The sequence below is a fragment of the Streptomyces sp. NPDC005303 genome, from assembly GCF_040607335.1.
Taxonomy (GTDB): Bacteria; Actinomycetota; Actinomycetes; order Streptomycetales; family Streptomycetaceae; genus Streptomyces.
This window is the reverse complement of record NZ_JBEXGM010000024.1, coordinates 55,304-112,974: the sequence shown is the minus strand read 5'-3', so window position 1 is coordinate 112,974 and position 57,671 is coordinate 55,304. Positions and strand designations below refer to the sequence as shown.

The 57,671-nt window shown below is 68.3% G+C and carries 41 protein-coding genes and 3 pseudogenes (1 of these 44 cut by a window edge); 31 read left to right on the top strand and 13 right to left on the bottom strand.

The annotated features are described in order from the left end of the window. Nucleotides 1-1,237, top strand: the 3' portion of a protein-coding gene (locus tag ABZT93_RS28795; protein WP_356110131.1) for a histidine kinase. It extends 71 nt beyond the left edge of the window; only the last 1,237 of its 1,308 coding nucleotides appear in the window; its start codon lies beyond the left edge, outside the window; its stop codon occupies nucleotides 1,235-1,237. A gap of 13 nt (nucleotides 1,238-1,250) precedes the next feature. On the opposite strand, the gene ABZT93_RS28790 is transcribed toward ABZT93_RS28795, so the two are convergent. Further along, complete coding sequence (locus tag ABZT93_RS28790) at nucleotides 1,251-1,745, bottom strand: SUKH-3 domain-containing protein (protein WP_356110129.1); 495 nt, start codon at nucleotides 1,743-1,745, stop codon at nucleotides 1,251-1,253. Between the two features lie 229 nt (nucleotides 1,746-1,974). Then, complete coding sequence (locus ABZT93_RS28785; RefSeq protein ID WP_356110126.1) at nucleotides 1,975-2,547, bottom strand: YwqJ-related putative deaminase; 573 nt, start codon at nucleotides 2,545-2,547, stop codon at nucleotides 1,975-1,977. A 325-nt stretch (nucleotides 2,548-2,872) separates the two neighbouring features. On the opposite strand from ABZT93_RS28785, the gene ABZT93_RS28780 reads away from it, so the two are divergent. The 3 genes from ABZT93_RS28780 (at nucleotide 2,873) to ABZT93_RS28770 (ending at nucleotide 7,817) form a co-directional block, all read left to right on the top strand. After that, entirely contained in the window at nucleotides 2,873-3,868 is a 996-nt protein-coding gene (locus ABZT93_RS28780) for an SMI1/KNR4 family protein (RefSeq protein ID WP_356110123.1), read from the top strand. Between the two features lie 9 nt (nucleotides 3,869-3,877). After that, nucleotides 3,878-6,697: an SUKH-4 family immunity protein gene (locus ABZT93_RS28775; RefSeq protein ID WP_356110121.1), complete on the top strand. Its 2,820-nt coding sequence runs from the start codon at nucleotides 3,878-3,880 to the stop codon at nucleotides 6,695-6,697. Between the two features lie 232 nt (nucleotides 6,698-6,929). Further along, on the top strand, nucleotides 6,930-7,817 hold the full coding sequence (locus tag ABZT93_RS28770; protein WP_356110118.1) for a cellulose-binding protein: 888 nt from the start codon (nucleotides 6,930-6,932) through the stop codon (nucleotides 7,815-7,817). A gap of 402 nt (nucleotides 7,818-8,219) precedes the next feature. On the opposite strand, the gene ABZT93_RS28765 is transcribed toward ABZT93_RS28770, so the two are convergent. The 3 genes from ABZT93_RS28765 to ABZT93_RS28755 all read right to left on the bottom strand — a co-directional run bounded on the left by ABZT93_RS28765 (nucleotide 8,220) and on the right by ABZT93_RS28755 (nucleotide 12,129). After that, complete coding sequence (locus tag ABZT93_RS28765) at nucleotides 8,220-9,827, bottom strand: cation acetate symporter (protein ID WP_356110116.1); 1,608 nt, start codon at nucleotides 9,825-9,827, stop codon at nucleotides 8,220-8,222. After that, nucleotides 9,824-10,231: a DUF485 domain-containing protein gene (locus ABZT93_RS28760; protein WP_356110114.1), complete on the bottom strand. Its 408-nt coding sequence runs from the start codon at nucleotides 10,229-10,231 to the stop codon at nucleotides 9,824-9,826. The genes ABZT93_RS28765 and ABZT93_RS28760 overlap by 4 nt, the downstream gene beginning before the upstream one ends. A gap of 374 nt (nucleotides 10,232-10,605) precedes the next feature. After that, nucleotides 10,606-12,129, bottom strand: coding sequence for an MFS transporter (locus ABZT93_RS28755; protein ID WP_356110112.1), 1,524 nt, complete (start codon nucleotides 12,127-12,129; stop codon nucleotides 10,606-10,608). Nucleotides 12,130-12,522: 393 nt separating this feature from the next. On the opposite strand from ABZT93_RS28755, the gene ABZT93_RS28750 reads away from it, so the two are divergent. The 3 genes from ABZT93_RS28750 (at nucleotide 12,523) to ABZT93_RS28740 (ending at nucleotide 16,411) form a co-directional block, all read left to right on the top strand. Then, the gene (locus ABZT93_RS28750; RefSeq protein ID WP_356110109.1) at nucleotides 12,523-13,311 is read left to right on the top strand and encodes an ABC transporter ATP-binding protein; all 789 of its coding nucleotides are present in this window, start codon (nucleotides 12,523-12,525) and stop codon (nucleotides 13,309-13,311) included. After that, nucleotides 13,308-15,887 carry an FtsX-like permease family protein gene (locus tag ABZT93_RS28745; protein WP_356110106.1) on the top strand — a complete coding sequence of 860 codons (2,580 nt, stop codon included), beginning with the start codon at nucleotides 13,308-13,310 and terminating at the stop codon, nucleotides 15,885-15,887. The genes ABZT93_RS28750 and ABZT93_RS28745 overlap by 4 nt, the downstream gene beginning before the upstream one ends. A gap of 239 nt (nucleotides 15,888-16,126) precedes the next feature. Next, entirely contained in the window at nucleotides 16,127-16,411 is a 285-nt protein-coding gene (locus tag ABZT93_RS28740; RefSeq protein WP_356110104.1) for a DUF397 domain-containing protein, read from the top strand. A 225-nt stretch (nucleotides 16,412-16,636) separates the two neighbouring features. Here the strand turns inward: ABZT93_RS28740 and ABZT93_RS28735 are convergent, their stop codons facing one another. Together ABZT93_RS28735 and ABZT93_RS28730 are read right to left on the bottom strand one after the other, a co-directional pair. Next, nucleotides 16,637-17,086, bottom strand: coding sequence for a hypothetical protein (locus ABZT93_RS28735; RefSeq protein ID WP_356110102.1), 450 nt, complete (start codon nucleotides 17,084-17,086; stop codon nucleotides 16,637-16,639). Nucleotides 17,087-17,115: 29 nt separating this feature from the next. Further along, a complete protein-coding gene (locus ABZT93_RS28730) occupies nucleotides 17,116-17,976 on the bottom strand; it encodes a helix-turn-helix transcriptional regulator (RefSeq protein WP_356110101.1) in 861 nt (286 codons plus the stop codon). A gap of 536 nt (nucleotides 17,977-18,512) precedes the next feature. On the opposite strand from ABZT93_RS28730, the gene mfd reads away from it, so the two are divergent. Both mfd and ABZT93_RS28720 read left to right on the top strand, forming a co-directional pair. Further along, nucleotides 18,513-22,043, top strand: coding sequence for a transcription-repair coupling factor (mfd, locus tag ABZT93_RS28725; RefSeq protein ID WP_356110098.1), 3,531 nt, complete (start codon nucleotides 18,513-18,515; stop codon nucleotides 22,041-22,043). A gap of 106 nt (nucleotides 22,044-22,149) precedes the next feature. Further along, nucleotides 22,150-22,758 (top strand): nucleotidyltransferase family protein, encoded by a 609-nt coding sequence (locus ABZT93_RS28720; protein ID WP_356110096.1) that lies wholly within the window; start codon nucleotides 22,150-22,152, stop codon nucleotides 22,756-22,758. Nucleotides 22,759-22,850: 92 nt separating this feature from the next. Here the strand turns inward: ABZT93_RS28720 and ABZT93_RS28715 are convergent, their stop codons facing one another. Then, nucleotides 22,851-23,036, bottom strand: a complete 186-nt coding sequence (locus ABZT93_RS28715) for an Rv0909 family putative TA system antitoxin (RefSeq protein ID WP_356110094.1) — start codon at nucleotides 23,034-23,036, stop codon at nucleotides 22,851-22,853. Between the two features lie 193 nt (nucleotides 23,037-23,229). On the opposite strand from ABZT93_RS28715, the pseudogene ABZT93_RS28710 reads away from it, so the two are divergent. The 12 genes and pseudogenes from ABZT93_RS28710 to ABZT93_RS28655 form a co-directional block, all read left to right on the top strand. Next, nucleotides 23,230-23,469 (top strand): annotated as a pseudogene (locus ABZT93_RS28710) (hypothetical protein); the annotation flags it as partial. Between the two features lie 85 nt (nucleotides 23,470-23,554). Beyond that, a complete protein-coding gene (locus ABZT93_RS28705) occupies nucleotides 23,555-24,352 on the top strand; it encodes an HNH endonuclease family protein (protein ID WP_356110092.1) in 798 nt (265 codons plus the stop codon). A 697-nt stretch (nucleotides 24,353-25,049) separates the two neighbouring features. Beyond that, a complete protein-coding gene (locus ABZT93_RS28700; RefSeq protein WP_356110089.1) occupies nucleotides 25,050-36,068 on the top strand; it encodes a LamG-like jellyroll fold domain-containing protein in 11,019 nt (3,672 codons plus the stop codon). Next, a complete protein-coding gene (locus tag ABZT93_RS28695) occupies nucleotides 36,065-36,319 on the top strand; it encodes a hypothetical protein (protein ID WP_356110086.1) in 255 nt (84 codons plus the stop codon). Before ABZT93_RS28700 ends, ABZT93_RS28695 begins: the two co-directional genes overlap by 4 nt. Before the next feature lie 274 nt (nucleotides 36,320-36,593). Beyond that, on the top strand, nucleotides 36,594-37,268 hold the full coding sequence (locus tag ABZT93_RS28690; protein WP_356110084.1) for a pentapeptide repeat-containing protein: 675 nt from the start codon (nucleotides 36,594-36,596) through the stop codon (nucleotides 37,266-37,268). Nucleotides 37,269-37,320: 52 nt separating this feature from the next. Further along, on the top strand, nucleotides 37,321-37,974 hold the full coding sequence (locus ABZT93_RS28685) for an ISAs1 family transposase (protein WP_356110081.1): 654 nt from the start codon (nucleotides 37,321-37,323) through the stop codon (nucleotides 37,972-37,974). 37 nt (nucleotides 37,975-38,011) lie between these two features. Further along, nucleotides 38,012-39,043 carry a polymorphic toxin-type HINT domain-containing protein gene (locus ABZT93_RS28680; protein WP_356110079.1) on the top strand — a complete coding sequence of 344 codons (1,032 nt, stop codon included), beginning with the start codon at nucleotides 38,012-38,014 and terminating at the stop codon, nucleotides 39,041-39,043. Nucleotides 39,044-39,057: 14 nt separating this feature from the next. Next, nucleotides 39,058-39,843: a hypothetical protein gene (locus ABZT93_RS28675; RefSeq protein ID WP_356110077.1), complete on the top strand. Its 786-nt coding sequence runs from the start codon at nucleotides 39,058-39,060 to the stop codon at nucleotides 39,841-39,843. A 575-nt stretch (nucleotides 39,844-40,418) separates the two neighbouring features. Continuing rightward, nucleotides 40,419-40,997 carry a suppressor of fused domain protein gene (locus tag ABZT93_RS28670; protein WP_356110074.1) on the top strand — a complete coding sequence of 193 codons (579 nt, stop codon included), beginning with the start codon at nucleotides 40,419-40,421 and terminating at the stop codon, nucleotides 40,995-40,997. An 833-nt stretch (nucleotides 40,998-41,830) separates the two neighbouring features. Then, entirely contained in the window at nucleotides 41,831-42,268 is a 438-nt protein-coding gene (locus ABZT93_RS28665; RefSeq protein WP_356110072.1) for a hypothetical protein, read from the top strand. 106 nt (nucleotides 42,269-42,374) lie between these two features. Beyond that, entirely contained in the window at nucleotides 42,375-42,911 is a 537-nt protein-coding gene (locus tag ABZT93_RS28660; RefSeq protein ID WP_356110069.1) for a hypothetical protein, read from the top strand. A 183-nt stretch (nucleotides 42,912-43,094) separates the two neighbouring features. Next, entirely contained in the window at nucleotides 43,095-43,565 is a 471-nt protein-coding gene (locus ABZT93_RS28655; RefSeq protein WP_356110067.1) for a hypothetical protein, read from the top strand. A 670-nt stretch (nucleotides 43,566-44,235) separates the two neighbouring features. Here the strand turns inward: ABZT93_RS28655 and ABZT93_RS28650 are convergent. From ABZT93_RS28650 to ABZT93_RS28640, 3 genes are all read right to left on the bottom strand, one after another. Then, the gene (locus tag ABZT93_RS28650) at nucleotides 44,236-45,267 is read right to left on the bottom strand and encodes a hypothetical protein (protein ID WP_356110066.1); all 1,032 of its coding nucleotides are present in this window, start codon (nucleotides 45,265-45,267) and stop codon (nucleotides 44,236-44,238) included. Between the two features lie 90 nt (nucleotides 45,268-45,357). Continuing rightward, on the bottom strand, nucleotides 45,358-45,582 hold the full coding sequence (locus ABZT93_RS28645) for a DUF397 domain-containing protein (protein ID WP_356110063.1): 225 nt from the start codon (nucleotides 45,580-45,582) through the stop codon (nucleotides 45,358-45,360). A 6-nt stretch (nucleotides 45,583-45,588) separates the two neighbouring features. Next, nucleotides 45,589-46,425, bottom strand: coding sequence for a helix-turn-helix transcriptional regulator (locus ABZT93_RS28640; RefSeq protein WP_356110062.1), 837 nt, complete (start codon nucleotides 46,423-46,425; stop codon nucleotides 45,589-45,591). 218 nt (nucleotides 46,426-46,643) lie between these two features. Between ABZT93_RS28640 and ABZT93_RS28635 the strand changes: the two genes are divergently transcribed. Then, nucleotides 46,644-47,060: an ATP-binding protein gene (locus ABZT93_RS28635; protein ID WP_356110060.1), complete on the top strand. Its 417-nt coding sequence runs from the start codon at nucleotides 46,644-46,646 to the stop codon at nucleotides 47,058-47,060. 26 nt (nucleotides 47,061-47,086) lie between these two features. On the opposite strand, the gene ABZT93_RS28630 is transcribed toward ABZT93_RS28635, so the two are convergent. Further along, nucleotides 47,087-47,530 (bottom strand): hypothetical protein, encoded by a 444-nt coding sequence (locus ABZT93_RS28630; protein ID WP_356110058.1) that lies wholly within the window; start codon nucleotides 47,528-47,530, stop codon nucleotides 47,087-47,089. A gap of 172 nt (nucleotides 47,531-47,702) precedes the next feature. Here ABZT93_RS28630 and ABZT93_RS28625 point away from each other — a divergent pair, with 172 nt between their 5' ends. The 7 genes from ABZT93_RS28625 to ABZT93_RS28595 all read left to right on the top strand — a co-directional run bounded on the left by ABZT93_RS28625 (nucleotide 47,703) and on the right by ABZT93_RS28595 (nucleotide 54,965). After that, complete coding sequence (locus ABZT93_RS28625; protein WP_356110056.1) at nucleotides 47,703-48,659, top strand: hypothetical protein; 957 nt, start codon at nucleotides 47,703-47,705, stop codon at nucleotides 48,657-48,659. Then, nucleotides 48,656-50,413 carry an insulinase family protein gene (locus tag ABZT93_RS28620; protein ID WP_356110054.1) on the top strand — a complete coding sequence of 586 codons (1,758 nt, stop codon included), beginning with the start codon at nucleotides 48,656-48,658 and terminating at the stop codon, nucleotides 50,411-50,413. Before ABZT93_RS28625 ends, ABZT93_RS28620 begins: the two co-directional genes overlap by 4 nt. A 405-nt stretch (nucleotides 50,414-50,818) precedes the next feature. After that, complete coding sequence (locus tag ABZT93_RS28615) at nucleotides 50,819-51,643, top strand: glycoside hydrolase domain-containing protein (protein WP_356110051.1); 825 nt, start codon at nucleotides 50,819-50,821, stop codon at nucleotides 51,641-51,643. Nucleotides 51,644-51,727: 84 nt separating this feature from the next. Next, nucleotides 51,728-52,192, top strand: coding sequence for a hypothetical protein (locus tag ABZT93_RS28610; protein ID WP_356110047.1), 465 nt, complete (start codon nucleotides 51,728-51,730; stop codon nucleotides 52,190-52,192). 6 nt (nucleotides 52,193-52,198) lie between these two features. After that, entirely contained in the window at nucleotides 52,199-52,837 is a 639-nt protein-coding gene (locus ABZT93_RS28605) for a hypothetical protein (protein ID WP_356110045.1), read from the top strand. A gap of 293 nt (nucleotides 52,838-53,130) precedes the next feature. Beyond that, on the top strand, nucleotides 53,131-53,778 hold the full coding sequence (locus ABZT93_RS28600) for a SurA N-terminal domain-containing protein (protein WP_356110043.1): 648 nt from the start codon (nucleotides 53,131-53,133) through the stop codon (nucleotides 53,776-53,778). A gap of 188 nt (nucleotides 53,779-53,966) precedes the next feature. Next, nucleotides 53,967-54,965 (top strand): nucleoside triphosphate pyrophosphohydrolase, encoded by a 999-nt coding sequence (locus ABZT93_RS28595; protein ID WP_356110040.1) that lies wholly within the window; start codon nucleotides 53,967-53,969, stop codon nucleotides 54,963-54,965. 6 nt (nucleotides 54,966-54,971) lie between these two features. On the opposite strand, the gene ABZT93_RS28590 is transcribed toward ABZT93_RS28595, so the two are convergent. After that, nucleotides 54,972-56,210 (bottom strand): cytochrome P450, encoded by a 1,239-nt coding sequence (locus ABZT93_RS28590; protein WP_356110038.1) that lies wholly within the window; start codon nucleotides 56,208-56,210, stop codon nucleotides 54,972-54,974. A 202-nt stretch (nucleotides 56,211-56,412) separates the two neighbouring features. Between ABZT93_RS28590 and ABZT93_RS28585 the strand changes: the two are divergent. Both ABZT93_RS28585 and ABZT93_RS28580 read left to right on the top strand, forming a co-directional pair. Continuing rightward, nucleotides 56,413-56,706: pseudogene (locus ABZT93_RS28585) on the top strand (recombinase family protein); the annotation flags it as partial. A gap of 5 nt (nucleotides 56,707-56,711) precedes the next feature. Further along, nucleotides 56,712-57,536 (top strand): annotated as a pseudogene (locus ABZT93_RS28580) (recombinase family protein); the annotation flags it as partial. Nucleotides 57,537-57,671 lie beyond the last annotated feature (135 nt).

Here is a 57,671-nt window from a genome sequence, read left to right as displayed (position 1 = left end):
GGTGCTGGACGTGGGCCTGGCGTCGGCGTCCGCGGTGGAGTGCGCGTTCGAGGGGATCCGGTTCGCGGAGGACGCCGGGATCCCCATGGCCGCGGGGATCGTGTTCGGTGTGCTGGCGGGGTCGGTGCTGGTCGTCCGGCGCAAGTGGCCGATCGCCGTCGTGCTGGTGAGCATCGCGATCACGCCCGCCCAGATGGGCTACCTCATGGGCATCGTCGGCCTGTACACGCTCGCCGCGTCCGAGCTGCCGCGCCGGATCATCGGCTCCCTGGCGGGAATGTCCCTCGTCGGGATGCTGATCGTGATGTTCGTGCGGGTGCGGCAGGACATGGCGCACGGCGAGCTCGACCTGGGGGACTGGTTCGTACCCTTCGCGTCGATCACGACCGCGATCGGGATGACCGCGCCGCCCCTGCTGCTCGGGCTGTACGTGGGGGCCCGGCGCCGGCTCATGGAGAGTCTGCGGGAGCGGGCCGACGATCTGGAGCGGGAGCTTCAGTTGCTCGCCGAGCGGGCCGAGGAGCGGGCGGAGTGGGCGCGGGGCGAGGAGCGGACCCGTATCGCCCGCGAGATGCATGACGTCGTGGCGCACCGGGTGAGCCTGATGGTGGTGCACGCGGCCGCGCTGCAGGCCGTGGCCCGCAAGGATCCCGAGAAGGCCGTGAAGAACGCGGCCCTGGTGGGGGACATGGGGCGGCAGGCGCTCACCGAGTTGCGGGAGATGCTCGGGGTGCTGCGCAGCGGGGACGGTTTCGGACGGCCGGAGCGGGCGGCGGTTCCGCTGGTCGCGGTGGGGGTGGCGGCGGCCGCGGCGGCCTCGCGGGTCGTGGAGGAGGCGGACGGGCCCTGTCTGGACGATCTGGAGACGCTGATCGGGCAGTCGGCCGCGGCCGGAATGGCCGTGGACCTGTCGGTGGAGGGTGACGTGCGGCCGTACGCCGCGCAGATCGAGCAGACGGCGTTCCGGGTGGTGCAGGAGGCGTTGACGAACGTCCACAAGCACGCGGCGGGTGCGAAGACGCACGTACGGCTGGCGCACCGGGTGTCGGAGATCGCGATGCAGGTGGAGAACGAACCGCCGCCGGAGGTGCCGTCGCTCGCGTCGGCCCGGCTGCCGTCGGGGGGCAACGGCCTGGTGGGGATGAAGGAGCGGGTCTCCGCGCTGGGCGGGGTGTTCGTGTCGGGGCCGACGGAGGCGGGGGGCTTCCGGGTGTCGGCGGTGATTCCGGCGGCCTAGGGTCGCCGGATGGTCAGCCCGCGGTGAGGCGGGCCGGTTCGACGCCGGAGACGAGGCCGGTGAGGGCCTGGTCGATGTCGGGTCCCAGGTACCAGTCGCCGGTGTGGTCGAGGGCGTAGACGCGGCCCTCGGTGTCGATGGCGAGGAGTGCCTGGGTGTCGGTCTCGGCGCCGAGGGGGCAGACCTCGGCGCCGAGGGCGCGGCCGAGGTCGGCGAGGGTGCGGGCCATGTGGAGGCCGTGCAGGGGGTCGAGGTGGAGGCGGGCGGGGGCGACCTGGCGGCCGGGGCCGGTGGGGGTCAGCTGGAGTCCGCCGAACTCGGCCCAGGCCTCGACGGCGGCCGGGAACACGGCGTGCCGGTGTCCGGCGGGTGAGGCGTGTTCGCGCAGGGCGTCGGCCCAGATCTCGGCCTGTTTTATGTCCCATCGTCCGGGCTGCCAGCCGGCGGCGCGCAGGGCTGCGTCGACGGGGACGGGGAAGCGGGTGGTGCCGGTGCGGTCGGGGTGCATCTGCCCTTCGCGTTCGTCGAGGTCATGGGCGGGCGCCGGGGTGGTGCGCGGGGCGCCGTCGTGCGGGTGGTTCAGGCGGTTGGGGGCGGACCGGTAGTTGGGGGCGGACAGGTGGTTGTGGGCGGACCGGTGGTTGCGGGGGTTCGGGTGCTGGCGGGCGTTCGGGTGGTGGGGGTTGTTCGGGTGAGGGGGGTTGTTCGGGTGAGGGGGCGTTCCGGTGGTGGGGGTGTCAGCCGTCGTTCGCCGTCGGGTCGACGATGCGTACGCCGAAGTGGGCGCTGAGGGCGGTGCAGGCGCGGCAGGGGGCGGCGAAGCTGCCGTGCAGCGGGTCGCCGTCCTCGCGGATGCGGCGGGCGGTGAGCTTGGCCTGCTTGAGGGCGCGGCGGGCCTCGCCGTTGGTCATCGGTTTGCGGGCGGCGCGCTTGCTGCGGGCGGCGTCGGCGGCGGCGATGTGCCGCGATATGAGCATGGTCTCGGCGCAGCGGCCGGTGAATCGGTCGCGGCGGTCGCTGCCGAGGGTGTCGAGGAAGTCCTGGACGAGCGGGTGCAGCGGCGGGGCCTGATCGCCGCGGGCGGCGGTGGAGGTGAGGGTGGCCCCGCGGACGGAGAGGGCGGCGGCGACCGTGGGCAGTATGCCGTCGCGGCGGTGGCGGAGGGTGGGCGCGTGGGGTCTCTCGGCGCTGCTCCATCCGATGCGGGGATCGCCGTTGAGGCCGGTGTGCGGGCCAGCGTTCGTGCCGGTCGTGGTGCCCGTGTGCGGCCCTGTGTGCGGTCCCGTCTGCGTCGTGTTCATGATCGTCATCCCCTCCCGAGCATCCCCCCGGAGGTCACAGACTGCCAAACGGCGGGGCTGGTGCGGAAGCTGGGGCGGTGCGACACGCCCGTGTTCGGGCGGGCTGTCACGGTGGGGTGACGGCTGGTCACGGAGGCGGAGGGGGGCTGGCCGGTGGCCGGTGACCGGTGTCGTCGTACCGCATAGGCTGTCGGCACCGCGATCCAAGTGGTCGCCGCGATGCACGCGGTTGACGCGTGGAGGCGGACGAGACAGTCGATACGGCGCGTGGCGGCCCTGCTTTGCCCAGGGGGTCGTCTCGGGTCGTACCAGAGCGCCGCAGGGGGCTTTCGCCATGACGACAGGTCGGCTCGGGCAACAAGCCGCGCCGCCGAACGCGGCCTATGCAGGGCAGGTCGTGCATTTCCCGGATCCGGTCCGGGCCGCGCGTCATCCCAGGGGGGTGCGGGTGGACGAGCGTGGCTACCCGGACTTCTCGCCCTACGCGCGTGCCGCCGCCGAGATCGCCGAGCCGCCGGAGGGCTTCGGGGTCGACGAACTGCGGCTGACGGACTACGTGTCGGCGAACGCGGCCCTGTCGGCGACCGGTCACGAGTTGTGGGACACGGTGCCCGCGGTGGCGACGCCGCACGGCTGGACGTGGCATCACGTGGTGGGTTCGCGGCGGCTGGAGCTGATCCCGGTCGAGGTGAAGGCACTGCTGCGGCATCACGGTGGGATCGCGACGACACGTGTCGACCAGAACAAGCGGGGGACGCGGCCGCTGCAGGAGACGCGTCCGGCGCATTTCGGGCTGCCGAAGTCGTCGGTGGCGGTGACGGAGTCGCAGGTGCAGGGGGTCGAGGAGGATCTCGGGTACCGGCTGCCGGGCGCGTACCGGTCCTTTCTGAAGGCGGCGGGTGGCTCGGCGCCGGTGGGGGCCGCGCTGGACGCGGAGTTGGGACTCCTGGTCGACCAGCCCTTCTTCACGGTGCGTGACGAGGCGGCGGTCAACGACCTCGTGTACGTCAACAAGTGCCTGCGCGACCATCTGACGAAGGACTACCTCGGTGTCGGCTTCGTCCAGGGCGGTCTGCTGGCGGTGAAGGTGAAGGGCGAGGACATCGGTTCCGTCTGGTTCTGCGCCTACGACGACGCACGCGACGTCGATCCCTCGGTACCGCCGGCGGAGCGGGTGCGGCGGCTGTTGCTGCCGTGCGGTGCGGACTTCGACGTGTTCCTGTCCCGACTGGCCGGTAATCCGCCGGAGTTGGAGACGGTGGCGAATCTGATGGTGGACGGCGGTTTCGCCCGTTCCGTTCCCGTGTCTTCTTCCGTGTCGGGGGAGTGAGCTTCAGCGATGGTGACGTTCGCGCAGGCGCAGGAGCGCGCGGAAGAGTGGATCAACGGGGATGTGCCGTCGTACCAGCATCGTGAGGTGCGGGTGCGGGAGTTCGACCTCGGGTTCGTGGTGTGGGCCGAGGACCGTGCGGAGGGGCCGCGTTCGGACGGGGGCGCACAGCGGCTGGTGATCGCCCGGGACAGCGGGGAGGCCACGCTGTGGCCCTCGTTGCCGGTGGGTGAGGTGATTCGCCGGTACGAGGAGGAGTACGGGCGGGAGGACAGGGGTGGGGACGCGGCAGGTTCGTCCGCCGCGTCCGCCGCGTCCCGGGTCGACCTGAACCAGACGTCGTTTCTGCTGACGCCGCCGGAGTGGTTGCAGGATGCGGCGGACAAGCTGGGGATCGGGGGGCCGGGCGGGGGCGGGTCTCCTGGAGCGGCTTCGGGGGACAGTGGGTCGGGTCCGGGGGACGGTGGGTCGGGTCCGGGGCCGGGTCAGGAGCCGGAGCAGGGTGCGGGTTCGGCTTCGGGTGCTGTGGCGGGGGTGCCTGCCGGGGCGAGGCCGTGGACGGGGGCTGACACCAACGGGGGTGAGGACCTCTCCGTGGCGTTGCCGGAGACGGTGTTCTCGGCACCGGTGAGCGATGCCGGTGGTGGCACGGAGGAGGCGGCGGGGGCTTCGTCGGCTTCGGAGTTCGCGGAGGTCGTGGAGGACGCGGAGGTCGTCGCGGACGTGTCGGAGGTCGTCGAGGTCTCTGACGTCTCGGGGGTTGCGCCGCCCGGGGCGTCTTCGTACGGGTATCCGCAGGGGGCCGGCGCTTCGGGTGCGGCTGCTGCGGCTGGTGCGGGTGGTCCAGGGGCTGGTGTCGCGCCTCCGCCTCCGCCTCCGTCTGCGCCTGGTGGGTCTTCGTACGGGTATCCGCGGGGTGCCGGTGCCGGTGCCGGTGCCGGTGCCGGTGCTTCGGGCGCGGCTGGTCCTTCGCCTTCGCCGGGGGCGTCCTCGTACGGTTACCCGCAGGCGCCCGGTGGTGCTGGGGCGCCTCAGCCGCCGGGTGTGCTGCCCGGCGCGCCCGGTGCTCCGGGGCCCGCGCCGAGCGCCGGGGACATCGCCGATGTGGCCACCAGCAAGTTGGCGCCTCCCTCGCGCGGGGCGCAGGCCGGGGGATCGACCCCGCCGCCTCCGCCGGGTCCCCCCGGGGTGCCCGGTGCGCAGCAGGGGAACTCGACTCCGCCGCCCGCTCCTGGTGCGCCGGGGGGCGGGTATGTGCCCACCCAGTTCGTGTCGGCGCCGGGTGTCGAGGGGCCCTCGGGATCGGGAGCACCGCGGCCCGCGGGCGCACCGCCGGCTCCTGGTGGTGCGCCGACTCCGACACCGCCTCCGCCTGGGGCTCCGGGTACGCAGAACTCGTCCGGCGGCCCGGGGTTCCCGGGTGCATCGGGCGTGCCGCAGGCTTCTGGTGCCCAGGGTTCGCCTCAGTTCCCGGGTGTGCCGGGTGGGTCCGGTGTTCCGCGGCCGCCCGATGCTCCGGGTGTTCCCGGCACACCGCAGCCGCCTGGTGCCCCTGGTGTTCCCGGGACCGCGCCCGGGGCCGCGCATCACGCCGAAACCGTGTTGACCTCGCCCCCGGCGGGCGGCCCCGGATTTCCCGGCGCCGCCGGAGCCGCTCCGGGTGCTCCGCAGCCGATGCCGCCCGGCACGATGCCGCCCCCGCCTCCGGGCGCCGTACCGTCCCCGGGCCCCGTGCCGCCGCCGGGGCAGCCGATGCCGGGGCAACCCGCGCAGGGCCACCCCGCCCCCGGCCACCCCGCACCAGGGCACCCCACCCCCGCCCAGCCCCCTGCCTACGGCTATCCCCAGCAGGCGCAGCCCACCGTCGGGCCCGGGTATCAGGCCGTCCTTCGCTACCGTGCGCAGGACGGGTCGGAGCAGCAGTTGATCCGGCGGTCCGCGCCGGGGACGCCGCACCCGGAGTGGCAGATCTTCCACGAGCTGCGCGGCATGAACGTCCCCCCGGACCAAGTGCTGGAGCTCCACACCGAGTTGGAGTCCTGCGAGCTGCCGGGGGCGTACTGCGCGCGGATGATCCGGGAGCAGTGGCCGCAGGCGCGGATCGCGAGCATCGCGCCGTACGGCACGGATCACGCGAGCCGTCAGCAGGGCATGCATCAACTACTCGCGCACCAGGGTGAGTTGCACCAGGTGGCGGACGGTCCGGCGCGTCCGGCGCCCGTACGCGCCCCGCTGCCGCCGGTCCAGGCCGTGGCGCCGATCCCGCCGGAGGGTGTGGCGCAGGAGCTGGCGGGGGCTTTCGGACCGGGGATCTTCCGGTTCGAGCAGGTCGCGGTGGCCCGCCAGGGCGTGCCGCCGGTCGTCGCGCACTCGCTGGTCGTGGCGGGGTTGCCGTTGGACATGGGCCCGTTCTTCTGGGCGCAGGCCCAGCCGGGGCGGCCGGTGCCGACGCTGGCGGAGCTGGCGGCAGAGCGCGGGGTGCGGCCGGCCTCCGACGCGGGCTCGTACCTCGTCATGGGCAGCGACTTCGGCAAGGCGATCTGTGTGCAGTACGGCACCGCGAACATCGTCGCCGTACCCGTGGAGGCCGGGCCGGGCGGGGCGCCCGTGCCGCCGCAGTTCGTGAACACCGGTCTGCCCGAGTTCCAGCGCTGCCTGGCACTGCTCGGCCGGATGTGGCGGCTTCGCTTCGGCCTGAACCAGGAGCAGGCGGGCCGCTGGACCGTCGACTTCCAGGCCCAGCTGGCCTCGCTCGACCCGGCGGCGCTGGGTTCGCCGGAGAGCTGGTGGTCGGTGCTGCTGGAACAGATGTGGGACGGGCTGCTGTGACGCCCCGCATGTGCCCCCGTCGCCGCTGATCCACGTGCGCGTGAAGGGCCGGGCCCGGTCGTGTGACCGGGCCCGGCCCTTTTTCCGCGCACGCCCGCTGATGTGACGACCCGTCACAACCGTGAGCTGCGTGCGGAGTGTCGCGTTATGAACATTTCCGTCCGATACATCAAGATGTGCGCGAAATCATCATTTCGCGCCCGTCTGGGTCGTCGACGGAGAGGGTTCCAGGATGAGCAGCGCACCGGTGTCGCCCCCGGGGTTCGTGGCCGTACGAGGGCGCGGTTACCGCCCCGAACAGGTCGACGCGTACGCCACCGCCCTGTCCCGTGACCGTGACGCCGCCTGGGAACGCGCCGCCCGGCTCACCGTGCTCGCCAGGGAGATGGAGGCCGACGCGGTACGGCTGCGGGAGGTCGTGGCGGAGCTGGCCCCGCAGTCGTACGAGGCCCTCGGCGAGGGTGCGCGGCGGCTCTTCGAGATGGGGGTGGAGGAGGCCGCGGCCGTTCGGGAGCGGGGGCGGCAGGAGGCGCAGCGGATCGTGGACGAGGCGCGGGCGCACGCCGACGGTGTACGGAACGCCGCGCAGGCGCATGCCGACACCGTGCGCGCCGAGGCCGACGAACGCGCCCGTCAGCGGCTGCTCGCCGCGCGCGCCGAGGCCGACGAGATCCGGGTCGCCGCTCGGCGTGAGGTGAAACAGGGGCGCGGGGAGGCGCTCACCGTGTTGCGCGACGTACGCCAGCGCACCATCGCGATGCTCGCCGAGCAGGCCGCGGAGCAGGCGGAGCGGCGGGCCGAGGTGGAGCGGGCCGGGGAGAAGCGGGCGGCCGAGGTGGAGGCGCGGTGCGCCGAACGGGTGGCGCGGGCGGAGGAGGCGCTGTCGGAGGCGAAGCGGGGGTTCGCGGAGGCGGAGGCGTCGGTGGGGCAGCACGAGGAGGACGCACGCGCACGTGCGGCGGAGATCCTTGCGGAGGCGCGGGCCCAGGAGGAGCGGATCGCCGGGGAGACAGAGCGGGTGCTGCGCAAGCACGCGGAGTGCCGGGACGAGGTGCAGGCCCAGATGGACCACGTACGCAGCAGCCTGACGGCACTCACGGGGACAGCGGCGACGGAGTGACGGCGGGGAGGAGGAGGGCGGCCAGGACATTCAGGGCAGGGGGCAGTGGGGCCGCAGGCCGGAGTCAGGGCAGCCAGGCCCGGGCCGCCTGGCAGGACATCCGGGGCGGCTGAGCCGTGACAGCTCAGGCCAGCCAGCCAGCCGGACAGGTCAGGCCAGCCGGACAGCTCTGGCCAGCCGGACAGGTCAGGCCAGCCGGACAGCCAGGCCAGCCGGACAGCCAGGCCAGCCGGAGTGGCCGGGCCAGGGCGGCTGGAGCAGCGGCGCAGGCCTGACGCCGCCCACCCACACCCACCCAGGGGCGCGGGGAACTGCGCGACCAGCCCCCACACACCCGCACCCGACAGACGCCCCCAGCCCACCCCCACCCCACCGACCCGCACCCGACAGACACCCCCCGCCTCATCCCCTCCGCACGGCCCCCGCCAGAATCCACCCCTCCACCGCTTCGTACTGCTTCCGCTGCTCCTCCGCCTTCCGCCGCCCCGAGACCACCGTCCCCAGCCACCCGAACAAGAACCCGGCCGGAATGGACACCAGCCCAGTCGTAGTGAACGGCAGCCAGTTGAAGTCGGCTTCGGGAAAGGCGGACACAGGCGACCCCGACACGAGATTCGTGCCCGGCATCAGCAAGAGCACCGTGACCGTGCCGCCGATCAGCGTGCAGAGCAGCCCCGTCCGGGTGTAGCGCCGCCAGAAGAGGGTGTAGACGAGCGCGGGGGCCAGTGCGGACGCGCCGACGCAGAAGGACAGGATCACCAGCGGCTGCAGACTGCGGTGCTGGATCAGCGTCGCCAGGAAGATCGTGGGGACGCCGACCGCCAGCGCGGACACCCGGGCCAGCAGGATCTCGCGCTGCGCCGGCATCGACGGCGTCCGGGCGGCGAACACGTCGTGGGCGAGGGAGTTGGCGCAGGCGAGGATCATGCCGGCGACGGAGGCGAGCAAGGTCAGGAACAGCGCCGTGGTGACCGTGGTGAAGACAAACGTCTCCCCGGTCGACACGTCGGGCCCGAACACCGCCCGGGAGCCCAGCAGATACGCCGTGTTGCCCTGCGGATCCGCCTCCGCGATCACCGCCCGCCCGATCATCGCCGTCGCTCCGACCCCGACGACCGTGATGACCAGGACGAACACGGCCACCGCGGACACCGCCCAGGACATCGAACGCCGTACCTGACGGGCGCTGGAGGCGGTGTACATGCGCATGGTGACGTGCGGCAGACATGCCCCGCCGATGACGACCGCGAGCTGCGAGGTGATCATGTCGAGCCGCGGATACGGCCCGCCCGCGAACTCCAGCCCGGAGTTCAGGAAGTCCGGCCCCACCCCGCTCTGCCGCGCCGCCGTGTCGAACAGTGCACCCGGGTCCCAGGAGAACCGGTTCATCACCAGGACGGCGACCACGGCGCCCGACCCGAGCAGCATGACGATCTTCAGGATCTGGATGAGGGCCGTGCCCTTCATGCCGCCGATCGCCGCGTAACTGATCATCAGGATGCCCAGGCCGATGATGAAGCCCGTCTTCAGCGAGTCGCCGGAGAACCCCAGGATGAACGCCAGCAGTTGGCCGGCGCCGGCGAGCTGCACCAGCATCAGCGGCAGCAGCGCGGCGAGGGTGACCAGGCACGCGGCGACGCGTACGGCACGTCCGGGCATCCGGCGCGCGAGTGCGTCGCCCATGGTGAACCGGCCCGCGTTGCGCAGGGGTTCGGCCAGCAGGAACATCAGCAGCATCAGCGACAGCACGGTGCTGAGTGCGAGGACGATGCCGTCGTAGCCGCACAGGGCGATGACCCCGCCCGTACCGAGCACGGTGGCCGCGGAGATGTAGTCGCCCGCGATGGCGAGGCCGTTGCGCATGGCGGACAGGGAGCTGTAGCCGGTGTAGAACTCGTCGAGGTCGTCGCCGTCCGGGCCGGTCATCACGCACAGCAGGAGGGTGACGGTGGCGACGGCGGAGAACGCCACCAGGCTCATCGCCTGCGCGGAGTCGCTGAAGCCGGTCATCGGGCCGCCGCCGCTCGCCTGGCGTCCACCTCGGACTGCTTGCGGATGCGGTCCGCGAGCGGGTCGACGTAGCGGCGCGCGGTGTGCTCGTACACGGCGATCGCCAGCCAGGTGACCGGCAGTTGGAGCAGGGCGAGAAGCAGGCCCGTGGGCAGTCCGTCGGTGACGCTGCTCGCCATGAAGGACGGCGCGTACGCGGACAGGACGAGGAAGAGCGTGAAGTAGCCGAGCGCGGTGAGCGCGGCGGTGCGCCGCTGCCAGCGGTAGACGCCGCGCAGGATCCGCAGGTCGCTGTGGTGGCCGAGCGGGGAGCGGTGGCGTGGGTGGTGGGCGGCCGGTTCGGGTGGCGGGGCGGGTGGTTGCCAGGGGTAGGTGGGATACGGCTGTGACGGGTCGTAGGACATCCCGTGCTCCTTGCGTGGCTCGGGCCCGACGCGGCGGACCGCAGGGAGTTGGGGGGTGGGTGGGGGAGCGGAGCCCCGCACGTTACTCGTCGGTTCGAGGTTGCACAGCCCTTTTGACAAACTGATCGGTCGGTATGCGCTTACTTCTCTGACCTGCGGTGTTACCCCCGTTAACTCAGACTTTTGACCTCACCGGAGCGTGCTCGATCCCTCACTTCGGGTGCACGAGGGGGCAGTGGGGGGGGCTGGCTCACTGGTATCGGCGGCCTTGCCAAGGCTGGACTTGCGCCGAGCCGTTGGACAAGGAGGCCCCCCACTGCCTGGCAGGCCGCCGCTCGCCGCACCGGTGTCCGAGGTGCACGCGCGCGTAGCCCTCACTGCTCCTTGAGGACCGGGAAGCGACGCGGCGCCAGGAACAGCAGCACCCCGAACGCCAGGGTCGCCGCGCACCCCGCCCCCACGTACACCGTGTGCACCGCGTCCGCGATGGCCGCGCGGGTCGCCTCCGGGGCCGTACCCGCGTCCAACGCGCGCGTGACGGAGTCGAGGTCGCTCGCGCCGCCCAGGCGACTGGCCAGGACGCCGTTGGCCACCGCGCCGAAGACCGCCGCGCCCACCGTCTGGCCGGTCTGGCGGCAGAAGAGGACGGACGCCGTCGTCGTGCCGCGTTCCGCCCAGCCGACCGTCGACTGGACCCCGACGATCAGGGGGAGTTGGAACAGGCCCAGCGCGGCGCCCAGGAGCAGCATCAGCAGGGTCGGCTGCCAGGCCGCGCCCGGGTAGGGGAGGAGGGGGAAGGCGAACAGGATCAGGGCCGCCGTGCCGATGCCCAGCATCGCCGTGTTGCGGAATCCGATGCGCCGGTACACGTGCTGGCTCAGTGCCGCCGACACCGGCCAGCTCAACGTCCATACGGACAGCACGAATCCGGCGGCGACCGGGGTGAGGCCGAGCACCGACTGGGCGTATGTCGGCAGGAAGACCGTGGGGGCGACCATCAGGAGTCCCAGGGCGCCGAGGGCAAGGTTCACCGCGGCGATCGTGCGGCGGCGCCACACCCAGCCGGGGATGATCGGTTCGGCCGCCCGGCGTTCGATCAGGACCACGACGGCCACCAGGGCGATTCCCGTGCCGAACAGGCCCAGTGACGGCCACGACAGCCATGGCCAGGCCACTCCGCCCTGCACGAGCGCCGTCAGCAGCACGCCCCCGCACGCGAACACCGCGAGCGCGCCCGCCCAGTCGACACGCGCGCGCGTGGAGGCCTTCTCGGCGCGCTGCGGCTCGTGCAGATGACGGACGATCAGCCACAGGGCCACCGCGCCGATCGGCAGATTGACCAGGAAGATCCACCGCCAGTCCGCGTACGCGGCGAGCACCCCGCCGATGCCCGGTCCCGCGACCGCCGCCACCGCCCACACCGTGGACAGCTTGGCCTGGATCTTCGGGCGTTCCTTCAGCGGGTACAGGTCGGCGGCGAGCGTCTGGACCGTGCCCTGGAGGGCCCCGCCGCCGAGCCCCTGCACGACCCGGAACGCGATCAGCGCCCCCATGTTCCACGCCACCGCGCACAGCAGCGAACCGAGCAGGAACACCGCCGAGCCCGCGATCAGCACCGGCTTGCGCCCGAAGGTGTCGGACAGCTTGCCGTACACCGGCAGCGTCACCGTCACGGCCAGCAGATAGCCGGAGAACAGCCAGGAGAAGACCGAGAAGCCGCCCAGGTCACCGACGATCTGCGGGACCGCCGTGGAGACGATGGTGGCGTCCAGGGCCGCGAGGGCCATCGCCAGCATCAGGGCCGCTACGACAGCCCCGCGCCGGTTCGTGGAGACGTTCCGCGCGGGCTCTCGTATCGCCGGCTTCGTGTCGTCCACGCGGATTCCTTCCCCCTGCATCTATCGGTCGGCGACCACTCTCGCACTTGACCCTCACGCGGCGGCAGGGTGCAGTCTCGGCGCACCGGAGGGTGGAGCCGACCCCTAGATCGCCTCCACCCGGCGGTGGAGTGCCCCTAGGGGTACCTCCGTACTACGGCTCGGGGAGGGTTCGTACCGCCGGAGGAGGAGAAGGGCCATGGTCCGTCCTTAACCTGGCTTTACGCCGCTGGGGAGCGGTGGGGGAGGGGACGACCGGATCGACGGGGGTGGGGTTTTCCCCCGTAGAAGAGGGTGCTGAGCACCAGCGCGCCGGACCGTCTCGCGGCACCAGACTGAACGCCGTACCCGAGCAACGAGTCGATCGCCCTACCGATCGACTGTTGATTCGCTGACCGATATAGGAGACATACCGTGACATCGGCTGTAACCATCACCAGGCACGGGGGCACTGGAGGGCGTACGGCCGTTGCCGCGCGAGCGCGGCAGGTCGTCAAGGCGTACGGGTCCGGTGAGACCCGGGTCGTCGCCCTCGACCATGTGGACGTGGACATCGCTCGCGGGCAGTTCACCGCGATCATGGGCCCCTCGGGGTCCGGCAAGTCCACCCTCATGCACTGCCTCGCCGGGCTCGACACCGTGACGAGCGGTCAGATCTACCTGGACGACACCGAGATCACCGGCCTGAAGGACAAGAAGCTCACCCAGCTGCGCCGGGACCGGGTCGGGTTCATCTTCCAGGCGTTCAACCTGCTGCCGACGCTCAACGCGCTCGAGAACATCACGCTGCCCATGGACATCGCCGGGCGCAAGCCCGACAAGCAGTGGCTCGCGCAGGTGGTCGACACAGTGGGACTTTCCGACCGGCTCAAGCACCGGCCCACCCAGCTCTCCGGCGGACAGCAGCAGCGCGTCGCCGTGGCTCGTGCGCTGGCCGCCCGGCCCGAGATCATCTTCGGTGACGAGCCCACCGGAAACCTCGACTCGCGGGCGGGCGCCGAGGTACTGGGCTTCCTGCGCCGCTCCGTCGACGAGCTCGGGCAGACCATCGTCATCGTCACGCACGACCCGGTGGCCGCCTCGTACGCGGACCGCGTGCTGTACCTCGCCGACGGCCGCATCGTCGACGAGATGCACAAGCCGACCGCGGAGGCCGTCCTGGACCGCATGAAGGACTTCGACGCCCGGGGGCGCACGTCATGACCGTCATGAAGACCTCCAGGCGCAACTTCTTCGCGCACAAGGGACGCATGGCCCTGTCGGCCGTCGCCGTCCTGCTGTCGGTCGCCTTCGTCTGCGGGACGCTGGTGTTCACCGACACGATGAACACCACCTTCGACAAGCTCTTCGCGGCCACCTCCTCGGACGTGACGGTGAGCGCCAAGGGCGCCTCCGACAGCGGCGAGACGACCTCCGACAACGGCAAGCCGCCGGTCATGCCGGCCTCCGTGCTGACCAAGGTGCGCGAGGCGCAGGGCGTGAAGACGGCGGAGGGGACCGTCTTCTCGACCTCGGTGACCGTGGTGAACTCCGACAAGGACAGCCTCTCGCCGTCCGGCGGCGGCCCGACCATCGTCGGCAGCTGGAACGGCAACGACGCCCGCACCATGAAGGTCACCTCCGGTACGGCGCCGAAGAACTCGGGCCAGGTCATGGTCGACCAGGACACCGTCGACAAGCACCACCTGAAGCTCGGCGATGAGATCGGTGTCATCAGCGCGGTCGGTACGCACACCGCGAAGATCTCCGGTGTCGCCGAGTTCCAGGTCACCAACCCCGGCGCGGCGATCTTCTACCTGGACACGAAGACCGCCCAGCAGACGCTCGTCGGCGAGTCGAACGTGTTCACGAACGTCAACGTCACGGCCGCGACCGGGGTCACCGACGCACAGCTGAAGAAGAACGTCGCGGCCGAACTCGGCGGCGCCTACAAGGTGCAGACGGCCAAGGAGACCGCCGACGCCAACCAGAAGGACGTCGAGGGCTTCATGAACGTCATGAAGTACGCGATGCTCGGCTTCGCCGGGATCGCCTTCCTCGTCGGCATCTTCCTGATCATCAACACCTTCTCGATGCTCGTCGCCCAGCGCACCCGGGAGATCGGCCTGATGCGGGCGATCGGGTCCTCGCGCAAGCAGGTCAACCGGTCCGTGCTGGTCGAGGCGCTCCTGCTGGGCGTCTTCGGGTCGGTGCTCGGGGTCGGCGCGGGCGTGGGGCTCGCGATCGGACTGATGAAGCTCATGGGCTCCATGGGCATGAACCTGTCGACCAGCGATCTGACGGTCGCCTGGACCACTCCGCTGGTCGGCCTGCTGCTCGGTGTGGTCGTCACCGTCCTGGCCGCCTGGCTGCCGGCCCGCCGTGCGGGCAAGGTCTCGCCCATGGCCGCCCTCCGGGACGCGGGTGCCCCCGCCGACGCCAGGGCGGGCCGTGTCCGCCTCCTGCTGGGCACGCTCCTGACCGGTGGCGGCGGCTACGCGCTCTATCTCGCCGCCGCGGCCGACAAGGCCAAGGAGGGCTCCCTGTGGCTCGCCCTCGGCGTGGTCCTCTCCCTGATCGGCTTCGTCGTGATCGGCCCGCTCCTCGCGGGCGGCGTGGTGCGCGTCCTGGGCGCGGTCGTCCTCAGGGTCTTCGGCCCCGTCGGCCGCATGGCCGAGCGCAACGCCCTGCGCAACCCGCGCCGTACGGGAGCCACCGGCGCCGCCCTGATGATCGGCCTCGCCCTGGTCGCCTGTCTGTCGGTGGTCGGCTCCTCCATGGTCGCCTCGGCCACCGACGAGCTCGACAAGACGGTCGGTACGGACTTCATCGTCCAGTCGGACAGCGGGCAGCTGGTCACGCCGGCCGCAGTGAAGGCCGTCAAGGACACGCCCGGTCTGGAGCAGGTCACCGAGTACAAGACCACGGAGGCCGACTACACGACCCCCGACGGCAAGACCCTCAAGGACACCGACATCACGGCGGCCGACCCGTCGTACGCGGACGTCCTGCGCACCAAGACGGTCGCCGGGAAGCTCGCCGACGCCTACCGGCCCGACTCGATGTCCGTGCACGACAAGTTCGCCAAGGCGCACGGGATCCACCTCGGGTCGAAGATCAAGGTCGCCTTCAAGAACGGCGCGACCGCTGAGTTGACGGTCCGGGCGATCACCAGCAGTGACGTCGTCATCGACGCGGGCTCGAAGTACATCTCCACCACCACCCTCGCCAAGTACGTGCCGGCTGACAAGATGCCGCTCGACCAGCTGGTCTTCGCCAACGCCAAGGACGGGCAGCAGGACGCCGCGTACAAGTCCCTGAAGTCGGCGCTGCACGGCTACCCGCAGTACACCGTGCGCGACCAGACCGACTACAAGGAGGCCTTCAAGGACCAGATCGGCCAGCTCCTGAACATGATCTACGGCCTGCTGGCCCTCGCGATCATCGTCGCGATCCTGGGTGTCGTGAACACCCTGGCGCTCTCGGTGGTCGAGCGGACCCGGGAGATCGGCCTCATGCGGGCCATCGGTCTCTCGCGGCGCCAGCTGCGGCGCATGATCCGCCTGGAGTCGGTGGTGATCGCGCTCTTCGGCGCACTGCTGGGGCTGGGGCTGGGCATGGGCTGGGGCGCGACCGCCCAGAAGCTCCTCGCCCTGCAGGGTCTGAAGGTCCTGGAGATCCCCTGGCCGACCATCATCGCGGTCTTCGTCGGATCGGCCTTCGTGGGCCTGTTCGCCGCCCTGATCCCGGCGTTCCGGGCGGGCCGGATGAACGTCCTGAAGGCGATCGCGACCGAGTAGCCAGGAGCCACCCCTGGGGACGGGGGAACAAGGGGGAACGCCCGGCGCCGAGAAGTCACGGGGGACTTCTCGGCGCCGGGTTCTTGCGTGCGCAGTCCGCTGAGGCACGCCGGTCACCGCTCCGCGCGGGTGTGCGTCTTTTGGCCGACTTCAGGCCGTCCAGTCGGGGACGTTCTCCGGGATGCCATGCGGGGTATCCATCCTCAGACGCGGATGTCGGCCCATGACGCCGCGTCCTGGTGTCTGAGGGGCCGCGTCGCGCATCAGGGACCGATGAGGAATGCGCCTTGAGCAGCGAGAGGGGGGCAGCGTTGCGTCGTGGCGGGAGCACGTTCACATGGCGGAAGAGCAGCTACAGCACAGAAGCTGGGACCTGCTGCGAGGTCGCTTTCACGGAAGCTCGGATCCTGGTCCGCGATTCCAAGCTGCCCAGCTCTGGCGTACTGTCGTTCACCCCGCAGGCATGGCAGGCCATGGTGCGGTATGCAGGGTCCCGGAAGGAATCCGGGCCGGTCGGGAAGTGATGGCGAGACAGCCGGACGTGAACATGAACGGCCAGAAACGCAAGACCTGTCCGCCGGGCCACTCCGGGTTCGGCCTCTACTGCATCGTGATGGGCATGGCCGCTACCGCGGTGGGAGCGGCGGCGTCGTTGCTCGCTGCCGGGCTGGTCGCTCGCGTTGTCGTGTGGGCGGTCGTTCTGGTCGCCACCACGGTGGGCGCCGCGTGGTGGTGGAACCACGACCCCACTACCGCTCGTCGTTGGACGGTCGGTCTACTGGTGCGTCCGGCAGTGAAGACCGCACCACATCGAAAATCCTGGTGAAGGCTCTGACGAGGAGCGAGGCGCTGGTCATGCCGCCGACGACGCATGCTTCCGGTGGGATCCCGGCCTTGATCCCGGCGTAGGCGACCACCGTCAGGGTCACCAGGGCGAACACGGCCATCGCGGCGACGTTTCGGAAGACCCGTATCAGGTCGTCGATGTGGGCATGGCGTTGTCTGATCCTGTCGTCGGTTTCGGATCCGCTGATCTTCCGAAGGCGCGAGGACGCCGCCTTGCTGGCCATTCCCTGCTGCACCAACGAGTTGTGGGTGGGGTCACGGTCCCAGGCCTCAGGGGGGCGGGCACCGGCCGCCGAACATCTCGGGCAGGGGCGCGGGCCGCGCCCCTTCCTGTTCTTCTTGCCGGCGGTCACGGCGTTCCTCCCCCCTGTGCGGGTGCGTCCTAGCTTCGGGTGTGATGGAACTCGACGAGTTCGTCGAGCAGCGCGATCGTGTCTGTTTCCGACAGAGCCTTGTTGCGCAGATCCTCGTAGCACTCCTGGTACCGGGCGATCACTTCCCGGTCGTCCCGGTTGGTGAGAGTTCCTCCGGGGCCCACCAGGTAGAGAGCGTCTTCCTCGTCCTGGAAGCTGAGCAGGAAGAAGCTGCTCTCCAGGCTGTCGTGAGCCCCTGCGGTGAAAGGCAGGATGTAGACGGTCACCTGCTCCCCGGAGGCGAGTTCCTTGATGTGGGACACCTGTTGCCGCATCGTCGCGGGGCCGCCGATCTGGCGACGGAGCGCCGCTTCGTCGAGGATCACCTCCACTTTGGGGCCGCCGTCCTGCAGGACGCGCTCCTGCCGCGCGAGTCGCATGTCGAGCGTGCGCTGCATGCGCCTGGCGTCCATCGGGCTGATCTCGAACAGTGCGGTCGCGTAGTCCGTCGTCTGGAGGAGGCCGGGGACCAGGCTGGGGTGGTAGGCGCGGATCAGGGTCGCAGCGCTCTCATAGCCCAGGAACTGGGTGAACACCGGCGTCATGACGTCGCTGTACTCCGACCACCACGACTGCCCTTTGCTGCCGCGAGCGGCTTCCTCGAGCTCGGACACGGTTTCCTGATCGCTGACTCCGTATTCCCGGAGCATGGCCCGAAGGTCCGTCACGGACAGGCTTACCGTCCCGGCCTCAATTCGGATGATCTTGCTCAGTGACCACTCCAGGGCCTCCGCTGCGTCTCGCTGTGTCAGTCCAGCCTTGTCGCGAGCGCTCCTCAGGGCGAGACGCAGCTTCCGGCGGTTGAGGCTGGGATCCAAAGCGGTGGGCATGATGCTCCTTCGAATGTGACGGCGCGAGTCGACATGCAGCGACTTGAAGGCGGCGGAGTGACAGGTTGTGGGGAGCCATACCCTACTCGACCGCTCGCTCTGTGCTGATGGTCGGACTAGTGTCGTCTATCAGGTAGCTACCCGGATGACACATGTCTAATCGACGGCAGCTTCACGAATATGACAGTCGAGGGTCGACAACTTCCCTCCTGTGCACGTGTGTTGCGGGAGAGGCGTGAGCGAACAGGATCGAGTCCCTCGGGAATGGGTGCGGCGAGCAACGTCGACCAGCGGCAGGGCCAGACGGGCTAGGCAGCAGCCACGCTTTGTCGCCCCGCATGCCGTCATGGCCCCGGTCGGGCAGCCGTCCGCCAAAGGTGCATCGTTCGGTTCGGGCGGAAGCCGGGGGGTTGTCCACAGGCTCCGACGGCCGGGCCGACGCCGTCGTAGGCTGGAGACCCCCCGGCCCTTCGTTGTGTCGGGCCCTTCGCGTTGCCCACCCCCCCCAGAAACCCCCCGGACGAAAGCCGCCCAGAATGAGCCTGCACGGTCTGCTCGACGCCGTCGTCAAGGACCCCGCCCTCGCAGAAGCGATCACGGCGGCCCAGGACGGCAACCGCATGCACGTCGACCTGGTCGGCCCCCCGGCGGCCCGCCCCTTCGCGATCGCCGCCCTCGCGCGGGAGGCCGGCCGTCCCGTGCTCGCCGTGACGGCCACGGGTCGTGAGGCGGAGGACCTGGCCGCCGCACTGCGCTCCCTGCTCCCCTCGGAGGGGGTCGTGGAGTACCCCTCCTGGGAGACCCTCCCGCACGAGCGCCTCAGCCCCCGCTCCGACACCGTCGGCCGCCGCCTCGCCGTCCTGCGCCGCCTGGCCCACCCCCGCCCCGACGACCCCGAGACCGGCCCGGTCTCCGTGGTCGTCGCGCCCGTACGATCCGTGCTCCAGCCGCAGGTCAAGGGCCTCGGCGACCTGGAGCCGGTGGCCCTGCGCACCGGCCAGACCGCTGACCTGAACGCGATCGTGGAGGCCCTCGCCGCCGCCGCGTACGCGCGCGTGGAGCTCGTCGAGAAGCGCGGCGAGTTCGCCGTCCGGGGCGGCATCCTCGACGTCTTCCCGCCCACCGAGGAACACCCCCTGCGCGTGGAGTTCTGGGGCGACGACGTCGAGGAGATCCGTTACTTCAAGGTCGCCGACCAGCGCTCCCTGGAGGTCGCCGATCACGGCCTGTGGGCCCCGCCCTGCCGCGAACTGCTCCTGACGGACGACGTACGAGCCCGTGCGCGCGCCCTCGCCGAGCAGCACCCGGAGCTCGGTGAACTGCTGGGCCGGATCGCCGAGGGGATCGCCGTGGAGGGCATGGAGTCCCTGGCTCCCGTCCTCGTCGACGACATGGAGCTCCTCATCGACGTCCTGCCCAAGGGCGCCATGGCCGTCGTGTGCGATCCCGAGCGGGTGCGCACGCGCGCCTCCGACCTCGTGGCCACCTCGCAGGAGTTCCTCCAGGCCTCCTGGGCGGCCACCGCGGGCGGCGGCGAGGCGCCCATCGACGTCGGCGCGGCCTCCCTGTGGTCCATCGCCGACGTCCGCGACCGTGCGCGTGAGCTGGACATGATGTGGTGGTCGGTGTCGCCGTTCGCGGCCGATCTCGAACTGGAGGCGGACACCCTCAAGCTCGGCATGCACGCGCCCGAGACCTACCGCGGCGACACCGCCAAGGCGCTCGCCGACACCAAGGGCTGGCTCGCCGACGGCTGGCGCGCGGTCTTCGTGACCGAGGCCCACGGCCCCGCCGCCCGTACCGTCGAGGTGCTGGGCGGTGAGGGCATCGCGGCCCGCCTCGACGCCGAGCTCGCCTCCCTGAGTCCGTCCGTCGTGCACGTGGCGTGCGGCTCGATCGAGTACGGCTTCGTCGACCCGGCGCTCAGACTCGCCGTCCTGACCGAGACCGACCTGACCGGGCAGAAGGCGGCCGGCAAGGACGGCGCCCGGATGCCCGCCCGGCGCCGCAAGACGATCGACCCGCTCACCCTGGAGGCGGGCGACTACATCGTCCACGAACAGCACGGCGTGGGCCGCTACATCGAGATGGTCCAGCGGACCGTGCAGGGCGCCACGCGCGAGTACCTCGTCGTCGAATACGCCCCCGCCAAGCGCGGCCAGCCCGGCGACCGGCTCTACATCCCCACCGACCAACTGGAGCAGATCACCAAGTACGTCGGTGGCGAGGCCCCCACGCTGCACCGGCTCGGCGGCGCCGACTGGACCAAGACCAAGGCGCGCGCGAAGAAGGCCGTCAAGGAGATCGCCGCCGACCTGATCAAGCTGTACAGCGCGCGGATGGCGGCCCCCGGACACACCTTCGGCCCGGACACCCCCTGGCAGCGCGAGCTGGAGGACGCCTTCCCGTACGCGGAGACCCCCGACCAGCTCACCACCATCGCCGAGGTGAAGGAGGACATGGAGAAATCGGTCCCCATGGACCGCCTGATCTGCGGCGACGTGGGCTACGGCAAGACCGAGATCGCCGTACGGGCCGCCTTCAAGGCCGTCCAGGACGGCAAGCAGGTCGCCGTCCTCGTCCCGACGACCCTGCTGGTGCAGCAGCACTTCGGAACGTTCAGTGAGCGGTACTCCCAGTTCCCGGTCGTCGTGAAGGCGCTCAGTCGCTTCCAGACCGACACCGAGGCGAAGGCCACCCTGGAGGGCCTGCGCGAGGGTTCGGTGGACCTCGTCATCGGCACCCACCGGCTGTTCTCCTCGGAGACCAAGTTCAAGGACCTCGGCCTGGTCATCGTCGACGAGGAGCAGCGCTTCGGCGTCGAGCACAAGGAGCAGCTGAAGAAGCTCCGCGCCAACGTCGACGTGCTGACCATGTCCGCGACCCCGATCCCGCGCACCCTGGAGATGGCGGTCACAGGCATCCGCGAGATGTCGACGATCACCACGCCCCCGGAGGAGCGCCACCCGGTGCTCACCTTCGTCGGGCCGTACGAGGAGAAGCAGATCGGTGCGGCCATCCGCCGTGAACTGCTGCGCGAGGGTCAGGTCTTCTACATCCACAACCGGGTCGAGTCGATCGACCGGGCGGCCTCCCGGCTGCGCGAGATCGTCCCCGAGGCGCGCATCGCGACCGCCCACGGCCAGATGTCCGAGCAGGCCCTGGAGCAGGTCGTCGTCGACTTCTGGGAGAAGAAGTTCGACGTGCTCGTGTCGACCACGATCGTCGAGTCGGGCATCGACATCTCCAACGCGAACACCCTGATCGTGGAGCGTGGCGACAACTTCGGCCTGTCCCAGCTGCACCAGCTGCGCGGCCGGGTGGGCCGTGGCCGCGAGCGGGGCTACGCGTACTTCCTGTACCCCCCGGAGAAACCGCTGACCGAGACGGCGCACGAACGCCTGGCGACGATCGCCCAGCACACCGAGATGGGCGCGGGCATGTACGTCGCGATGAAGGACCTGGAGATCCGCGGCGCGGGCAACCTCCTCGGCGGCGAACAGTCCGGACACATCGCGGGCGTCGGCTTCGACCTGTACGTCCGCATGGTCGGCGAGGCCGTCGCGGACTACCGGGCCTCCCTGGAGGGCGGGGTCGAGGAGGAGCCGCCGCTGGAGGTCAAGATCGAGCTCCCGGTCGACGCACACGTCCCGCACGACTACGCGCCGGGCGAGCGGCTGCGCCTGCAGGCCTACCGCGCGATCGCCTCGGTGAACACCGAGGAGGACATCAAGGCCGTACGCGAGGAACTCGTCGACCGCTACGGCAAGTTGCCCGAGCCGGTGGAGAACCTGCTGCTGGTGGCGGGGCTTCGGATGCTCGCACGCGCGTGTGGCGTCGGCGAGATCGTCCTGCAGGGCACCAACATCCGCTTCGCACCGGTGGAGTTGCGGGAGTCGCAGGAGCTGCGCCTCAAGCGGCTCTACCCGGGCACCGTCATCAAGCCCGCCGCACACCAGGTGCTGGTGCCGCGCCCGAAGACCGCCAAGGTGGGCGGAAAGCCGCTGGTCGGGCGGGAGTTGCTCGGCTGGGTGGGGGAGTTCCTGACGTCGATCCTGGGGTCGTGACGGGGTGAGCTGGGGGCGGGGCCGGGCAGCGACCCCGCCCCGTGACCGCGTCGGCCGACTCGCCGCCCCGGCGTGGCAGTCGTCCTGGCCGTGATAGTCAGGACGGATGCTCGGACGACTCCCTCTCGTGGAACAACTGGACGCGTTCCGTTCCACGCTCGACCGGAACGAGATCCTGACCGAGGTGATGGCCAGGACGGCGACGCTCGACCTGCCGGGCTGGTACGTGACGGCGGGCTGCCTGTTCCAGACCGTGTGGAACGTGGTCACCGGCAGACCCCCGGCCCAGGGCATCAGGGACTACGACGTCTTCTACTTCGACGACACCGATCTCTCCTGGCAGGCCGAGGACACCGTCATCAAGGCAGGCCGGAAGGTCTTCGACGATCTGCGGGCCGAGGTGGAGATCCGCAACGAGGCCAGGGTGCACCTCTGGTACGAGCGGAAGTTCGGGGTGCCGTGCCCGCCGTACGACTCCACCGAGTCCGCCATCGACCGGTTCGCCGCGACCACGTGCTGTCTGGGCGTGCGGCTGGAACCCGACGGGCAGTGGCGTGTCTACGCTCCCCATGGGCTGTCCGACGTGTTCAACCTCGTGGTCCGGCCCAATCCGGTGCTCGCTCCGAGAGAGGTCTACGAGACCAAGACCGCGCGCTGGAAGGAGGAATGGCCGGATCTCACGGTGCTGCCGTGGCCGGCCGCCCCGCCGGCATGACCCCCGCCGAGCCGCCTTGAGCTTGCGGAACGCGAAGCCGCCCGCGCGAGACGGAGCTGCGCGGACGGCCCCGGCGTGTGGTGGGGGAGTCGTTACGGCTGGTCGGGCCGGTCGCGATCCATGCCGAGCGACCCTTCGATCCTCTGCTGCGCGTCGTCGACCTGGCCCTCGTACTTGTCACCCGTCCTGTCGTTGACCTTCCGTTCCGCCCCGTCGGACATGTCCTTGCCCTTGTCCTGCACGTGGCGGTTGCTCTTGAACCTGTCGAAGATGCCCATTCCAGAGCTCCTTCCGGAGGTGACTCAGCAACGACGATACGGCCGATATGTCGGCAATGCCCACTCGAAAGGGCTGTGGTCTGGACCTCCTGAGTGCCGCGGTGCGCCCGCTCGCTACGGTGTGCGCGACGTCGTACGAGGGAAGGCGCTCTCTGCGGGGGCGGACCGGGTTGCTAGGGGAGGGGCGCACGTGATGCGTCTTAGGGGCGGGGCCGCGGCCGCCGTCGTGCTGGTGTTCGCCGTGGCCGGATGCAAGGCGGAGACGACCACAGGGGCCGGAGGGCCCGAGGAGACCGGGGGTGCGGCCGGTTCGGGCGCGGCCCTCACCGCCGCCGAGTCGCTCACCGTGAAGGGGCGGGCGCCCAAGACCGGTTACGCGCGGGACAGGTTCGGCACCGCGTGGGCGGACACCGACTCGAACGACTGCGACACCCTCGTTGTCTCTGTGCTTCACCGGGTGGCCCAGATGTTCGTGCATCTCAAGTCGGGAGTCGTGAGCTGTGCTTACTAAGAGGGACGTGAGGCACAAGGGTGCCGGGAACATACGCTTCGTCCGCGCCGCGGCGGTGGCAGCAGCCGCCGTTCTCCTCTGTTCGGGATGCGAGGATCTCGGCGCGGACGGCTCCTCGACGGGTGCGGGTGCGGGTGCGGGTGCAGGTGCAGGCCCGGCTGCGCCGGATGGCCGGGCGGTCAGTCCGCTCAAGAATCCCGATGGCACGAAGCCAGGCCTTGCACCCGTGACGACGGGGGCGGACAGGGCTGCGGCGCGCAAGCTCATCGAGGAGTTGTCCACAAAGGGGCGGGGTCCCAAGACGGGCTACGCCCGCGACAAGTTCGGGTACGCCTGGATGGACACGGCGGACGGGGTGCCGTTGGCCAGGAACGGGTGTGACACGCGAGACGATCTCATCCATCGTGATGGCCTGAACCTTCGTTTCCGAGCCGGTTCCGACTGCGTGGTCATCGCCATGACGCTGCACGACCCGTACACCGGGACGACCATCGAGTGGCGCAAGCAGCAGGCCTCTGAGGTGCAGATAGATCACGTGGTGCCGCTGTCCTACAGCTGGCAGATGGGTTCGTCGCGCTGGCCGGTGAACAAGCGCAAACAGCTTGCGAACGACGTGCTCAATCTGATTCCGGTCCAGGGACGAGCCAACTCGGCCAAGGGTGATTCCGGACCTGCGTCCTGGCTGCCGCCCAACAAACAGATCAGGTGCGCCTACGCGGTCCGGTTCGCTCAGGTCGCCATCAAGTACGAGATGCCGGTTACCGCACCGGACAAACGGATGATGCTGCGCCAGTGCGGCGATTGACAAGCGGCACGGGTTTCTCAACGAGGCTGGATCGGCTGATTCCCGGCAGCGGTCCGTGACCGGCCTCACGTCGCTCCGGGCCTCCAGGCTGAGCAGCGCCACGAGTGCGCGCACGCCCCACCACCCGGCCTCGCCGTACGCCCGTACCCCGAACGAGGATCCTGCGATGCCGCCCAGGTAGGTGCGGGTAATGAAGGCGGTGTCGAGTCTGCTGCGGGCGTCCAGGCGCAGGGCGTACCCGGGCCTGATGGGCGACCATGCCGGCACGGGTTCGCCACGGCCTGCTGACCGCGCACGCGCCGGACCCGCGATCGCCACCCGGACCATCCCGTCGGGGAAGGTCGTCGCCGGCGGCCCGATCGCCACGTCATCCATCAGACGGACCTCAGCCGCCGCATCCTGACCCGCCACCAGGTGATCACCTCACAGGCTCGGCCGACTCACGTCATGGCCATGCCTGATGCGTTCTCGTCAATGGAACCGCAAAGGTTCGCAAAAGGAGCAAAGGGGCGCCCGGAGCAAAGTGGACAGGTTCTGCAAGGAACGGTCAAACACCACCCAAGTTCGCTCATTTGCTCTATTCACTCTTTGTTTACAACGGGCAAGATCTCTCCGTTTCCTCCGGCCTCTCTGTCAGTGAGTCAACTGGTATCGGGCCCTGCCCCTTTGTGCCCATCCGAGTCCGGGAGTCCCAGCCGTGCGCGTTCGGCCCATCAGCCGTGTCCGCTCCACCCGCCGTACACGGCGCGCCCGTCGCGGTGTCGCGCTACTCCTGCTGACCGTGTTCGCCTGCATGTGGACGACACAGTCGGCGATGGCCGCCGGGGCCGAACTGCACGCGGTGGACCTCTCGTTGCCGCGTCTGTCCTCGCTCACGGCCTGGCTGAAGGACCCGCACTGGGGCCGGCTGCCGGCGCAGGAGTCGGGCACGGCGGCGGGCAAGCGGCACCATGTGCCGGCCTCGGTCACCGAGGCCCACCGGGGCGCGGGCCGTCAGCCGGGCAAGGGCAAGGGCGAGCTCTCCGCGTACCACGCGCACCAGGCGTCCGTGAAGCGGGGCAAGAGCGCCGTCGGCGGCAGCGGCTTCAACGCGAAGACCAGCAAGCGGGACGCCGGCAAGTCCTCACGCACCGACACCGTGTACGACAACGCCGACGGAACGACCACCAGACGGATCTACCCCACGACCGTCAACTACCAGGTCGGCAAGGGCAGATGGGCGCCCATCGACGTGGACGTCCGGGCCGGGCCGGACGGGCGCTGGTACGAGAAGGCCAACTCCGTCGGCGTCGACCTCGCCGCGCAGGCCGATGACTCCGACCTCGTCTCCCTGGCTCCCGACGCACAGCACTCCGTCGCCTACGCGCTGAAGGGCGCACAGTCCGTCAACGGCACCGCCGACGGCTCGCGCGTCACCTACGCCGGTGTCCTCGCCGACACCGATCTCCAGGTCGCCCCCACCGCCACCGGTGTGAAGGAAGCGGTCGTCCTGCACTCCGCGGACGCCGGCAACTCCTGGACCTTCCCGCTCCACCTCAAGGGACTCACCCCGGTCCAGCACAAGGACGGCTCGATCGTCCTGCGCGACGGCGCCGGGAAGACCGTAGAGCGCATCCCTTCGTCGTACGCCTACGACTCGAAGGTCGATCCGCGCTCCGGTGACCCCACCACCACGCACGACGTGACCACGACCCTCGTGCGGAGCAGCGGCGGCTACGCGCTGAAGATCACCCTCGACGAGGCCTGGCTGAAGGACACGCACCGCGTCTTCCCCGTCACCGTCGACCCGACCGTCACCGACGGCTGGACGACCACCTACGCGGAGTCGGGCGCGGCCGGCGACCACTCCTACGAGCAGACGATCAAGGTCGGCTCGTACGACTCGGGCACGCACTCCGCCGCCGGTTACGTCAACCACTGGGACACCGCCTGGGACGCGAGCGGCGCGACCGTCACGTCGGCCACGCTGCACCTGTTCGACACCTGGGCCTCGACCTGCACCGCCGAACGGTTCGACGTCGCTCTGGTCACCCAGGCGTGGACGCCCGAGGGCGTCACCAGTTACCCCGGCCCGACCTACGGCTCCTCCATAGGCAACGCGACCCCGACCGTGTCGACGGCCTGCGCGAACACGGCCGCGGACCGCACGGTCGGCGACTGGGTCAGCGTCTCCCTGTCGACCTCCGCGATCCAGGGCTGGTTCAGCGGCTCCACGGCCGACCACGGCCTCGCGGTGTACGCGTCGACCACCGACGCCCTGCACTGGAAGCAGTTCGGATCGTTCAACGACCCCTCGCTCGGCCCGTACATCGTCGTCAACTACACCGGGAACACCGCCCCGCAGCTCTACGAGCAGTTCCCCGCGGACAACGCGGTCGTCGGCACCACCACCCCGGAACTCACCGCCTGGGCGGGCGGGGCCAACTCCAGCGGCAGCGCCGGCCAGTACCAGTTCAAGGTCTACGACGCGAACAACGCCCTGGTGGCCGACTCGGGCCTCGTCTCCACCGGCGACTGGACCGTGCCCTCCGGGAAGCTGGCCTGGGGCAAGAACTACACCTGGCAGGTGCAGGCGTACGACTCCACGACCGGGCTCTACTCGCCCGCCGATCCCTACGAGCTGTCCGTCCAGGTACCCCAGCCCGTCATCACCTCGGGCCTCTCGCAGAACAGCAGCGACCACGGGTTCGACGCCTCCATCGGCAACTACACGACCTCCGACACCGACGCCTCGATCTCGACCGTCGGCCCGTCCCTGGACGTCGAGCGCGACTACAACTCCCGTGACCCGCGCTGGACCGGCGCCTTCGGAGCCGGCTGGTCGTCCATCCTCGACGCCCGCGCCACCGAGCAGTACAACGCAGCCGGGACCGTCACCGGCGTCAACGTCACCTACCCGGACGGCTCCCAGGTCGGCTACGGCAAGAACAGCGACGGCACCTTCGCACCGGGGACCGGCCGCTGGGCCACGTTCACCACGGTCACCGGCGGCTACCGCCTGACCGACAAGGACGACACGGTCTACGCCTTCACCACCTCACTGGGTTCGGGCGGGTACGGCCTCACCACCGTCACGGACGCCAACGGGCGTGCCATCACACTGACCTGGGCCGGCGGACACGTCACCAAGATGAAGTCCGGCGTCTCCGGTCGCTCCCTGAACTTCGCATGGTCCCCGCCGACCGGCGCCCTGGCCGCGCACGTCGCCACCGTCACCACCGATCTGGTCGACTCCACGAACTCCTCGTCCGCACTGACCTGGACCTACGGTTACTCCGGCGACCAGTTGACGACCGTGTGCGCCCCGCTGTCGACGACGAAGTGCACGACGTACGGCTACACGACCGGCTCGCAGTACCAGAACGCCTCCCTCGACCTCGACCCGGGCGCCGCCTGGCCGCTCACCGAGAGCTCCGGCACCACCGCCAAGGACGCGGTCCTCTCCAACGAGGGCACCAAGAACGCCACGTACGAGAACGTGACGCTCGGCGCGGCCGGCCCGCTCACCGGTTCCTCCTCCACCGCCGCCTCCTTCAACGGCACCACCTCCGACGTCGCGCTGCCCAAGAACACCGGCAACGACACCGACTCGGGCGCCCTGTCCCTGTGGTTCAAGACCTCGGCCGGACCGGGTGTGCTCTACTCCTACGCCTCCCAGCCGATCGGCTCCGGACAGGCGGCAGGCTTCTACACGCCGTCGATCTACGTCGGCACCGACGGCAAGCTGAACGCCGAGTTCTGGTACAGCGGCGGCATCAACCCGATCGTGTCCTCGGCGTCCGTGGCCGACGGCAAGTGGCACCACGTGGTGCTGAGCGCGGCGGGCAACTCGCAGTCGCTGTTCCTGGACAACACGAAGGTCGGTTCCCGCTCCGGCACCGTCTCCATCAAGAGCGCGGTGGCCTTCGGCAAGAACCAGGTCTTCAACTACCTCGGCACCGGGTTCCTCGGCGGCAGCTGGCCGGACGAGCCGCACAGCAGCTCCAGCGACGCCACCGGGTACGCGACGTACTTCACCGGCTCGATCGCCGACGTCGCCTGGTACGGACGGCCGTTGGTCGCCGCCGACGTCAACTCCCTCTACCAGTACGGCACCCACTCCGCGAACCTGCTCACCTCGGTCAAGCGGCCCTCGGGCAAGACCTTCGCGGCGATGACGTACGACCCGGCGACCACGACGCTGACCCAGCTCACCGACGAGAACGGCGGCGTCTGGAAGCTCGCCGCGCCCACGGTCACCGGCTCCAGCCAGACCTACCGGGGCGCGGTGCTCGGCGCGGGACCCGCCGGTTACTACCGACTCGGTGAAGCGGCCGGGGCGACCACCGCCGTCAACGAGGTGCACGGCGGCAACGGCACCTACAGCGCCGTGACCCTGGGCGCGACGGGGCCCTTCAGCGACGCCAAGGCCACGACCTACAACGGCAGCACCTCGTACACCGAACTGCCGACCTCCGTGCAGTTCGGCACCAGTGACCGCAGTCTCGAACTCTGGTTCAAGACCGCGGGCCAGGGCGTCATCGTCGGCGCCCAGTCGGCTGCGATATCCGGCGCGACCGCCACCTCCGGTACGTGGGCGCCCCTGCTGTACGTCGGCACCGACAACAAGCTGCACGGCCACTACTACTCGGGCAGCGGCTCCGGCTCGACCGCGTTCGGCTCGACCGGCACGGTCACCGACAACACCTGGCACCACGTGGCCCTCACGGCCTCCGGCGCCACCCAGACCCTGTACCTGGACGGCGTCAAGCAGTCCAGCTACTCGGGCACCCCGGCCGACCAGACCTACAACCACGTCTACCTCGGCGCCGGTTTCGCCAAGAGCTGGCTCGACTCCCCGGCGGACGTCAGCCACTTCACCGGTTCCATCGCGGACGCCGCCTTCTACCACTCGGCGCTCACCGCCGCCGACGTCGCCGCACACGTCGAGGCCGCCAGGAACTCCACCGGCCTGCTCCCGGTCGAGACGGTCAAGGTGACCTCGCCCACGCCGTCCACCTTGACCTACACGTACGACGTCACCAACGGCAACCGCGCCCTGACCGAGACCGACGGCCTCGGCAACAAGACCAGCTTCGGTTACGACACGGCCGGTTTCGAGCACACCGTCACCGACCCCAACGGCGCGGTCACCACCACCGGCCACGACGTCCGCGGCAACATCGTCTCGTCCACGAACTGCCAGGACCAGGTCGCGAACAAGTGCAACACCGAGTACTACACGTACTACCCGGACGACACGACCGCCCAGCTGACCACCGCCGACCCGCGCAACGACCAGCTGCTGACCGAGCGCGACGGCCGCTCGGCGTCCGCGACCGACACCACCTATCTGACGTCGTACACCTACGACTCGGCGGGCAACCAGACCGTCGTCACCGGCCCGGCCGTGCCCGGTTTCCCGAGCGGCCGTGCGACGACCACCGTCTACAGCGACGGCACCAGCACCTACCCGTCCGCCGACGGCGGGGTGGTCCCCAAGGGCCTGCCGGTGAAGACCGTCAGCCCCGGCGGCGCGGTCAACTCGGTGTCGTACCTCGCGAACGGTGACGTCGCCTCCACCACGGACGCCATCGGCCTGGCCACCTCGTACACCTACGACGGCGTGGGCCAGGTCCTGACCCAGAAGGTCGTCTCCGACACCTACCCGAACGGGCTCACGACCACCTACACGTACGACAAGAACGGCCAGGTGACCTCCGAGAGCGACCCGCAGATCACCGACCGCGTCCAGGGCGCCACGCACGCGGCCGTCTCCGGCACGGTCTACGACGACGACGGCGACGTCCTCTCCCAGACCGTCTCCGACGCCAAGGGCGGCGACGCCTCGCGCACCGAGACACAGACCTACGACGCCTACGACCGGCTGCTGACCGAGTCCGACGCCAACGTCGCCGCGGGCACGTCCTACGGCAACACGACGACCTACACCTACGACACCTCCGGCAACAAGACCAAGGAGGTGACGAGCGCCGGCAACGAGACCGACTACACCTACGACGACAACGGCAACCTGCTCACCCAGGCCCTGATGTACACCGGCGACCCGGTCAGCCCGCAGACCGCCGCCTCGCTCGTCGAGTCCTCCCGCGCCTACGACCCGGCCGGGCGGCTGGCCTCGATCACCGACGCGCTGGGCGCCAAGACGTCGTACACCTACACCGATGACGGCCTCACGGCGACGGTGAAGAAGACCAGCTCCGACGGGTCGAGCACCTACACCCTGGAGTCGGACACCTACGACGCGGCCGGCAACCTGCTCGCCCAGACGACCGACAACGGCGAGAACGTCACCCAGTACACGGTCGACGCCTCCGACCGCACGACCTCCACCACCGTCGACCCGACCGGAGTCGACCGGGTGTCGACCATGTCGTACACGCCGGACGACCAGGTCGCGTCGGAGAACGACCACGACGCGACCGGTTACGACCGCACCACGACCGACACGTACGACGACATGGGCAACGTCCTCAGCGAGACCCTGTACGGCGACGCCTCCGGCCACCCGGCCGGCTGGTGGAAGCTGAACCAGACGAGCGGCCGCAGCGTCACCGACGCGTCCGGCACCGGCAACACCGCCACCGCCGGACCGGGCGTGACCTGGTCGGACGACGCCGCCCAGTTCAGCGGCGACACCAGCGGCAACGGCGACATCATCGCCACCAACAGCCCGGTCCTGGACACCAGCGCCTCCTACACGGTCTCCGCATGGGTGAAGCTGTCGGACACCTCGACCTTCCGCACCTTCGTCTCCCAGGGCGGCACCAACCGCTCGTCCTTCTACCTCCAGTACTCCTCCAGCCAGGGCGTCTTCCGCCTCATCTCACCGAGCGAGGACACCTCCGCCGCCCCGTCGGCGTACTACAACGCCTACGCCTCCAGCACCCCCGCGCTGAACACCTGGACCCACCTGGTCGGCGCCTTCGACGCGTCGAGCGGCACCATGAGCCTGTACGTCAACGGCGCCCTCGCGGGCTCCGCCAGCGACCCGGCCCCGTGGAGCGGCACCGGCCCGCTGTCCATCGGCGGCGCGAAGACCGCCGGCGGCACCGTCAGCAACGCCGTCAACGGTGCGGTCAGCAACGTCCAGACCTACCAGCGGGCGCTGTCGGCGAGCGAGATCTCCTCCCTCTACGGCAAGGGCCGCAGTGGTGGCACGGTCGGCTCCTCGGACCAGCAGACCACCAAGTACACCTACGACAAGCGCGGCCTGCCCACGTCCGAGACGGACCCCGAGCAGCACACCACCAACTACGACTACGACGAGGCCGGCAACCTCGCCGCCACCACCGCACCGGCGGTCCAGGCGGAGGCCGACGGCATCGCCGCGAACGCCGTGACGGTCCGTCCGGTCACCTACAGCGGCTTCAACACCTTCGGCGAGGCCGTCGCCGAGAAGGACCCCAACGGCCTGGTCACCACCACCGCGTACGACGCCGACGGCAACAAGGTCAGCGAGACCCTCCCGTCGTACACCCCCGCCGGGGCTTCGACTCCCAACGCGGGCACAACCGTCTGGACGTACGACAGAGAGGGCAACCAGACCGGCGAGACGACACCCGGCGGCAAGACCACCTCCTACCTCTACGACCAGATGGGCGACCTCGCCCAGATCACCGAGCCCGACGGCACCAAGACCCACGCCACCTACGACGCCAACGGCGAGCAGCGCACGGCGACGGACGGCACAGGCGCGCAGACCCAGGCGACCTTCGACTACCTGGGCCGCCAGGTCACCTCCACCACCCTGGAGCGCTACCCCTCCACGCGCACACTGACGACGAACTACTCCTACGGCGTCACCACCGGCAACCCCTACGGCGCGCACACGGCGTCGGTGCAGAGCCCGGGCGGCGTGACGACGTCGTACGCCTACAACCGGGCGGGTGACGTCACCTCGGTGACCGACGGAGCGGGCAACTCCACCTCCTACGCCTACGACTTCGAAGACAACAACACCAAGACGACGCTGGCTGACGGCAGTTACACGGTCACCGACTACAACGTCGACGACGACCCGACGGCGACCCGCAGCTACAACTCCAACGGCACCTATCTGTACGGCACTTCGCAGCAGTACGACGGCAACGGCAACCTGGTCGCGGCGACGGACGCCAACCAGCACACCACGCACTGGACGTACGACGCGGCGGGCACGATCACCCAGCAGGTGGAGCCGGTCGACGCGACGACGTCGATCACCACGTCCTTCGGCTACGACCAGGCGGGCAACCGCACGCGCTTCACGGACGGCCGAGGCAACTCCTGGCGCTACGGCTACACCCCGTGGGGCCAGCAGGAGAAGGTGATCGAGCCGACGACGTCCCAGTACACCTCGGCCGCCGACTCGACGACGACCCTCGCCTACGACGCGGACGGCAACACCACCTCGGCCACCGCGCCCGGCGGTGTCACGACGTCGATGACGTACGACGCCAACGACCAGCTGAAGACGATGTCGGGCTCGGGCGCGGAGGCGGCCTCGGCGAAGCACACCTTCTCCTACGACGCGGACGGCCGGGTCACCTCGGCGGCCACGGACGAGGCGGGGACGGCAGGCGCGACCGACCACCAGGCGTCGACGAGCGACTCGTTCACCTACGACGACCGCGGCGACGTCCTGTCCGCCTCGGGCTCGGCGGGCTCGTCGAGCTTCACGTACAACAACGACGGCTCGATGCTTTCGCGGACCGACGCCGCGGGCACGCAGTCGTACGGCTACGACACGGCGGGCCGGCTGTCCTCCCTGGACGACGCGGCGAGCGGCACCCATCTGACGTACACCTACGACCAGTTGAACAACGTCAAGACCGTCAAGTACGGCAGCACCGGCCAGACCCGCACGTTCAACTACAACAGCGCCCACGAACTCTCCAGCGACGTCCTGGTGCAGGGCGCCTCGACCCTGTCGAGCTTCAGCTACGGCTACGACAACAACGGCAACCTGACGTCGAAGACGACGGCGGGCGTGACCGGCGCGTCGGCGAACACGTACACCTACGACTGGTCGGACCGCCTGACCTCGTGGAACAACGGCACGACCACGACGGCGTACCAGTACGACGCCTCGGGCAACCGGGTGCGGGTCGGATCGAACGTGTACACGTACGACGCCCGGGACCAGCTGACCTCGGACGGCACGAACTCCTACTCCTACTCGGCACGCGGCACGATGACGCAGGAGTCGTCGACGGCGAACGGCACGGCCGCGTTCAAGACGGACGCGTTCGGCGGCCAGATCGTGGCCGGCGCGCAGTCGTACACGCTGGACGCGCTGGGCCGGAACATCACCGACACGGACACGGGTGCGTCCACGACCCGCACCTTCACCTACTCGGGCGCGGACAACACGATCGCGACGGACGGCGACGCGTCGTACACCTACGACCCGTCGGGCGGCCTGGTCGGCGTGAAGCAGACGGGCGCCTCATCGGGCGCCCTGGCCCTGACGGACCTGCACGACGACGTGGTGGGCACCTTCACGTCCGGTGCCACCTCACTGTCGGGCTCGGCGACGTACGACCCACTGGGCAAGGTGACGGCGGTCGCGTCGCTGATCGGTCATCTGGGCTTCCAGTCGGGCTGGACGGAGCCGGGCACCGGTGACGTGGGTACGGCCTCGCGCTGGTACAGCCCGGCGACGGGCGAGTTCCTGAACAAGGACAGTGTGTCGCTGAGCCCGACGCCGGACTCGGTGGCGGCGAACCCGTTCGCGTACGTCGACGACAACCCCATGGTGGGCACCGACCAGTCAGGTCACTGCTCCATGTGGAGCCTCTCGTGCGATGTGCAGGCCGTAAAGCATGTGGCCAAGAAGGTCAAGCATGCGGCGAAGGCCGTGTACCACGCGGCCAAGCACGTGGCCCGCAAGGTCGTGCACGCGGTCAAGCACGCGGCGCACAAGGTGGTGCACCAGGTGCGGGACGTGTACCGGGCGACGCAGCGGGTGACGCGGCGGGTCTACCACTACACGGCCCGGCATGTGAAACGCGTCTACCATGCGGCCGTTCACGCGGTCCATACGGCGTATCACAAGGTGTCGAAGGTGGCGCACCGCGTGGTCCACGCGGTGAAGAAGGCGGCGCACAAGGTCGCCCACGCGGTGAAGAAGGCGGCGAAGGCGGTCGCGCATGCGACGCGTACCGCGTATCACGCGACGGTCAAGGCGGTGAAGACGACCGCGAAGTTCGTGAAGAACCACGCGGCGGCGATCACGTCGATCGTGGTCTCGACGGCGGTCTTCGCGGGCTGCGAGGCGGCGACGTGGGGCGTGGGCACGATCGGCTGCGCGGCCTTGGCGGGCGCGGCCGGCTCCCTGGTCGAACAGGGCTTCAAGTGCGCGGACAACGGCGGCAGCGACTGCAGTGTGGGCGCGTTCGCGGGCTCGGCGGTCGAGGGCGCGGTGACTGGTGCGCTGGGCGGTGCGCTGGGGTCCCTGGGCGGCAAGCTGCTGGCCAAGGCGGCGCCCAAGGCCATGGAGGTCGTGGGCGGGCTGTTCGGGAAGGCGGCGGAGGCGGGGGAGTCGGGGGCGGCGGATGCCACGGACGAGGCGGCGGCTCAGGTGGAGTCGGAGGGGGCCGGATCGAAGTCGCAGTCCCGGTCGGGTAGTTGCCGGATTCCTCAGAAACACAGCTTCACGGGATCGACCCAGGTGCTGATGGCAGACGGCACTACCAAGGCGATCGGCAAGCTGAAGGTGGGCGATACGATCGCCAACTCGGTGCCGGGGCTTGCGGGCACGGAGGCGCACAAGGTCACCGCGGTGATCGTGACGCACACGGACCACGACTTCGTGGACCTGACCATCAAGGCGACGGCCGACTCCACTGCGAAGCAGAGCGTGAAGACGGGGGCGAAGTCGCTGGCCAAGAAGGTCGCCCGCAAGGCGGCGTTCGGCCTGACCGCATCGGCGGCGGTACTGGGAGCGCTGGCGGCGAGCCACGACCACGGCACCGCGCAGGACCCGGCGACCAAGACGGTCGCGGCGGTCTCCTCGGCAACGCCCGGACAGAACACCAAGCCCGCCGAGGCCACGTCCTACGCGCAGGGCGCGCACCTGACGACGACCTTCCACCACCCCTTCTACGACAAAACCCAGTCGGCATTCGTCGAGGGTAAGGACCTGAAGGCCGGCGACGTCCTCCAGACACCGACCGGTACTGCCGAGGTCACCGGGGTTCGGCTCTACCACGCGAACACCACCACCTACGACCTGACCATCGGCAGCCTCCACACCTACTATGTCGAAGCTGGCGACACACCCGTCCTCGTCCACAACTGTGGCAACGCTAGCCTGAACGCCGAGGATCATGTTCAGCAGGTCGCCGAGGGACCCGATATGCGCTTGGGCCCGCGCGCGAGGCCCGCACAGCAGCGGGCGTACGAATACGAGTCAGGGGTGTCGGGAGCGCAATCGGACGTGGCCACCGGACGGGCGATGGTGCCGCGGCTATCAATGCCAGGTCGGATCGGAGACGTTACCGCGAAGTTCGATGGCCTAGAGGGCAACGAGGTCATCGATCGTAAGAACGGAGTTCTTCCTTGGACCTCAGACTCGATGATTGACGAGGCCAGGCGGCAAGCTGGGACGGCTGCGTATCATGGTCTTCAGGCTGTATGGGAAGTTCCGAGTGACGCGGTGAAGGCTCAGGCGCAGCGATGGCTTGATGATGCCGGTGTGTCTACTATTAACATAAGGGTGGCACCGAGATGAATCTTGATCCGATCATTGTGGCAATGGTTAGCTGCGTCCAGATGCTTGACACGGCGGAAGCCGATGAGGTGGATCCGAGCTTTGCTGTGAAGGTTCAACAGGTAATGGGAGAATATCTACAGGAGATTCCCCGATCGGACGAGCCGGAATTGCGTGCGATGCTGCTGCGTATCGCGGGCAATATTTCGGCGGGAGAGCCGGATATGGCCAGGCATTTGAGGCGATGGGCTGGTAATCTCAGCGAGTCGTGAAATCGGCCAAAATTCTTCGCAGGGCTGTGCAGGTGACATGATTCTGTCTGCCTTGACGGCAGCGAGCGCCGGAGTCCCCGCTTCGTTTCGCGGTATGGCTCCGGCGTTTCTGCGTGGCACGGTCAGTTCGGTGGCACTGTGGCCGTCGGCGGCGGGTCGATTCTGCACAAGTCGGGAGCGAAACTGTTCCGGAGGGAAGCGGAATCGTCTGCTCCTATTGCCGATATCGCCTCGAGGTTGAGGATCACCGGGTGGAATATTGGTGGGTTGGCGAATGACCGAGGCCATTGAAGGTTCCTCATTTGGGCGTGTGCGCCAGTATGGCAGCGGGCGGGTTTTCGGCAACCTCGATCTGAGGCGCGTCAAGTTCACCAGCTCTCTGCTGGCGCAGCATGACGATCCGTCATTCGGTCTGGTGGTGCGGGACTCGATCTTGCAGAATTGCTCCTTCAGTGCGTGCACAATGGCGGGTGCAAGGCTGGAGAACGTCACAGTGGACGGCGCGAAGCTGAGTAAAAGCTCCATCTCCGGGTGCGTATTCCGCAACGTCACGCTGCGCGGGAAGATTGGCCAGTTCATCCTCGCCGGTCCTGTTCGGTCGCTCGGGGCAGAGATGTTTGCAGCCTTCTCGGACGGGATGGCCGACTTCTACCGTGACGTCGATTGGGCCCTGGACATCAGGGATGCCGTGTTCACCGACGCCACGATTCGTGCGGTGCCGGGAGGGCTGGTGCGCAGGGATGAGAGCAGGCATTTCCTCCTGCGTCGCGCAGATCGGGACACGGTGCTTTCGCTCCAGGAAGCACCGGACCTTGCAAAGGCATACTTCAGGGATTTCGATCTCACGCCTTTTGACTCCATGGTCGCTGTAGCTTCCCAGGGCTCCAAGACGTTTGAAAAGCAACTCGCCGATCTTCAGTGGCTTCGCGAGAGGGATCTTGCTGGTTAGTTTTCCCGCGCCGATTACGGCGGCCCGTGGCCTTGGCCTCCCAGTAATCTGGGTGCCAGGACTGCTGCCTACGGCCTTCGCCCCGCTGCTCGAACCCCTCAACCTGGAATACGCCCTGATCACCGCCGATGCCCTCCACACCCAGCACGCGCACGGCGCCTACCTGCGTGAACGCGGCGCCCACTACCTCGCCGTCGTCAAGAGGAACCACCCCGGCCTCCACGAGACCGTCAGCTGGCTGCCCGGGCGGGACATCGCGCTCGACTACTACGACCGCACCCGCGCCCACCACCGTGACGAGATCCGCCGCCTCAAGACCGCCATGTTCGGCCACATCGACTACCCCGGCGCCCGCCAGGCCCTCCAAGTCGCGCGCTGGAGACGGGAGAAGACGAAAGGCAAGCTGACCATCGAGCGTGTCTACCTGATCACCAGCCCGCATCCGGGCGAGGCCACCGGCGCCCAACTCGCGTCATGGATCCGCGGGCACTGGGGTATCGAGAACCTCCTGCACCACGTCCGGGACCGGACCTACCGCGAGGACGACTCAAAGATCCGCACCGGACACCTGCCCCACACCATGGCCAGCCTGCGCAACCTCGCCATCAGCGTCCACCGCCAAGACGGTCACACCAACATCGCCGCAGCCCTCCGCCGCACCGCCCGCGACTGCCAACGACCCCTGACCGCCCTCGGACTCACCTGACGAACCCGGATACAAGATCACTTCTCAAAGACCCTGGGTGCTGTTGGCCGACGGTTCGACGAAGGCGATCGACCAGGTGCGGGTGGGCGACACGATCGCCAACTCGGTGCCGGGCGTGGCGGGAACGCAGGCGCACAAGGTCACCGCGGTGATCGTGACGCACACGGACCACGACTTCGTGGACCTGACCATCAAGGCGACGGCCGACTCCACTGCGAAGCAGAGCGTGAAGACGGGGGCGAAGTCGCTGGCCAAGAAGGTCGCCCGCAAGGCGGCGTTCGGCCTGGCGGCCTCGGCGGCGGTCCTGGGTGCGCTGGCGGCGAGCCACGGCCACGGCACCGCCCAGGAGCCGGCGACCAAGACGGTCGCGGCGGTCTCGTCGGCGACGATGTCCGATCAGAGCACCAAGGCTGCAGGTACGTCATCGGATGCGCAGGGCGCACACCTGACGACGACCTTCCACCACCCCTTCTACGACGAGACCCAGTCGGCGTTCGTCGACGCCAAGAACCTGAAGCCCGGAGACGTCCTCCAGACGCCGACCGGAACGGCCGAGATCACCGGTGTCCGGCTGTACCACGCGAACACCACGACGTACGACCTGACCATCGGCACCCTCCACACGTACTACGTGGAGGCCGGAACTACGCCCGTCCTCGTTCATAACTGCGACGTCAGCCTGACCGAGGAAGAAGCCGCGACCTTGGAAGTGGGGCCCCATGCAACAAGATCTGTGCGTTCCTCGGACCCCAGCAAGGTGACCAATAAGGAAAGCGCAGCGATGCAGGACATCGCGGTGTGCCACACCTGTGGGGAGTCGGATCCGTCGTTGACCTACGTGGGAGACCACCAGCCGTCGACTGCTCTGGCATCTCCTGGTGGAGAGCAGGACCTGTACCCGCACTGCCCGGCATGCAGCCTTGAACAGTCAACGGCTGTTCAGAAGGCTCTACAGATTCTGCGAAATCACGGATATCACGATCCGAAGTGGCCGGGAGATGCCAGATACCCGGATATCCTTCCTGCTCGGGAAATGTTGTTGAAACTTCTTCCCGGACATACTGGCTGAGGGTCTAGGCTAAGGTGAGCGAGATGCAGGTCGGCGGGGTTGGCATGCTGTTGAACCATCCAGTTGTGGCCATCGGATCTACGGCCGAGCTTTACCCGGACCTGAAGCTCGCGAGGTCGACACCCGTCGCTGCGTCGGCTGAACATGTGCTCGTCGCGGCCAGGGCGCAGACAGGCCTGGTTCTTGTCAGAATCTGGACTGGTGTGGGGCCGATGCTGGGGGACATCGCTTTCGATGGGAATGTTCATCTCTCTGATGGGCGTTGTGTCGTTAAATCTCTGGATGAGCTATCTCAATACTCAACTTTGATCGGCGAACCTGGCCCCTGTCGTGCAACCATCATGGTAGATGATCCTGGATCGGCTTCTCGAATTGACGTGATTTTCGGTTCGAGCGGTGCTGAGATCTCCTTGACGTTCGCTGAGGGCTACCCTCTGCCGGTCATGCTTGGAGCTGACAGCGGCCAGTTGGACGAGTTCGATGAGCTAGACCTTATTCTCTCGTCACACGATCGCCCGCTGAATCGCCTGGCCGCAGTGGTAAAAATGATCATTTCTAGCCAGGTCCTGTTGAAGTCGGTTCAAAACAGAAAAGGTGATGCGCACTGTATGCGCATGATCGCCCAGTGGGCGCGCTGGCTCGCTCCGCATATTTCACTTTCGAACTCTCTTGACCTGAGCAATTGGATGGTCGAGGAACTACTGTCGGCTAAGCAGGGTAGTGTAGATCGTACGTCAGTAAATATTGCGTCAGATTTTCTGCACAGGATGTCGGCCCCTCCAGGCGCGACGAGCAGTTGATCAAGCTTGTGGCGATGGTTGCCTACTACCAATGCGGATGGCATCAAACATTGATCCGTCAGAATGTAGCGAGCTCGCCCGACATGGTGACTGTCGAGGTGTGGAATCCCTCATATCGGCACTCGAAGGTCTCACTGTCCGAAGTCTTGGACGTATACCGGTCGATTCCTTTGAGCGCGTCTATCGGTCTGACCTTGGCCGACGGGGAGGACGGCTGTGTGATCGTGACAGTGGAACCAGGTTTCTCTACAGTCACGACCCTTCGGAACCGGACCTTCCATAATCTTCGGATGTCAGACGACTTGGAAGAGGCGGGAATCATGGTGGCTGGTGAGGAGATCAGTTGGCCGAAGGGGTGTCTACTTCCCCGAGAGATGGGTATCCAGGTTCTCCTTGAGGGGGGCGATCGAGAGTCGATGTGGTCTCGGCGTAGATGGGTTGAGCAGTAGGTTCACCCACGAATTCTCGAACCACATCCACGTTTCGTCCGTGCTCAATCGGCAGTCGATCGCAACATCACGCGGGGACGGAAAAGAGGTGATGAATTACTTTTCGCAGTATGGGATGATCGCACGGTGAGCGATGCTAGGCCGCTGGCCGCGAAGGCCGTTGAGTCACACGTCCGGGCGTTCTTCACGGGGCACGACGTGGAGGTTGTCGACTACGACCTCGGGCCGGAACGGCGAGAGGTTGTACCCGATCTGAGAGTTCTCGTTGTGGAGCCCGGCCCCCGCAGCGACAGCTGGGCCTTTGTGACCGCCGGGTGCTGGGCCTCGATGGAGGAGAACGGTCACGGACTTGAGTTCGTCATGACCGCGCACGTCCGCGACCGGCGGTTCATCGAACTTATGGCGATGGTCGCCCACTACCACTGCGGAGGGCATCAACTCGCCCTGGAGCACAGCATGCCGATCGGCGAACCGTGGGTGCCGGGTTCGACCTGCGATCACCTGCTGATTAGCCTGCCGTATCTCCACGGCCCCGACCTTGAACACTGCCTGCTGCCTGAGGGGCACGCCCGAATCCTGTGGACCCTGCCGGTGACAACCGCCGAAATCGAGTTTCGTAGGCGCCACGGGCACGAGGCGCTGGAGCAGCTCTTCGACGAGGCAGAGATCATCCCCACCAATCCCTTCCGGGCATCGGTCGTATGACTTCCCCGAAGTGGCCGGCGAGAACGAGGCGGGGTCGTCCTGCAGGATCGGCCTTCCGAAATATCTGCGATGAGTTCCACTAGGCCCTGCCGAAGAGGCCAGAGTTGACCCTCGGTGGGAAGCGGTTCCGAGGCGGTCCAGGAACCACACCGTTCCAGACGGTTTGGTGACTCTAATGGCCAAGCCAATGCCCCTTCTGGAAATTCAGTATGAGCTGGGCCGAGTGGGTTCGCGTGCACTATCTCTGTCCACGGCGAGAAAAATGGGTGACGAGAGAGATATGGGTCTTCAGATTGGCGACGCAGTAATCGTCTCTTGTGAGCCGGCGAGTGCTCGAGTGGTCGAGGTCGATTCACGTCAGGTCACTCTCGAATGGCCATGGGGAGCGATCGACAACTCCTCGAATTTTCGGTGGGATGGGAGATTCTCTTTGCCGTACGGCGATTCGAACCCTGAATGGGTTCCGTATCGGCTTGAGTCGACGTGTTCTTGACTCCGTGCAGGATCTGTGGAGAGCTCTATGAAAATCGGCGAAGTTGAGGTTTTCCTTAACTACGGGCAGCTTGTGGTTGGATCGGGCAGTGACCCCGACTTCGACCTGTTGTTATTCCACCCGCCAGCAAACGATGCGCACCACATTATGCTTTACTACGCGTGCGCAGGTCGCGCCCATAAGGGTAAGCGTGTGGCGTGGTACGGCACCGAAGGCATCCCGACCGGTTTTCAATGGGGAGGTAGTTCTTTCCACGGGGTATCTGGCTCTGCGTGAGGCGTCAGACCCGCCGTTCTTCGTATGGCCGGTCACTAGCGCAGGGACACGGGTCGGGTTGTCCGTGGGTGTCGATGACTGGGATGAAGCAACGATGGTGACGGTCGTAGTCGACCCAGATACTCATTCAATGCCTGATGTGAGAAGCAGGGAAAATTTTATCGCCTCAGCCGCCACCATCACCTCAGTTTCGCAGATCGATCGAGTCCTGACTGGTTACAGCTATCCTGTGGATCGTCTCGCAGTGGCGATAAGAATCATGCGAGATGCTTCGGCTGAAGGCGTTTCCGAGGCGCGTGTTCGGTATGGAATCGCGTCAGTGGTGGAGTGGTTGAAATGGCTGCATCCCGCGATTTCAGCCGGAGTATTGGAGGGTGTCGAGGAACTAGTCCGAAATTACCTTGGCGAGAACTCCTCTGAACAGGTGGGAACAGATGCTCTTATTGCCTACATTGCGTCAAATTTGGGGCTCAGCGGTGAGGAAGTTCTCATGGCGCGATGAGCGATTGGCGGGCGACGGTATCCGGTGGCACGTCCTGAAGTGTCTATTCTGATATTTCGGAAATGGTGACCCGCATTATGTGCGAGCGAGACAGGCTGACCTTTAAATGCTGGATGTAGAACTAGGGCGATTCAAGGCGCACCTTGATGGCCTGCGCAGGCCGGTTGTTGATTGGATGTCTCCGGGGGTGGGTGTCAATCACGTTTCGTCTGTACTGGACGATATTGTTCCGGCCTCTGTCGTTCAATGGTTTGACTGGTGCAATGGCGTCGTTGGTTATCCAGGTCAACTTCAGGACGACGTCAATGTGATCCCCGGGTATCACCTGCTTTCGATCGATGAGGCTGTACGTCTGAAGCCTGACTATGCGAGTGATCCGGTTCTCGGAAAACATTGGGTGCCACTCCTTGGCAATCCAGGCGGCGATCTATATGCGGCTATTTGGGTTCCCGGCGCTGAGGCCAAGGTTGTGGGGGTTCTCATCGGTGAGCCCTCTGAGGTCGAGTTCTCCTCCATCGAGCAGATGGTCGTTGTATTCAATCGATGCTTCGAGAGTGGCGCCTACTTCGTGAACGAGCACGGGCGGTTTGCCATGGCTCCTGATCTCTACGAAGAGGTTTATGCTCAAATTTCTACAGACTGACACTTATTGAACATCGGGTCGGAAAAATAGGTGAGGAAGTACTTTTCGTGGCGTGGGATAACCGCACTTGAGCGATGCGAGGCTGGCCACGAAGGCTGACGTTGTTCTAGTCCGGAATCACCGTACGAACTTGATCTGGATGATCCGTCCGCAGATCATCTGCAACTCTGAGTTGAGGTTCTTGTGAATGACGTTATCCCTTGGGTCGGGATTGAGGGCGTCCGTTTTGGTGAGTTGAGAAAGGATGTTCGTGAGAGGCTGGGGGATTATTCTTCTTTCAAAAGAAGCCCCGGCGATTCGGCCATTGACCACTATCCTTCGATGGGGCTAATGCTGCACTTTGACGGAGCTGACCGCCTGGACTTTATCGAAGCGACAGCTGAATCCGAGCTTTCATTTTCTGGAATAAATCTCTCCGGAAGGCCTTTTGGTGAAGTCTTGGATGAATTGCGCTCAAATTCCATTGACTTCGTTCTTGATGGCGCTGGATGCGCTCTGACTGGGTATGGAATTGAGCTGTATACACCGGCTCCCGATGAACTTGATATTGAGGTAGAAGGGGTGGCTCTGAGGGGTCTTATGGATAGTCGGGATAGCTCCGACGCTTCGGATGTCGTGATCGATCCTCCAATGAGCGAGGGCACGCTTTTCTGACGGACTACGCGGTCATTGGTTCTCATGATTAGCGATATGGCGGCGAGTATTTTCGGAAGCATGGCGGCATGATGGCCGCCCGGTGTAAGGGGCGTGAAGATGATCGGATTCCTGGAGAAGCTCGCCGATGGCTCTTACGCGCCGTCAACCTTCTTTCCGGTGGGAGGGTAGGCCGTGGTCGATGTCACGTGGCGCTTTGAAGTGGACAGTGATGAATTGGTTACACTGTCGGTCGTACCTAAAACTCCTAAGAATGCTGTTCATTGCGCTTGAGACGCTGATCATGTCGCGTGAGGATGGTGAGGAGTATGTATTGGGCCCACCCGCCGCCAGTGCTGAGCCTGGAAGGGCTCATCGAATATCCGGCCGTGATTCCGGAGAGCTGTGTGGCTGGGGAACGGGCAGCCGACCGCCGGTGCTCGGCTACAAGGCGGCGAGGAAGGTATCGAAGGTCTCGGCGTCGCTGATCGCCATCTGGGTTCCAGTCGGCTAGACGGAACCAGGCACGGGCGACGTCGGCACGCCGGTACAACCACCTCGAAGTCGGTGCCCTCCATGTAGCGCTTCAGCTCGCGGAGGACCGCACGTGCCTGCAGATCTCGCTGTGGCCTCGTCCGACAGCCCCGGTGGCACCGCCGTTACGCGCGTGCCATGCCCCCTGGGGTACGAGCTACTGGATGCTCCAGCGGTGCGGGTGCTCGGGATCGTTGGGACAGGCGAACACGTTGAGCTCACCCCAGCGGCCCACAGTGACCTCCGTGGGGGTGGCGCCCCGGTGAGTAGGGAGGTTCTGATCCTCCAGCGGTTTCCAGCTGCCGCTGCCGCCGTCCCATTCCGAGCTGTCGATGGTCAGCAGCAGGTGCATCGGTGTCGCGCAGGTCAGGCAGTCCATGGGGTACGGGTCGGTCGCGTGCCAGGAGGCAAAGCCACCCACACGCCATCCGGGCGGGATGGACAGGTCGTACTGGTAGCCGAGCGGCTCTGTCGCGCTTTCGTCCGCCTTCTGCTCCGCTTCCTCTTCAAGGACCTCCTCCCAGGCGTCGATCCGGGCGCATAGGTCCTCGGGCAGAAGGCCGGCGAACGGGTAGGTGATCACCTGCTCCGGGTGCAGCACACAGGGCTCGGGCACGAAGCCGTCGGCCCCGACGACCTGCGGCTGCGGTGGCTCGTTCAGCGCCTCACCGACCTCGCAGGACCGCCGCCAGCGCAGGTGCAGTGCGAGGTCGTACCGACCCGGGCCGTGCGCGTCGAAGGGACACCAGAACACTTGGAGCAGATCGCAGCCGCCCGGCCCCTTCGGCAGGTCGGGTACATCCCGCCGGTACAGCTGCGCGAGGCCGATCAACGGCAGTGGGTCGGTGTCGGACGCCCCGGGGATACGGTGCTCCCGGTGCAGCTCACCCAGGAGCTCCCGTTCCTCGTCCGTCGGGCCGGGAGCCTCCTCGCGCGACCACGCGGAAGCCAGAACCTGCCGATAGCGGCGGATGTCGGCCGGGCGTCGACCACGCCCACGGCCGTGAACCTCGCCGCACATCGGCCACGGCTCGTCCGCCGGCCACAACATCGGACCGCCCACGGAGCTGGCCGAAAGCTCTGGTCTTCCCGGCCGGGGATGGAGCCGAGTCGTCGTCCCCCGAAAAGCGGCCAGTTCCGGGAAGAGCGCCTCGACATCGAGAGGGCGCGGGGGCGTGGTCCTCGTCATGAAGGCGACCTTAGACGCCTGACATCCCCAGTCGCCGAACACCCCAGGCAGCTCCCTCATTACCTTCTTGGTGGGCTTGCCGGACGTTCGTCAACAGGTGTGTTGCTGACAACGGGTCTTCTGGGCGACGTTCTGCGATGACGTGGACTTGAGGGCCGTGAGGAAGGTGCTGAAGGCCCCGGTGGGGAAGGCGAGAGTGCCGTGGGCGGGGTTTTTGGAGTCGCGTATGGATACGTGGGTGGGGGAGTTCGCGATCTCCACGCACTCGTTGCCGTCGTCAGGGCCTGAGTGGGACGACTTCCGCCAGTTGTCCATGAGGCATCACAGCTCTCTCGTCAGCCGGTTGATGAAGTCACGCGACCGTTCGGGGTCGAGTGACACGGCTTCCACTTTACGAAAGCGGGTTCGGAAGGCGCTGAGTTGTGCTTCGGAGTCGATGAAGGCCGATCCCTGGGGTACGTCTCGTACGACCGTGTCCAGCTTGGGCACAGGCCCGCCCACGTACGTCATCGTGCTGGCTGCTCTGGCGAAGCCGTCCAGGTCAAAGGGGAGTACACGCATGGTGACGTTGCTTGCTCCGGACAGCTCCAGGAGTCTGGCGAGCTGGGTCCGGGAGGCGGCGCGGTCGCTGACCCTGATGCGTAGGGCCGACTCGTGGATCACCAACTCGTAGGGAATAGTGATCTCCTGGCCGGCCATTCGGTGACGGACCCGGAACTCAAGCTCATCGTCGGTCAGTTCCGGCACCCTCGCGGAGAAGACGGCGCGAGCGTAGTCCTCCGTCTGCAACAGGCCGGGCACGTACAGGATCGCGACGTCACGCCGGAAAGAGGCGTGGTGGTTCAGTTCGGACAGGTCCAGGAACGACGTGGGCAACAGCCCCCGGTACTCCTCCCACCACCCGCGTGTCCGGTCGGTGGCCATCGCCACCAGGGCGTCGACGAACTCCTTGTCCGTGCAGGCGTAGTGGGACGCGAGGCGTCGTACCCGTTCCTCGCTCACCCCCACGAGTCCGGATTCGATGTGGCTCATCTGCACCCGGTTCGCCCCCAACAGCGCCGCCGCCTCGACGGCGGTGAGGCCTGCCGCTTCGCGGAGCCTGCGCAGTTCGAGGCCCAGGCGCATTTGACGTGCGGTTGGTTCGCGCCTCTGGACCATCAATGGCTCCTCGTTCGGGGGTGATTACCGGATCAGCTTGCGTGGGGTTACAGGTTACCCCTACCGTCAGTGACGCGACGCACACACTGCGGCACTCCCGGGACCCCGGAAGCGCACCGCTCCGCCCTGCCAGGACGGCTGCGACACTGCCACCGCCCCACCGTTGCCCGCCGCTCCCCGGCCCTCCGAAACCCCCACCCCAGAACCGGAGTCGACGCATGCCCGAAACCGACCCCCAGCAGTCCTGGGAGTACACCCTCCACATCCCGAACGACCCCCGAGCCGTCACCGTCTGCCGCCGCACCCTGCGCCTGATCCTCACCATGCACGGCCTGATCACCCTCGTCGACGTCGCCGAACACCCCGCCACCGAGCTGGTCTCCAACGCCGTGCGCCACACCAAGGGGCCCGTGGCCCTGCGTGTGCACTGGTCGCCCGGCGTGCTGCGCATCGGTGCCTGGGATGCCGACCCCGAGCCCCCTGAACCGCCGAACGCGTGGGAGCAGGTCGCCGAGTCGGAAGGCGGACGAGGGCTGGCCCTGGTGCGGGCCTGCGCCGATCAGTGGGGTTGGCAGCCGCTGTCCAGGCACGGACGTCGGGGCAAGTACGTGTGGTGCGCGTTCGCCGCTGCCTGAAGCGGGGGAATGTTCGATTCGACGCCTCAGCGCGTCACCGGCAACGCCCCCACGAACCGCGGCCCATCCCCCCGATGCTGCACCGGAAACGTCACCTTCAGCCCCTGCTCATGCCCCGCCACCGACAGTCGCGTGACGAACTGCAGCCCCAGGAACGCCTTCTTCGAGCCGCCGGTCGAGACGTACGGACGCGGCAGGTTCAGCAGCAGCTTGCCCGGTCTGCCGCCGCGGTTGCCGTCGAAGAACAGGACTCTCTGGTCGGTCAGGACGATGTACATGGGGCGTGGAGTGACCGTGGCCATCACCGTGCCCGCGCTCAACACGCCCACCACGGCAGCAGTCAGGGCCTGCTTGCGGACGGAGACCGAGCCGACGCCGGCGAGGGAGGTGAGTTCGATCCTCTCGTCCTGCAAGAGCAACGGGGCTGCCGCCTCCAGGAGTTGGCGGTTGCGACGGGAGTTCAGCGACATGGAGGGGCCTTCCGGAAGAGTGGCGGAAAAGTGCGAACGATATGACGTCCCGGTGAACGGGAGTTGGCCGGAAGGTCCGCCGACAGTCAAGCGCTGGTATGCCGTATCCCATCCCTGACCTGGGCTTTCCCCGCCGCGCTCGATGTCACAGCCCTCGCCTAGTATCCGCCGCATGCCACCCGACCCCGGGCCCGCTCCCGAACCCGATTTCGAACTCGCCTCCGCCTACCCGGAGGTCACCTGGCTGCGACAGGCCGCCGCCATCGCCGACTGGGCCTCGGTCCGGCAGTACCACGACACCCTGCCGCCCGGTACCGACCGCGCCTTCGTCGTGCGGGTGCTGGCCGAGGTCGACGGTGTCGAGCACGCGCTGCGGCAGCAGGTGAGTGCGGCGCCGTACGACGTGTTCGCGCTCACCGTGCTCGGTGCGCGGCTGGTGCAGACCGGATGGGGGATACGGACCTCGGCGCGGGCCCAGGATGTGAGCAGGGAACAGTTCGAGGCCTTCCACGCGCACCTGCGGGACGCGGAGCAACTGCTCATCCGCGCCACGGCCCTCGACCCGTCGTACGACGCAGCCTGGGCCGAACGGCTCAACACCGCCCGCGGGTTGTCGCTCGGGAAGAACGAGGCCCGTCGGCGCTACGACCGGCTGGCCAAGTACCACCCGCACCACTTCACCGGGCAGGCCCGCCTCCTCCAGAAACTCTGCCCCAAGTGGGGCGGCACCTGGGAGGAGGCGCACGGGTTCGCCCGCGAGTGTCTGCTGGCCGCCCCGGAAGGCTCGTTGAGCGGCGGCCTGGTCGCCGAGGCACACATCGAGCACTGGCTCGACCTGAAGGGCGACGACAAGCGCGCCGAGTACCTGCGGCAGCCGCACGTCCACGCCGAACTCCTCGAAGCGGCCGGGAGGTCGGTGTTCCACCCGGCGTTCCGGCGTCCCTACGGCTGGGTCACCGTCCAAGGCGGCTTCGCCGCGCTGTTCTCCCTCATCGGCGACACCGAGCAGGCCGCCGCCCACTTCCGCGCCCTCGGTAACCTCGCCTCCGAATACCCGTGGGGCTACCTCGGCAAGCCCGCCGAGGCATACGTCCGACACCGCGACACCGCCCTGAGAGGCCGAAGATGAACCACCAGGCCCCACAGGGCGGCCAGTACGCTCCCGCTGCGATCCACCTCACCGAGGTCGAAGGCATCCCCACCCTCTTCGCCCCCGCCCCCGGACCCACCCGCGCCGGACTCGTCTTCCGCGTCGGCACGGCCGACGAGACCCTCGCCCGCGCCGGTGTCACCCACCTCGTCGAGCACCTCGCCCTGTACCGGCACGGCATCGCCGACTACCACTACAACGGCGCGACCAAGGCCGCCTTCACCCACTTCCACGTGGAGGGTGCCGAACACGAGATCGTCGCCTACCTGCACGGCGTCTGCGCCTCCCTCGCCGACCTCCCCATGGAGCGCCTGGAGACCGAGAAGGAGATCCTGCGCACCGAGGAGTCCCGCCGCGAGCCCGGCCAACTCCCGCTGTGGCGCTACGGCGCCCAGGGCTACGGCCTGGTCAGCTACCCGGAGTGGGGTGTCCCCGGCCTGCGTCCGGAGGACGTACGGCACTGGACGCGGACCTGGTTCACGGGCGGCAACGCCGTGCTGTGGATCGCGGGCGAGCGCATCCCGGCGGGGCTCTCCCCGAAGCTGCCCCCGGGCCCACGGCACCCGCTGCCCGTCGTCACGTCCGCCCTCCCCGCCACGCCCGCCCACTTCTCCGACGGCCAGGGCGGTGTCCTGCTCGACGCCGTCGTCACCGACACCGCCGCCGCCCGGCTGTACGCGGGTGTCCTGGAACGTGAACTCATCCGCTCCCTGCGCCAGGAGGGCGGCTACTCCTACACCGCCGCCACCGACCACACCTCCCGCCGCGACGGCCACGCCCTGCTCACCGCCTTCGCCGACGCCCTGCCCGCCAAGCAGGACGCGGTGCTCGGCGGCTTCGTCGACGTCCTCGCCGCGCTCCAGGCGGGGCATGTCGGGCAGGCCGACCTCGACGCCGTACGGGCGCGTTCCGACGCGGCGCTGACGGCGGCCGACGGGGCCGTACGACGGCTGCCGGGCGCGGCGGAGGACCTGCTCGCCGGTCGGCCGCCCCGGAGCCTGGACGAGCTGCGCCACGAACTGTGGTCGGTGACGCCCGGCCATCTGCACGCGGTGGCCCTGGAGGCGGCGGGCACAGCCCTGCTGCAGGTACCCGCCGGGCACCGCGCCGACTGGGCCGGGTACGCGGAGGCGCCGACCCGGTCGACGTACGCCGTCACGGGGCGGCGTTTCGAGGCGCTGGCCAAGGACGGGTCCGCGCTGGTGGTGGGCGACGACGGGGTCAGCCTGACGGTGAGGGGGCGGGACGGCAGCGACCTCGCGGTGACCGTTCCGTACCGTGCCTGCGCCGCCGTGCTGAGCTGGCCCGACGGCGGTCGGCGGCTCATCGGTACCGACGGTCTCGCCGTCGCCGTGGAACCCGGTCTGCACGGCGTCGACGCGCACACGATGGCGGCGCTCGACGCGGCAGTACCGCCGCACGCGCGCGTGCAGTTGCCGCCGCGGCAGCAGGTGCCGAATGCGCAGGTCGCCGAAGCGGCGGAGGTCCATGGCGCGTCGGCCCCCGCGCAGTCGGCGACCCGGCGCACCGGCGGGCAGACCGCCGGGCTGGTCGTACTCAGCGTCCTCGGCGGACTGTTCGCCTTCCTCGCGCTCGCGGTCACCGTCTTCGGCGGGGGTGATCCCGAGACCAGCACCGGTGAGTGGATCGGCCTCGCGGCCTTCCTCTGGGCCGTCACCGGTTTGCTCGCCTGGCCCGCGATACGGATCCTCCGGCGCACGCGGCGGGCGTGACCTGTCGCAGACCCGCGGGTTCTGCCCGCCTGTGGGACGGCGGTCACGTCCGAGTATTGAACGGCTATTCGAATTGCCAAGCGTTCGCCAAGTCCGCGTCCGTGTACGGAGTTCGCACGGCTCGCGTTCCCTGGTTCAGGAGTTTTTGCCGTGGCGTGAGAGAATTTTGTGGCGATCCAGGGACTCTGTTTCCCGGGCGAAAGGACGGCATCGGTTACGGTGCGATCCGCTCATGGTGCCCGACTTCCGTGTGCGCAGGAACAGTCCACGCAGAAGTCGTACGGCCGCCGTCGTACCACCTCACCGTGCCGGACCCGCGCCGCCGCAGGGCAAGGGCACTTGGAATCTTCCGTCGGACATGTACGCGACGTCGTACAGGTCCGCTTGTCATGAACAGGGGTGGGGATGGCAGACCATCGGCAGTCGAAGAAGCGCAGGTACATCTCGTGGGGTGTGGCCGGTGCCGTCGTCGTCGCGGGTGGCGGGATCGCCGCGACGACCTCGATGGCGGCCACGACCTGGCCCGCGCAGAAGACCTTCACGGGCCGCGCCTTCGACACCTGTGCCGCCCCCTCCCTCGCCGCGATGAAGGCCTGGCACACCGGTTTCTACGGCGCCGCCGCCGTCTACATAGGCGGGAAGAACCGCGGCTGCAGCCAGCCCAACCTCACCGCGTCCTGGGTCAAGTCCGTCAGCACGGTCGGCTGGAAGCTCGTTCCGCTCTACGTCGGCTCCCAGCCGTCCTGCGGCTCCGGCGGCTCGGTGAAGATCAGCGCCTCCACCGCCGCCTCCGTCGGCAAGAGCGAGGCGGATGACGCGGTGGCCAAGGCCTCGGCGCTCGGCATGAAGGCCGGCAGCCCGATCTTCCTCGACATGGAGGCGTACGACACGACGAACACCTCCTGCAACAACGCCGTGCTGACGTACGTCCGCGCGTTCGACAAGGAACTGCACGCCAAGACCTACCGGGCCGGCTACTACGGCTTCACCAGCTCCAGCGCCAAGGCGATCGCCACCGCGACCAACAAGACGGACCTGCCGGGCAACCTCTGGTACGCGCTGTGGGACAAGGTCAACACGACCACCTCGGACTGGCCCTGGGGCGCCACCCAGTTCACCGGACACAGCCGGGCTCACCAGTACATGGTCAACAGCAAGGAGACCCGCGGCGGCTACACGATCACCGTGGACCGCGACGCGTGGGACGGGCCGGTCGCCATCACCGGCTGAGCACGCAACCGAGAGCCGAGGACCGGCAGAACTGAGAGCCCAGGACCGACGGTGTTGAGCGGCGAGGACCGAAAGGTGAGGGCGATGAGGATGCCGAGGCTGATCTCCAGGGTGCTGAAGCTGCCCGCCGCGCCGGTGCTGCGTCTGCCCGCCGTGCGCGCGGGCTTCTCCGCGCTGCCGGTGATCAGCCTCGGCCTTCTCTGTCCCGTCCCGTCCCTCGTGCTCGCACTGCGGCGCCGCAGCCGCACCGACTGGCTGGCCTTCGCCGGCTTCAGCGTGGTCCTGGTGGCCTGGATCACCGAACTCACGTTGACGCCGGACGACACTCACGGTGCGTTGTTCGGGATCGACCTGCTGCTGATCACCCTGTCGATGGCAGTCGCCCCGGTGCACGCGTGGACTGCCTGGCCTCGACGGGCGGGTCGGCGTGAGCCACGGTGGATCGGTGCGCGGGCCGGCGGTACGGCGGTCGACGAAGCGGAGCGGTCGGGAGACGTGGACGCCGACCAGGTGGCCGACCGCCCGGTGCCCCAGCGCGTGGAGGAGTAGCACTACATGGTCAAGCAGGTTCGGCAGGTCACGCGGACACGGTCGGTCCGAGCCGAGGAGACAGGGCGGCTCACGGCTGTGGGGCGTGCCACGGTGGTCGGGCTGCGTTCACTCAGCGGACGCAGTCTCGCCATGATCGGTACGGCGGTCGCCCTGGCCCTCGTGATGATCGTGACCGGGTTCTTCCTCCACCGGCACGGCAGCAGTCGCCCGCCGATCCCCGCCACCCGCGCCCGCCACTACACCGAGTCCGACGCGTGCCTCCTCACCGACCGGCACGGCATCAACCCCAAGGCCGCCGCGGCCGTCTGGCAGGGCATGCAGGACGCCTCCCTCGCGACGCACACGCGTGTGAGCTACTCCTCGGTGACCGGAGAACAGAGCACCGCGAACGCCCGCCCCTTCCTCAACGCCCTGCTCCAGGGATCCTGCGAGGTCGTCCTCGCGGTGGGCGGCCCCGAGGTGAAGGCGGCGCAGGAGGCGACCCGGCGGTACGCGAAACTGGGTTTCGTGCTCGTGGGCAGTGAGAACGGCAGCGGTAGCAAAGGCAAGGCCGATACGAACGTGGCCTGGGTGCCCGCCGACGACGGACTGCGCGCCGGTGTCGCCGCCGCCGTGCGGCAGGCGGTGGAGGCACAGGGCTGAGCCCGCGGCCCGCCCCATTCGTAGACCCACCCCATTTGTAGACCCGCTCCGCCCGTAGACCCGCCCGTCCTCGTAGCCGTAAGCCGGGGTGCACATCGCAGCATCGGCCGCCGCCCCCGCGACTCCGCCCCGCCCCTGCGACCCCGCTCGCCTCGCGCCCCCGCCCGGGCGCGGCGGTGCCCGAAGTCCTGGTGAATCGTTGGTCGAATGGGTTGGCCAGAGCCGGTCCCCTGCCTACCATCGATCACCGCAAGACCTTGTGCACCGTCGCACAATCTCCTCGGGAGGCTTCCTTGCACCGCCGTCGTCGCACCGCGCTCGTCCTCTCCGCCGCCCTCGCCGCCGCGGCACCCCTGCTCACCGCCTGCGGAAGCGACGCGCATCCCGGCGCGGCGGCCGTCGTCGGCGGGCAGCGGATCACCGTCTCCCAGCTGGAGAACCGGGTGACCGAGGTCCGTGACGCGCAGCGGGCCGCCGTCACGGACGAGGCGCAGTACAAGCAGGCCATCGCCAAGACCGGCACCCTCACCCGCGACGTCCTGCACGGCATGGTCCTCGACCGGGTGCTGCACCGGGCGGCCGCCGACGCGGGCGTGTCCGTGACCCGCAAGGAGGTCCAGGAGCTGCGGTCGGGCCTGGAGGAGCAGGCGGGCGGCGCCAAGGGCCTGGAGACGACCTGGCTCCAGCAGTACGGCATCGCACCCGAACGCCTCGACGAGAACCTCCGCCTCCAGCTGGAGGCCCAGAAACTCGCCGGAAAGCTCGGCACCGACACCAGCGACCCCGCCTTCTGGAACGCCCTGAGCAAGGCGTCCAAGCAACTCGACGTCGACCTCAACCCGCGCTACGGCACCTGGGACGTCGCGAAGAGCACTCGCGTCGACGCCCCGACCGCCTGGGTACGGGAGGTCACGGCGACGGGGAGCGAGCAGAGCGCGTAACGGGACGGAGGCGCGGACGGGGACGGGGGCGCGGATGGGCACGGGCGCGCGGACGGGTAAGGGGGCGCGGACGGGTACGGCCCCCTGGACGGTCCACCTAGCGGGCGGATGATCGTACGATCACCCCGCCGCCCCTGGCCTGTGGACAACCTGATCGCCCCGTCGGCACCGTGCGTTAGCTTCGAACTGTGAACGCAACCGGCTTCGAGCCCGCCCCCGACCAGGACCCCGACACGGCGTCCGCCCCCGGCCGCATCGTCCTGCTCACCACCAGCCACCGCGTCGCCCCCGGCCTGCTGTCCTGGCCCGCCTGGCAGGCACTGCACGCAGCCGACCGAGTTCTGTGCGCGGACGGCGCCCACCCTCAGCTCCCGTATCTGCGGGAGGCGGGGATACAGGTCGACGAGACGTCCCCGACCGCGGAGGAACTGGTCGCAGTGTGCGTCGGCGGGCACACGGTGGTCGTCGTGGCCACCGGCGAGGGCGAGCCGGTCCTCACGGACGGCCTGGCCCGCCTCGCCGGATCCGGACGCGTCCAGATGCCCGAGCTGGAGCTGCTCCCCGCCTCCTACGACCTGCCCGGCGCCCGGCTCCTCGACCTCGTCCAGGTCATGGACCGCATCCGCGCCGAGTGCCCGTGGTCCTCTCAGCAGACCCACAAGGGCCTCGCCAAGTACGGCATCGAGGAGGCGTACGAACTCGTCGAGGCCATCGAGGAGGGCGACCGCGACGAACTGCGCGAGGAACTCGGGGACGTCCTGCTCCAGGTGATCTTCCACTCGCGTATCGCCGAGGACGACCCGGACACCCCCTTCTCCATCGACGACGTCGCCGGCGGGATCGTCGCCAAGCTCATCCACCGCCACCCCCATGTCTTCGGCGACGAGACGGCCACCACCCCCGAGGAGGTCAAGGCCCACTGGCTGCGCACCAAGGCGATAGAGAAACAGCGCACCTCGGTCACCGAAGGCATCCCCCTCGGCCAGCCCGGCCTCGCCCTCGCGGCCAAGCTGGCGTCACGAGTGCGGACAGCGGGGCTGGACGTACCCGTGCCCCACGGCGAGGGCATCGGCTACGAACTGCTGGCACTGGCCGCGCGCGCCGGGGCAGAGGGCACCGACCCGGAGACGGCCCTGCGAGCGGCGGCACGGGCTTACCGGGATGCGATCCGGGAGGTCGAGGGCTGAGTTCGGTCAGGTGGCGGTGAACCGCACCGGAAGGTCTCTCAGCCCACGCATGATGAGCCCCCCTCGCCACCGCAGCTCGGCAGGGTCGGCGGCCAGACGAAGGTCGGGCAGTCGTCGCAACAACGTCTCAATGGCCGTACGGCCCTCGAGACGGGCCAGGGGTGCACCGAGGCAGTAGTGGATGCCATGGCCGTATCCGAGATGCGGGTTGTCACGTCGCGAGAGGTCGAGGGTGTCCGGCTCCGAGAACCGTGCGGGGTCGCGGTCCGCGGCGGCGAGGACGACGAGGACCGGGTCACCGGCGGCGATGCGTTGCTCTCCGATGGTGAGAGGTTCGGTGGCGAAGCGCCAGGTCGCCAGTTCCACCGGGCCGTCGTAGCGGAGCAGTTCTTCGATTCCGGTGTCCAGAAGTCCCGTCTCACCGCGCTCGATCGATTCCTGGAGACGGTCCCGTTGTCCCGGGGTACGAAGAAGCGCGTACACCCCGTTGCCGATCAGGTTGATGGTGGTCTCGAAACCGGCGAACAGAAGCACGAAGCACATGGCGGCGGCCTCGTTCTCGGTGAGGTGTTCGCCGTGGTCGGAGGCTCGGATGAGCCCCGAGATCAGGTCGTCGCCAAGGTCGTCGCGCTTGCGGTGGATGAGTTCGGACAGGTAACCACGGATCTTCTTGACGGAGCGCGCGACGCCCCCGCGTGGCCCGCCTCCGTGGCGGATCATCATTCCCGCCCAGTCCCGCAGGTCGTCCTGGTCCTCGCGCGGGACCCCCAGCAGCTCGCAGATCGCGTAGATGGGCAGGGGAAAAGCGAAGTCGTGGATGAGGTCGGCTTCGCCCTGTTGGGCGAACTGGTTGATGAGCCCGTCCGTCAACTCCTGTACCCGGGGCGCGAATTCCGCCACGCGGCGCGGAGTGAACGCCTTGGAGACCAGCCTGCGCAGCCGAGTGTGGTCCGGGGGGTCGATGTTGAGCAGATGGGTCATGAGGTTGGCGCTGCGCTCGCCTGGGATACCCGTCTTGTTCTTCCCGTGGGCGTCCACGGCGTGATGGTCGGGGTTCTTCGAGAGCCGCCCGTCCGCGAGCGCTTGGCGTGCGTCGGCATAGCGGGTCACCAGCCACGCCTCGACGCCGCTGGGCAGCTGGGTCCGCCGGACCGGGGCGTGCTGGCGCAGCCAGGCATAGGCCGGATAGGGGTCGGTGGCGAATTCCCAGGTGAAGAGTTCGGGCGCGATGTTCGAGCGTTCCACGACAAGACCGTATCCGCAGCCGGTACGTGGTCGTGACGTCGAACGGATGCGTGCGAGCCAGACGTCATCGTAGATCGTTACTAAATACTACTTATGCTGACTTATGAGTTTTGTATAGCGAGAGGCGCTAGGTTCTCGATCACGCAAACGGCCCCAGAGCCGGCTAGAGCTCCGGGGCCTTGCCAGCCGTGAAGGGGCTGACGTGTTCAGCGCTATCGCTGTCTCCACGCCTACGGTCAACCGTGAGAGGGAGTCCGTTCCTTGCGTGCGGGCGGCTTTGATACTGAGGGTCTCCACACCGGAGCAAGCGCAGGGGTACGGGCTCGATGTGCAGGAGCACGCTGGGCGTACCTACATCCACCTGCGACCGGGATGGAGTCTTGCACCAGACCTGATCTTCAGGGACGAAGGCGTGTCGGGAGCGGTCGTCGCACGGCCGGGCATGCTGCGGCTCGAACAGGCTGCTCGGCAAGGGCTCGTCGATGTGGTCGTGGTCCATAAGTGGGACCGCATCGGCCGTACGGGCCGGGCGTTCTGGACGTGGATCTGGGCCATGGAGACCTTGGCGTCAGCTTCGTATCCGTTGCGCAGGACATCGATTCCTCAACACCGTCCGGCCAACAGCAGTTGCAGTTCCACGCGACCATGGCCGAACGCGAAGTCGGCCTCATCTGTGAGCGCATGCAGAGCGGTCGTCAGCGAAAGGCCCTGAACGCGGGCTGGGTCGGAGGCCCTCCTCCGTGGGGTTATGCCATCAACGGCATCGGCGTCCGCGGGTCCGCCCTCCTGGTCGACGAGCAGGAGGCACGCGTTGCCCTCAAGGCGGTGAGTCTCCTGGTGGATGAGGGCATGAATGTCGCTCAGGCGGCGCGGACGCTGAACGAGCTGGGGTACTCGACGCGCAGTGGCCGCCCGTGGTCCGCTTCCAATCTGCACAGGCGTCTCAGGAGCCCCGCTCTCCTCAAGGGCGAAGTCGTCTTCCGCAAGCCTGATGGCGACTCGAAGAACCGAACCAAACTGGACCTGGATGGGGTTCCCCTCCATGGGGAGAGCGTGGTCATCCCGATTCCTCGCATCATCACGGAGGCCAGGGCGGGCGCTCTGGAGCAGGCCCTGACGAGGAACGCGCATTCCTCTCATGCGGCTTGCAGGGAGTATCCCTTGAGTGGCCGGATCATCGGAAAGTGCGGTCACCGATACGTCGGTGCTTTCCGCAACGTCGACGACACCCGGCAGTACCGGTGTGGTGGCAGCAACAACGGCAAGGGGGCCCAGACGCGGTGCACCGATCCGTATTTGACGGCTCTCGATGTCGAGGCGGCGGTCTGGAGCCAGGTTGGGCGGCTCCTCACCGGACTTGATTGCCTTGAAACTGTGTTGGAGGGCCGGACAGTCCCTGTTCCCGGTGACATCGAGAAGCAGCGCAGACGCGTGGAGGTCTTCGAGAAGTCACTCGAAGAG

Bases quoted from the DNA above. Each gene is read 5' to 3' on its own strand.
- ABZT93_RS28790 (WP_356110129.1), bottom strand. From the start codon at position 1,745: ATGCACCCCGACCGCACCGGCACCACCCGCTTCCCCGTCCCCGTCGAC.
- ABZT93_RS28785 (WP_356110126.1), bottom strand. From the start codon at position 2,547: ATGACGATCATGAACACGACGCAGACGGGACCGCACACAGGGCCGCAC.
- ABZT93_RS28780 (WP_356110123.1), top strand. From the start codon at position 2,873: ATGACGACAGGTCGGCTCGGGCAACAAGCCGCGCCGCCGAACGCGGCC.
- ABZT93_RS28775 (WP_356110121.1), top strand. From the start codon at position 3,878: ATGGTGACGTTCGCGCAGGCGCAGGAGCGCGCGGAAGAGTGGATCAAC.
- ABZT93_RS28770 (WP_356110118.1), top strand. From the start codon at position 6,930: ATGAGCAGCGCACCGGTGTCGCCCCCGGGGTTCGTGGCCGTACGAGGG.
- ABZT93_RS28765 (WP_356110116.1), bottom strand. From the start codon at position 9,827: ATGACCGGCTTCAGCGACTCCGCGCAGGCGATGAGCCTGGTGGCGTTC.
- ABZT93_RS28760 (WP_356110114.1), bottom strand. From the start codon at position 10,231: ATGTCCTACGACCCGTCACAGCCGTATCCCACCTACCCCTGGCAACCA.
- ABZT93_RS28755 (WP_356110112.1), bottom strand. From the start codon at position 12,129: ATGCAGGGGGAAGGAATCCGCGTGGACGACACGAAGCCGGCGATACGA.
- ABZT93_RS28745 (WP_356110106.1), top strand. From the start codon at position 13,308: ATGACCGTCATGAAGACCTCCAGGCGCAACTTCTTCGCGCACAAGGGA.
- ABZT93_RS28730 (WP_356110101.1), bottom strand. From the start codon at position 17,976: ATGCCCACCGCTTTGGATCCCAGCCTCAACCGCCGGAAGCTGCGTCTC.
- mfd (WP_356110098.1), top strand. From the start codon at position 18,513: ATGAGCCTGCACGGTCTGCTCGACGCCGTCGTCAAGGACCCCGCCCTC.
- ABZT93_RS28720 (WP_356110096.1), top strand. From the start codon at position 22,150: ATGCTCGGACGACTCCCTCTCGTGGAACAACTGGACGCGTTCCGTTCC.
- ABZT93_RS28715 (WP_356110094.1), bottom strand. From the start codon at position 23,036: ATGGGCATCTTCGACAGGTTCAAGAGCAACCGCCACGTGCAGGACAAG.
- ABZT93_RS28695 (WP_356110086.1), top strand. From the start codon at position 36,065: ATGAATCTTGATCCGATCATTGTGGCAATGGTTAGCTGCGTCCAGATG.
- ABZT93_RS28690 (WP_356110084.1), top strand. From the start codon at position 36,594: ATGACCGAGGCCATTGAAGGTTCCTCATTTGGGCGTGTGCGCCAGTAT.
- ABZT93_RS28660 (WP_356110069.1), top strand. From the start codon at position 42,375: ATGCTGGATGTAGAACTAGGGCGATTCAAGGCGCACCTTGATGGCCTG.
- ABZT93_RS28650 (WP_356110066.1), bottom strand. From the start codon at position 45,267: ATGACGAGGACCACGCCCCCGCGCCCTCTCGATGTCGAGGCGCTCTTC.
- ABZT93_RS28645 (WP_356110063.1), bottom strand. From the start codon at position 45,582: ATGGACAACTGGCGGAAGTCGTCCCACTCAGGCCCTGACGACGGCAAC.
- ABZT93_RS28640 (WP_356110062.1), bottom strand. From the start codon at position 46,425: ATGGTCCAGAGGCGCGAACCAACCGCACGTCAAATGCGCCTGGGCCTC.
- ABZT93_RS28635 (WP_356110060.1), top strand. From the start codon at position 46,644: ATGCCCGAAACCGACCCCCAGCAGTCCTGGGAGTACACCCTCCACATC.
- ABZT93_RS28630 (WP_356110058.1), bottom strand. From the start codon at position 47,530: ATGTCGCTGAACTCCCGTCGCAACCGCCAACTCCTGGAGGCGGCAGCC.
- ABZT93_RS28625 (WP_356110056.1), top strand. From the start codon at position 47,703: ATGCCACCCGACCCCGGGCCCGCTCCCGAACCCGATTTCGAACTCGCC.
- ABZT93_RS28620 (WP_356110054.1), top strand. From the start codon at position 48,656: ATGAACCACCAGGCCCCACAGGGCGGCCAGTACGCTCCCGCTGCGATC.
- ABZT93_RS28615 (WP_356110051.1), top strand. From the start codon at position 50,819: ATGGCAGACCATCGGCAGTCGAAGAAGCGCAGGTACATCTCGTGGGGT.
- ABZT93_RS28610 (WP_356110047.1), top strand. From the start codon at position 51,728: ATGAGGATGCCGAGGCTGATCTCCAGGGTGCTGAAGCTGCCCGCCGCG.
- ABZT93_RS28605 (WP_356110045.1), top strand. From the start codon at position 52,199: ATGGTCAAGCAGGTTCGGCAGGTCACGCGGACACGGTCGGTCCGAGCC.